This window comes from Lutibacter sp. (assembly GCF_016342705.1).
Taxonomy (GTDB): domain Bacteria; phylum Bacteroidota; class Bacteroidia; order Flavobacteriales; family Flavobacteriaceae; genus Lutibacter.
Genome location: NZ_JAEINV010000002.1, coordinates 173,015 through 230,685, shown reverse-complemented (window position 1 = coordinate 230,685; position 57,671 = coordinate 173,015). Strand labels below are relative to the sequence as shown.

The following is a 57,671-nucleotide window of genomic DNA, read 5'->3' as shown; positions in this document are numbered from 1 at the left end:
AAAGAAGATATAAATGTTGCTTTTGAAAGAGACGGATTGGCGAAAAACATCACAATTTCACCGAGAGAAGATAATACAATAGGAGTTTCAAATTCTAAATTAAGAGGTGTTACCATTCAGCATAAAGATTATTCATTTTTTGAAAGTATTTCGGTAGGAAATTCTTTAGCTGTTTGGACTTTAAAAGATTATATCACACAATTTAAATATGTGTTCACTAAAAAAGGCGCTACAAGTATTGGTGGTTTTATAGCTATCGGAAATATTTTTCCTGCAACTTGGAGTTGGGAAGCTTTTTGGTCAATTACTGCATTTTTATCAATAATGCTTGGTTTTATGAACCTTTTACCTATTCCAGCTTTAGATGGAGGACACGTTGTGTTTACTTTATTTGAAATGATTTCAGGAAGAAAACCTAATGATAAATTTTTAGAATACGCTCAAATAACTGGGTTTGTATTATTAATTGGATTGTTGCTTTTAGCAAACGGTAATGATGTTGTTAAATTACTTTCCAAGTTTTTCTAGAATAATAAAAAAACCTAAATTTTATGAATTTAGGTTTTTTTAAATGAACATTAATCGTAATATTGCAATAAATTAATAAGCTAGATGGGAACTACAAAAACTGACATATTTTCAACAGAGCAAAATGATATTTCTATAATTGCTAAGGCTTTTGCACATCCAGCAAGAGTTGCAATCCTTCAACAATTATTTAAGTTAAATGCTTGTATTTGTGGTGATTTAGTGGAGGAAATTGGATTAGCACAACCTACTATATCGCAACATTTAAAAGAATTGAAAAATTTGGGTATCATAAAAGGAACTATTGAAGGAACAACTGTTTGTTATTGTATTAATGATGAGGTTTGGAATAATAAAAAACAAATTTTTATAAATTTTTTAAATCAAGATGCTGACTTAAATAAGCAGTGTTGTTAAATTTTAAAGATAAGTGTTTATGAATATTCAAGAGATTAAAAATCATTTAAGCAATTTAAAAACTATTGCTTTTCAATTGCCAAACGGAGAATTAGTGCCGAATCACTTTCATGTGACGGAGGTGGGGAAAGTAACTAAGCATTTTATTGATTGTGGTGGAACATTGAGAAATGAAGTGAAAGCAAATTTTCAATTGTGGGAAGCTAATGATTATGATCATCGGTTGCATCCAGAAAAATTAATTCATATAATTGAGTTATCTGATAAGTATTTAGATTTGGGAAACTTAGAGATTGAAATCGAATATCAAGGTGCAACAATTGGAAAATATGGATTGGATTTTGATGGAACAAACTTTTTATTGACTGCCAAACATACCGATTGTTTAGCCAAAGATAATTGTGGGATTTCTGAAACAAAACCACGAGTAAAATTAGCAGAATTAAAAAAGGACCAGGAGAACTCTTGTTGTGCACCAAATTCTAATTGTTGTTAAATTATAGAAACAAAATATGAGTAAGATTATTAAAATTTTAGGTTCAGGTTGTGCAAATTGCACAAGTGCAGAAAAAAGAGTAAAAGAAGTGGTTCATGAATTAAATATTGATGCGCAAATAATTAAAGTAACCGATATTCAAGAAATAATGAAGTATGATATTATGAGTACTCCTGCCGTTGTAATTGATGAAAAAGTGGTTATTAAAGGTAAAGTTCCTTCAAAAGAAGAAATAATGGCCTTTTTGGTAGATGATTTTGCAAGTATTGCTTGTTGTGCTGATAAAAATATTGAAAATTCAAATAATATTAACTGTTGTTAAAAAACTAAATATGCTATTTCAAAATATAAAAAATAAGATTGAATTGTTGTTAATAATTGATTCAATTTCAACCGAAAGAAAAGAAGAATTAAGACCTTTTATAGATTTTATTCAAGATAAAGTTTCAAACAATAAAACTATAAATCTTAACTTTATTTGCACTCATAATTCACGCAGAAGTCATTTGTCACAAGTTTGGGCGCAAACTGCAGCCTATTATTTCAATATTAAAAATGTAAATTGTTACTCCGGTGGAACAGAAGCAACGGCAATGTTTCCAATGGCAGCTCAAACATTGTCTTCAGCTGGTTTTCAAATTGGAAAATTATCAGAAGAAAGCAACCCTGTTTACAGTATTAAATATGCGGAAAACCAACATCCTATTATTGGGTTTTCTAAAACTTTTGATCATCCTTTTAATCCTAAAAGTGAATTTGCTGCAATAATGACGTGTGCTCATGCCGATGAAAATTGTCCGTTTATAATTGGCTGCGAACAGCGAATTCCTGTTAGATATGATGATCCGAAAGCTTTTGACAATACGCCTCAACAAGAAGAAAAATATATGGAAAGAAGCAATCAAATTGCAACAGAAATGCTCTATGTTTTTTCACAAATTAAACAGAAATAAATGAAAAAGAAATTAAGTTTTTTAGATAGTTATTTAACGCTTTGGATATTTATTGCAATGGCAATCGGAGTTGGAATTGGGTATTTTGTTCCGTCTTTTCCAGTATTAATTGATTCATTTAGCAGTGGAACAACAAATATTCCAATTGCTATTGGTTTAATTGTAATGATGTATCCACCATTGGCAAAAGTGAATTATGCATTGTTACCTAAAGTTTTTAAAAATGTGAAAATTCTAACAATTTCTTTAGTGTTAAACTGGATTGTTGGACCAATTTTAATGTTTGTTTTAGCCATTACTTTTTTGCAAGAATATCCAGAATATATGGTTGGGTTAATATTAATTGGTTTGGCGCGTTGTATTGCAATGGTGTTAGTTTGGAACGATTTAGCTGAAGGAAGTAGCGAATATGGAGCCGGTTTAGTGGCGCTAAATAGTATTTTTCAAGTGTTTGCTTACAGTTTTTATGCGTGGTTATTTATCACCGTTTTACCGCCATATTTTGGTTTTGAAGGCGCAATTGTAGATATTTCAATTGAAACAATAGCCGAAAGTGTTGCCATTTATTTAGGAATTCCTTTCCTGTTAGGAATTGTAAGTCGCTTTGTTTTGGTAAAATTAAAAGGAGAAGATTGGTATACTAATAAATTTATTCCAACAATTTCACCTCTAACATTAATTGCCTTATTATTTACAATTGTTGTAATGTTTTCATTAAAAGGAGAATTAATTGTTGAAATTCCAATGGATGTGGTAATTATTGCTATTCCGCTGTTAATTTATTTTGCTAGTATGTTTTTGGTTGGATTTTTCACCACAAAAGCAATGGGAGGGAAATATAGCGAAACTGCTGCAGTAGCATTTACAGCTGCTGGAAATAATTTTGAATTAGCTATTGCTGTTGCTATTGCAGTTTTCGGTTTGAATTCTGGACAAGCTTTTGCAGGTGTAATTGGTCCTTTGGTGGAAGTGCCAGCATTAATTTTATTGGTGCGTGTTTCTTTTTGGTTGAAGAAGAAATACAGTATGTAAAAAAAGGTTGAAAGTGATAAAAATCAGTTTCAACTTTAAACATCAATCGTATATTTGCGATATAACATGAAAAGATCATTAGAAAATATAGAATACAAAGAAGGTACTGAACTTTTAGCTCGTTTTGCAAAAGCTTTAGGCCATCCAACCCGAATTGCAATTTTAAAACATTTAGAAAATCAAAGTTGCTGTTTTACGGGTGATTTGGTTGGGATTTTTCCATTAGCACAATCTACTATTTCTCAGCATTTAAAAGAATTAAAAAATGCAGGTTTAATTCAAGGAGAATTAAATCCGCCAAAAATCAAATATTGTATTAATAAAGAGAATTGGGAAATCGCAAAGAAATTATTTACTAATTTTTTTGAATGATTTTTTTAATAAACACATTAACTATTTACGTTAAATATAAATATAAAAAGAATGAGTATTTCAATTAAAATTTTAGGAACAGGTTGTCCAAAATGTAAACAAACAACGGCATTAGTGCAAGAAGTTGTAAACGAAAACAATATTATAGCGACCATTGAAAAAGTAGAAGATATTATGGAAATTATGAATTATGAAGTAATGTCTACGCCAGCTATTGTGGTAAATGAAGTAGTTAAAATAAAAGGTAGAGTTCCTTCAAAAGAAGAAATTTTTGGAATTTTAACTGGGAAGTTAAATATTAAAAACGAAAAAGAAGCTGGAGATTGCTGTTCAGGAACTAGTTGTTGCTAAATTATATTCAACATGTTTGATTGGATTCAAAAATTTGCTGATTGGGTAGTTTATGATTCCTTTGGATTATTAAAAGGAAATCACTTATCTGAAGCATTAAACTTTTTTATTTACGATAGTATTAAAATTGTATTACTGCTTTTTGTTATTATTTTCTTCATGGGAATTGTAAACAGTTATTTTCCCATTGAAAAAGTAAGAAATTTCCTTTCCCGCAATAAATTATACGGTTTTGAATACTTAATGGCAAGTCTTTTTGGCGTTGTAACGCCATTTTGCTCGTGCTCATCTGTACCATTGTTTATTGGTTTTGTAAGAGGAGGTATTCCGTTAGGAGTTACATTTTCATTTTTAATTACTTCACCATTGGTAAATGAAGTGGCTATAGGTCTTTTTCTAGGTCTTTTCGGATTTAAAACAACTATTATATACATTATCTCCGGAATTTTATTAGGAGTTATCTCAGGTGTTATTTTAAGTAAATTTAAATTAGAACGCTTTTTAACACCTTGGGTTTTACAAGTGTTGGAAAATGCACAACGAGAAGAAGCCGTTTTTGAAGCTGAAAAAACACCATTTTTAAATAGACTACCAATTATTTGGGAAGAAGTAAAGAATATTTTAAAAGGTGTAATACCATATGTAATTGCTGGTATTGCAATAGGAGGCTTAATGCACGGATATATTCCAGATGGTTTTTTTGAAAAGTATATGGCAAAAGACAATATGTTTGCAGTTCCGGTTGCAACCATTTTGGCAGTACCAATGTATATGAATGCTTCGGGAATATTACCAGTGGTTCAAGTATTAGTTTCAAAAGGAATTCCATTAGGAACTGCCATAGCTTTTATGATGGGAGTTGTTGGCTTATCTTTTCCAGAAGCAATGTTGCTAAAAAAAGTAATGACATTTAAATTAATAGGAATTTTCTTTGGCGTAGTAACAGTTTGTATCATTATTTCAGGATATATATTTAATCTAATTTTTTAACCATTTAAATCATAAAAAATGAAACAATTCGTAATCTTATCAATGTTAACAGTGAGTCTTTTTTTAGTTTCTTGCTCAGGAAAAGCTCAAAATAAAGGGGCAGATAATCAAGTACAAAAAAACACTATTGAAGTGTTCGATTTTCATACAACAAACAGATGTGTAACTTGTAAAGCTATTGAAGCAAATACAAAATATACCTTAGAAACGTATTTTGCTAAAGAACTTAAAAGTGGTAAAATAACTTTTAAAGTTATTAATATTGATGAAAAAGAAAACGAGAAATTAGCTGAAAAATTTCAAGCTGCAGGAACTTCATTATTCTTAAATGTTATAAGTGAAAAAAAAGAAAAACAGATAGATTTAACAAATTTTGCATTTAGTTACGGTAAAAAACAAGCCGAATTTTCTGAAAAATTAAAAAGTACAATTGAAAAAGAGTTAGCTAAAATTTAAATGGATTTTTTACAATCACTATTAGAAAATTATAATATTCCATTATTGTCAGCATTTATATTGGGATTAATGACAGCCATTAGTCCTTGTCCGTTGGCAACTAATATAACGGCAACTGCGTTTATTTCAAAAAATATAGCCAATAAAAAGAAAGTTTTTTTGAGTGGTGTTTTGTACTCTTTAGGAAGAGCTTTTAGTTATACAATTATAGGTTTAATACTTTTTTTTGGTGCCAGTAAATTTCATATTGCTCGTTTTTTTAGTCAAAATGGTGAGAAATATTTAGGGCCATTATTAATTATTATTGGATTAATTATGTTGAATATTTTAAGATTCAATTTTCTAAATAAATTTAATTTTACCGATAAATTATCAGAAAAATTTCAAGGAAAAGGATTATTAGGCTCATTTTTAATTGGAGCTGTTTTTGCGTTGGCATTTTGCCCATATAGTGGAGCATTGTATTTTGGAATGCTAATACCAATGACAATTTCTAGTGTTGATGGGTTGTTTTTACCAATGGTGTTTGCAATAGGTACTGGATTACCTGTACTAATTTTTACGTATTTGTTGGCTTTTTCTGCTGATAGAATTGGAATATTTCATGCCAAAATTACAAAAGTTGAAAAAGTAATGAGATTAGTAGCCGGAGTTGTTTTTATACTTACTGGAATTTACTATATTTCTATTTTTATTGAAATAATTTAAACGTTTTATGAAGTCAGAAAAGCAAAAAATAATTGTAGCACTTGTAGTGTTTGTAATAACTTTTATGGTTTTTAGATGGATTTTCTCTAATTGGAATTTTATTAAAGACCTATTATTTTAAATAAAAAAAGCTGTTTAAAATATAGGAGTAGCGCTCCAATTTTTAAACAGCTTTTATAGGGCTTAAAGACTTTTTAATTCTTCAATAAATTTTAATAAATCATCAATTTCTACGTGGTCCATCATAATTACTTTGTACCATTTGTTTTCTCCTTCATGAGTTTGCGGAACTACACCAAATTTCTTAGCCAAATCTGCTGGTACATGAGCGGATTTTAGGGTAACAATATTCATAAAAGGATTTCGGTAATACTCAATTCCTAAATCATTTAATTGGTTACAGAACCATTCAGTTCTTAATAATAATGTGTTTATTTTTTCGAACCAACCATAATATCCATAGCTAAATAAAATCATCCAAACGGCAATGGCATTTGCACCAGATCTACTTCCTGAAATAGTTAAATCCATTCCATCAACATATTGCGCTTCTTTGGTTAAAACATTTTCAATTAAATTTTTTCTACATAAAAATACGCCTGTTCCATAAGGAGCTTGCAACATTTTATGTGCATCAATTGTAATTGATGACACATTTGAATTTTCAAAATTAATAGTAGATTTTCGGTTAGAAATTGGATAAATAAAACCACCAAAAGCACCATCAACGTGTATTTTGAATTCCACAGTATGTTTGGTTAATATTTCGGCATACATATCTGGATTATCAACAGAGCCAAACATAGTTGTAGCCATATTTGAAATTACCATAAAGTACTTTTTACCTTCTGAAATCAATTTTCCTACAATTGCATCTAATTCTTCAACAATAATTTCGCGAGAATTAAAATCTACAGGAATTTGAACACTATCAACGCTTAATAGGTTAGAGCCTTTATTTACCGAGTAATGCGTGTCTTCTGATGAAATAATTACCATTTCATTTAAAGTAGCATTAAAATCTTTTTTGAATTTATTTCTGTAAATCCATAAGGCTTGAATGTTTGCTTCGGTTCCACCATTTGCAATATATCCATCATATTCGTTTTCTTTCGCCTTAAAAATATCAACAGCTAAAACTTGTATTACTTCTTTTTCTAACTCCTGAGATCCTTTAAAAGCTGGTTCAGATTTTCCCAAAGTGTGACAGCCAATATTATTTGGATTGGCAATAAAAGACTTTAATAAAGGCGAATCATTCAAAAAAGCACCACTTGTGTTGAATACGTTTTCATCTAATTTTGAAACTGGGTAACCCAAATGTTTGCTATTTTGAAAATCAATTGTAGACGCCAAAGCTTTATCAATTTTAGCGATTAATTTTTCTTTTGAATATTTTTTCCAGTATTTCATGTGTAATAATTTGAATTATATTTAAAAAAAGGCTGAAAAAACGCCAAATCTTAAACTTTTCGCAAAAGTACATAAATTATGTTATTAAAAATGCCTTTAAACGTCTGATATATAGTTGAAATTTATTCAATAAAAAATGAGTAATTTTATTTTTTAAATCTGATCACCCTTTGGACATAGAAATTCAAATAAAAACATTACCAAATCAGCCTGGCGTTTATCAATATTACGATAAAAACGACAAGATTTTATATGTTGGAAAAGCAAAAAACTTAAAAAAGAGAGTTGCTTCTTATTTTAATAAAACTCAGGAAAATGGAAAAACAAGAGTTTTAGTTAAAAAAATTGTAACTATCAAACATATTGTTGTTGATACGGAAACCGACGCGTTATTATTAGAAAATAATCTCATTAAAAAATACCAACCTCGCTATAATGTAATGTTAAAGGATGATAAAACATATCCTTGGATTTGCATTAAAAAAGAACGTTTTCCGCGAATATTTTTAACCAGAAATGTAATAAAAGATGGTTCAGAATATTACGGACCTTATACTTCTGTAAGAACTGTAAAAGCCTTGTTAGATTTAATTAAAGAATTGTATCAATTGCGTTCTTGCATGTTTGATTTAAGTGAAAAAAATATTGAAACCGGGAAATATAAAGTTTGTTTAGATTTTCATATTGGAAACTGCAAAGGTGCTTGTGAAGGTTTGCAAAGTGAAGAAGATTATGTGAATGATATTACAGCAATTAGAGATATTATTAAAGGTAATTTTAAAGAATCTTTAAAATCTTTTCAGGAATTAATGATGCGTTTTGCTTCTGAAATGGAATTTGAAGAAGCCCAAAAAATTAAAGAAAAAATAGATTTATTAGCCAATTATCAAGCAAAATCTACGGTTGTAAATCCGTCAATTACAAATGTTGATGTATTTTCAATTATTTCTGATGAAAGTTATAGTTACGTTAACTTTTTTAAGATTTCAAATGGTGCAATTATTCAATCGCATACTACTGAAATAAAAAAGAAATTAGATGAAGCAGATAAAGATTTGTTAGAACTAGCAATTATTGAAATTCGTCAGCGTTTTAACTCACAATCAACAGAAATTTATGTGCCGTTTCCTGTGGAAGTTGGAGATAATATTAAAGTTACAGTTCCAAAGCTTGGTGATAAAAAAAGAATTGTAGATTTAAGTTTGCGTAATGCAAAATACTATAGACAAGAACAATTTAAGCAGATTAAAATTGTAGATCCGGACAGACACGTGAACAGAATTATGGCGCAAATGCAGAAAGATTTACGTTTGAGCAAAGAACCTCGCCATATTGAGTGTTTTGATAACTCAAACATACAAGGAACAAATCCTGTTGCAGCGTGTGTGGTTTTTAAAGATGGAAAGCCGAGTAAAAAAGATTATAGGCATTTTAATATAAAAACGGTGGAAGGCCCTGATGATTTTGCATCTATGGAAGAAGTTGTTTTTAGGCGCTATAAACGATTGCAAGACGAAGAAGAACCTTTACCTCAGTTAATAGTTATTGATGGTGGTAAAGGGCAACTATCTTCTGCATTAAAAAGTTTAGATATTTTAGGACTTAGAAATAAAATAGCAATAATAGGAATTGCAAAACGATTGGAAGAAATTTATTATCCAGGAGATGCTGTTCCGTTGTATTTAGATAAAAAGTCGGAAAGCTTAAAAATTATTCAGCAATTACGTAACGAAGCACACAGATTTGGAATAACACATCATAGAAACAAACGAAGTAAAAGTGCTATTACAAATGAATTAGAACAAATTTCTGGAATTGGAAAACAAACTGTTGTATCTTTATTAAAACAATTTAAATCAGCCAAAAGAGTTGGTTTAGCTACTTTTGAAGAGTTAGAAAGTGTTGTTGGAAAAAGTAAGGCCACAATTATAAATGATCATTATCAAAATAATAAAAAGTGAAAAACGTATTATTAATTGCTTTTATGTTGTCATTTTTTTTAGGAATTTCACAAGAAGTTTCTGAGAAAAAAGATCTAAAAGTCGGACTAGTTTTAAGTGGCGGTGGCGCAAAAGGATTTGCACATGTTGCTGTGTTAAAAGTATTGGAAGAAACGGGAGTTCGTGTTGATTATATTGGCGGAACAAGTATGGGTGCAATTGTTGGTGCTTTATATGCATCAGGTTATACGGCCTCACAACTAGATTCTATATTGAAATCTATTAATTTCGATAAAATATTAAGAGACGAATTACCACGAAAAGCAAAGCCCTTTTACGAAAAAGAAAGTGGAGAAAAATACGCTTTAACTTTACCTATAAAATCAAAAAAAGTAGGGATTCCAACAGCAATTTCCGAAGGTCAAAATGTGCTAAATTTATTAACTCAGTTATTGCAACACGTAGATCATATTAACGATTTCAGTAAACTTCCAATTCCATTTGTATGCATTGCAACTAATTTAGAAACGGGTACGCAAGTTATTTTAGATAAAGGCTTTTTGCCAGAAGCTGTGAAAGCAAGTGGTTCATTTCCAACATTATTGGCACCAGTTGAAATAGATGGAATGTTGTTAACAGATGGTGGTATTGTGAATAATTTTCCAGTTAATGAAGTGCTAGATATGGGAGCCGATGTAATTATTGGAGTTGATATTCAAAGTGGATTGGAGAGTAAAAAAGATTTAAACTCAGCGGTTAAAATTCTAAATCAAATAGTAGGTTTTCAAATGTACAAAACATTGGAATATAAACATGAAAAAGTTGATTTGTTAATTAAACCAAATATGAAAGATTTCAACGTAATTTCATTTGATAAAGTGAATGAAATTATGGCTGAAGGTGATAGAGCTTCAAGAGAAAAAATAGATCAACTAGTTAAAATTGCTCAAAATCAAGTGGCAAAACCTAGGCAACATGTAAATACAAATCAAATTCAAAAAATACACGTTGAAAATATTGAAATTGAGGGAAATGAAAATTATACACGCGCCTATATTCTTGGGAAACTTAATTTAAAAAAACAAGATACCATTAGCTATTCTAATTTAATTGAAGGTGTAAATAACCTTTCCGCAACAGGAAATTTTGAAAACATTCAATATAAACTGATAAAGGATGAAAGTGGAGGTATTGTTAAATTTAAAATAAAGGAAAATAGAGTTTCCAATTATTTGCAATTAGGGGTTCATTTTGATGATTTATATAAAACGGGAATTTTGTTAAACGTAACCTCTAAACATTTATTTAATAAGAATGATGTAACATCAACTGATTTAATATTAGGAGACAATATTAGATATAATTTTAATTATTTTATTGACAATGGTTTTTATACAAGTTTTGGATTTAGATCAAGATATAATAGCTTTAATTCTAATGTGAGATATGATGAAGCTAATGTAAATAAAATTAATTTAGTGTATGAAGATTTTACAAATCAAGCTTATATTCAAACTGTATTTAGTAGAAAATTTGCGCTAGGAGCTGGGTTAGAACATAAAAAATTAAAAGTGTTTACTGAAACAATTTCTTCCTTAGAAATTAATGATTTAGTTAACAAAAAGAAAAGAGGCTATTTTGATAAGTCTAATTATTTTAACGTAATTTCTTATATAAAGTTAGATACTTATGATAAAAAATATTTTCAGAAAAAAGGAGTTTATTTAGATGTAGATTTTAGATGGTATTTAGCATCTTCTAACTTTGAAAATGATTTTGAATCAACACATGATCCATTTTCTAGCTTTTCTCAATTAAAAGGTAAAATAGGAATTGCATATACTTTTTTTAATAGATTAACACTCCATTTTAAATCTGATGCAGGTATAACCTTTGGAATTAATGAAAATAGAGCACTTGATTATAATATTGGTGGTTATGGAGAAAATTTTATAAATAATTTAATACCATTTAGTGGATATGATATGGCAGCCTTAAATGAAAATGCTTTTTTAAAATCGGCTTTAACAACTCGTTTTGAGTTTTTACCTAAAAACTATTTTTCATTAACAGCTAATTATGCTAGGGTAGAGAATGATTTATTTAATGAAGGAAAGATTTTTGAAAATACTAAATCCGGATATATGGTTGGTTATGGTATTGATACTTTTTTAGGGCCAATAGAAATTAATTATGCCTGGTCTCCAGATACTAAAGAAAAATTTTGGTATTTTAATGTTGGGTATTGGTTTTAAAAAAAAGCCCTGCTTTCGCAGGACTTTATAGATATTGTGAATTACCTTATTCAATAATTTCACCTTCTTTATTGGTAAAATTATATGTTAAATATTGGTAAGCATCTCTTGGTAAAATTTTAATCCACTTTTTGTATTTTGTAAACCATCTGTGTTGAATTGATGGAAAACCTTTTGTTAAATAAGCAGCAATAAAAGGATGTACATTTAATGATATCTTTTTGTGTTTATTTAAATTTATTAGTTTTTCAAGCTCTTCGCCAATTTTGTCAATTATAACAATAGGGGCTTCAACTTCTTCAGAACCACCACTTGGGTCAGATTCTTGTGTTTTAATAACAAGTTCAGGTCGAACTCTTTGTCTTGTAATTTGTACCAAGCCAAATTTGCTTGGTGGTAATATTTTATGTTTTGTTCTATCAAAATCCATTTCAGCTTTTAAATAGTCATATAGTTTTTGTCTATGTTCAGCAGTATGCATATCAATAAAATCAACAACTATAATTCCGCCCATATCTCTTAATTGTAATTGCCTTGCAATTTCTGATGCAGCAATTAAATTAACTTCAAGTGCAGTATCTGCTTGAGAGGAAGCTTTGTTAGATCGGTTACCACTATTTACATCAATAACGTGTAAAGCTTCGGTGTGTTCAATAACTAAATAAGCTCCTTTACTCATAGAAACAGTACGGCCAAAAGATGTTTTTATTTGACGTTCAATTCCATATTTTTCAAATATAGGAAGTTGCGATTTATACAAACTTACAATAGACTCCTTATCTGGAGCAATTTCTTGTAAGTATTCTTTAATTTCTAAGAACAGTACTTCATCATTAGTTACTATGCTTGTAAAAGAATCATTAAACAAATCTCTTAAAATAGAAGAAGCTCTGTTTAATTCACTTAAAACTTTGGTAGGTGTATCTTGTGTTTTTAAAGTTCTAAACTTTTTACACATTACAACCCAGCGCTCTAAAGAGTTTTGCAAATCTTTATCAAGTTCTGCAACTTTTTTATTTTCAGCTACTGTTCTCACAATAACTCCAAAGCCTTTCGGTTTAATACTTTTAATGAGTCTTTTCAGCCGCTCTTTTTCTAAAGGATCCATAATTTTTTGAGATACGGACACTCTGTCTGAAAAAGGAACTAAAACTAAATATCTACCAGCAATTGAGATTTCTGAACTCAATCGTGGACCTTTTGTAGATATAGGTTCTTTTACAATTTGTACTAATGAATTTTGACCTGATTTTAATACATCAACTATACTTCCATTTTTATCAATGTCTTTTTCTAGTTGAAAATTTTTTAAAGTGTAATCTTTAATTTTACCTGTGCTAACACCTTTTATAAATTTATTTAAAGACTTTAACTGCGCTCCTAAATCTTGATAATGTAAAAAACCATCTTTTTCATAACCAACATCAACAAATGATGCGTTTAAGCCAGATAGTACTTTTCCAATTTTAGCTAAAAAAATATCACCAACAGAAAATTTATTATCATTGGTTTCATTATTTAATGCAGTTAATTTGCCGTCTTTTAATAAGGCAAAATCAATATCAGAGGAATTTGATCTAATAATTAATTCTGTTTTCACTCTGAATTGTTTTTATGCACAACTATAAATAGTTGCACGATTTATACTATGTTTTTGCAGGAATTTACCCAACAATATTTGCAATTTATAAATGCAAATATTTATTTCAATGAACTTAATACGTAAAGAAAAAAAGTAAGCAAAGCTTACTTTTTCTTTTTATGTCTATTTGCTCTTGCTCTTTTCTTGCGTTTATGCGTAGAGATCTTTGATCTCTTTCTTTTTTTACCACTTGGCATAATAAAATGTTATTTTTTGTTAATAATTTGTTTTTGCTTATGCAACAGTTACTTTGTTTTTAACGCCTTCTACAAATACTTTTGCAGGCTTAAACGATGGAATGTTGTGAGCAGGAATTTTAATAGTAGTGTTTTTTGAAATGTTTCTTCCAGTTTTTTCGGCTCTAGTTTTAATTATAAAACTCCCAAATCCTCTTAAGTATACATTGTCACCTTTTTCTAAGGAGTTTTTTACCTCTTCCATAAACGCTTCAACAGTTGCTAAAACATCTGTTTTTTCTATCCCAGATTTATCTGAGATATTTGATACGATCTCTGCTTTCGTCATTTTTATTATTGTTATATAGTTTATTATAAATTTAAGACGGCAAATATATGATATATTAATCAAAATCAAAAAGTTAATTCATTAAAATTTAATTGATTAAATCATGTATTATTGTGTTTTATATAAAAAGCAATGAAATTTTCTAATACATTAGTACAGTGGTATTTACAAAATAAAAGAGATTTACCCTGGAGAAAAACTAACGACCCTTATATAATTTGGCTGTCAGAAATTATTCTTCAACAAACGAGAGTTGACCAAGGAATGGCCTATTTTTTGAAATTTATGGAACATTTTCCAACAGTTTTTCATTTGGCAAAAGCATCTGAAGAAGAGGTATTAAAATTATGGCAAGGTTTGGGATATTATTCACGTGCTAGAAATTTGCATTTTTCTGCAAAAAGTATTGTGAATGATTTTGGCGGTGATTTTCCGGCAACATATAATGGTATTTTAAAGTTAAAAGGAGTTGGAGATTATACTGCTTCAGCAATTGCTTCTATTTGTTATAATGAACCCACTGCTGTTGTAGATGGAAATGTTTATAGAGTATTAGCTCGTTATTTTGGAATTAATACACCTATTAATAGTACAAAAGGAATTAAGGAGTTTAAATTATTGGCTCAAAAGTTATTAAATACTTCAATTTCTGGCACTCACAATCAGGCTGTTATGGAGTTTGGAGCTAGGATGTGTAAGCCTCAAAATCCAGACTGTGAGGTTTGTCCGTTAAATAGTAGTTGTATTTCACTGGCTAAAAATTTAATAAAGGCACTTCCTGTTAAAGAAAAAAAACTGAAAGTTAAAAACAGATATTTTAATTATTTAGTGGTACAATCTTCTGATAATAAAACAATAATTGAAAAGAGAACACAGGGAATTTGGGTAAATTTGTACCAATTCCCCTTGTTAGAAAGCAAACAAGAGATAGCTATTAACCAATTAATTGAACATAATAAATTTAATGAACTATTTGGAGAGTTAAACGTATCTGTAAAGTTGTTTAATCAAACAATGGTTGTTCATAAGTTATCGCATCAGCATATTTTTACAAAATTTTGGATTATTAGCGTGCCTAGTTCAGTGAAATTTTCGTTTAATTGGGATGAAATTGAGCGTTTTCCAGTGCCAATACTTATTGACAATTTTTTAAATGAATATAAAAGCAACTAAAATTTTTAGTACTTTTGTAATTCACTGAAAATCTACTTAAAATGGCAGGAACTGTAAATAAAGTAATACTTATTGGTCACCTTGGTGATGAGGTTAAAATGCATTATTTTGAAGGTGGAAATTCAATTGGCCGTTTTCCAATAGCAACAAATGAAACCTATACGAATAAGCAAACTGGAGAAAAAGTTACCACAACAGAATGGCATAATATTGTAGTTAGAAATAAATTGGCCGAAATTTGTGAAAAATACCTTAGTAAAGGTGATAAAGTATATGTTGAAGGAAGAATAAAATCTCGTCAATGGGAAGGCGAAGATGGTGTAAAAAGATATTCAACTGAAATTCATGTGGTAGATATGACGTTTTTAACAACAAAAAATGATTTAAATGCTCCCCCACATCAGGAAGCATCTAAAATTTCAGCAGCAAACAAGCCTGAACAAGTTGATTCTAATGTTGAAGATGATGATTTGCCTTTCTAAGTTTAATTTAATTTTTAAATAATTTGGACCCAGAACCCACGTTTCTATTTTTAATGCAAAACCCAAACATTTGGTTAACACTAGGAGTTGTTGCTTTGTTTTTATTGTTAACATTATCGGCATTAATATCAGGTGCTGAAGTTGCATTTTTCTCATTATCTAGAACTACATTAAATGAAGCTGCAGATTCTAATTCTAGTAGTAAAAAAATGGTAGCTCAACTATTAGAAAATCCTAAAAAACTATTAGCTACTATTCTTATTTCAAATAATTTTATTAATATTTTAATTGTATTAATATTTGCCTATATAGGCGAAAGTGTTTTTACTAAAATTAGTTCAGAAATTATTAAATTTTTAATTGAAGTTGTTCTTGTAACTTTTTTAATATTGTTATTTGGCGAAGTTTTACCAAAAATTTATGCAACCCGTAATTCTTTAAAATTTGCAATTTTTATGGTAATTCCAGTGAAAATATTAAATGTGTTACTTTCATTTATAAGCATTCCATTATTAAACTTAACTAATATTATTGAAAATAAATTACGTAAAAAACAATCAAATTTATCTGTTGAAAAATTATCTCAGGCATTAGAAATTACTTCAAATGATGCTACTTCAAAAGATGAACACAAAATATTACAAGGCATTGTAAATTTTGGAAACACAGAAACAAGTCAGATTATGACTCCAAGAATGGATATTTTTGCTATTGCACGTGATGAAGAATATGAAGATGTAATTTCAAAAATTGTTTCAAAAGGATTTTCAAGAAACCCTGTTTATGGTGAAAATATGGATGATATTATTGGGGTTTTATATGCAAAAGATTTATTACCACATTTAAATAAGAAAAACTTTAATTGGCAAAAGTTAATTAGGGAACCTTATTTTATTCCAGAAAATAAAAAGTTAGACGATTTATTGAATGAGTTTCAGGAAATGAAAAGCCATTTAGCAATTGTGGTAGATGAATATGGTGGTACAAGCGGTATTATTACTTTAGAAGATGTTATTGAAGAAATTGTTGGAGATATAAATGATGAATATGATGATGATGATTTATTTTACACTAAAATAAATGAAAACACGTTTTTGTTTGAGGGCAAAACAAACTTAAAAGATTTTTATAAAGTTATTGAGTCTGATGATTCTGAGATGTTTGAAGAGGAAAGAGGAGAGGCGGAAACAATTGCTGGTTTTATTTTAGAAATTTATGGAAAATTCCCAAGAAAAAATCAAATAATAAAATTCAATAATTATTCATTTAAAATTGAATTAATGGATAAAAAAAGAATTAAACAAGTGAAAGTAACTATTAAAAGAGACGCTTAATTTGGTATGAAAAAAAATATTGTTTTGTTTTTAATAATTATGGTTATGCAGTCTTGTGGCAACGAAACTATTCCGAAACCAAAACCTTATTTAACACTAAAATATCCTGAGCCAACATATGTTAAACATAATTTTAATTGCCCTTATTCTTTTGAAATTTCAAATTTAGCAACTACACATGTAAAAGATAATTGTTGGTTAACTATTGAGTACCCTCATTTAAAAGCAACAATTCATATTACCTACAGAAAGGTGGATAACAACATAAATGAAATACTTGCAGAGGTAGAAAAACTAACTTTTAAGCATACCGTAAAAGCAGATGCAATTAACGCAATTCCTTATGAAAATTTTGATAAAAAAGTGTATGGAAAAATGTATTCAGTGGAAGGAGATGTTGCAACTAATATTCAATTTAGAGTTACAGATAGCGTAAATAATGTGTTAGCAGGTGCGCTATATTTTTACGTGAAACCAAACTATGATTCTATATTGCCTGCAGTAAAATATATTGAGAAAGATATAATTCATTTAGTTGAAACAATAGAGTGGAAAAAATGAAATACAAAACGTACAAATATTCAAAAATAATTAGAGCTTGGCTATTGATTGGATTAATAATGTTAATTGGCCAAGTAATATTAGGAGGTATAACTAGGTTAACAGGCTCTGGATTGTCCATAACAAAATGGGATGTAATTACTGGGGTTGTTCCGCCGTTAAATGAAACAGAATGGGTTCAAGAATTTGAATTATATAAAGAAACACCTCAGTTTCATAAAATAAATTCAACATTTACCATTCAAGAATTTAAATTTATATATTTCTGGGAGTATTTTCATCGATTTTGGGTGAGAGCATTAGGATTTATATTTTTAATCCCGTTTTTAATTTTTGTTTTCACAAAAAAAATAGACTCTTATTTAATAAAACGACTTGGATTGGTGGTTTTGTTAACTATACTAACTGCATCAGCAGGTTGGATAATGGTAAAAAGTGGTTTAGTAGATCGGCCTTGGGTGAATGCTTATAAGCTCACTATTCATTTCATATTTGCTGTTTTGGTTATTGCAGCAATGGTTAAAACTTTGGCCGATGTGTATGCGTTTAAAAGTTTGAAAAAAGTAAAATCAAAAAAAATAGTTCTTTGGGTATTAATTTTAACTTTTTTTCAATTAGTAATTGCTGGAATTATTTCTGGAATGAGAGCAGGGCTTTATTACCCTACTTGGCCAAGTATGAATGGAGAATTTATTCCAAGTGTTTTATTGGATGGTGAACATTGGAATTGGGGTAATATGATTAATTATGATAGTTATTTATTTGCTCCGGCGCTTATACAATTTACACATAGAATGTTGGCTTATATATTAGTAATCTGTGTGTTTTTTATGTTTTTTAAGTTACATAAAAAAGTTGAAAAAGCATCAAAAAAATGGTTGAATTTAACAGTTGTTCTTGTGTTAGTGCAGGTAACTTTAGGAATTTTAACTGTTATGAATGTAAAAGGTAAGATACCGCTGTTTTATGGTGTTAGTCACCAATTGGTAGGCTTGTTGTTTTTTATGAGTTTGTTATTTCTGTATTATTCTTTAAGAAACAAAAGGGCATAAAAAAAAGAGCTTCAAATTTGAAGCTCTTTTTTATTTTGTTTTGTAAAAAGAATTATTTTACTTCTTCAACAACAACTTCTTCAACAGCAGCTGCAGTTGTATCAACAGCAACTTCTACTTCTTCTACAACAGGAGCAGCTTCTTCAACTACTACTTCTTCTACAGCTTCTTCTTTTGGAGCTTCTTTACAAGAAAACGCAAATACACTAACTAATGCAACTGCGATTAAAAATTTAATTTGTTTCATTTTCGATTGATTTTTATTTGTGGTGCAAATTAACGACAAAATTATTGATATGCACAAATTATTTTTAAATTATTTTAAAATTTTGTTAATTTTTTTTGATTTCACAACAAAATATAGGTCTCCGCCAGCAATACCATCAATTTTTTCTTTAACTTTTTGTTCATTCAATATGTTTGTATCTATGGTAAACACTCCTTTTTTACTTTCAAAATCTACTTTTGAATAAGCAACACCTTTTGTTTTTGATAATTTTGATTCAATGGTGCGTGCGCATCCAATCTCACAGGTCATGCCTTCTATGTCCATTTCATAAGTTTCATACACGGCGGCAATAGTTGTTTTTTCTGTTGAGTTATTTTCTTGAGTTGGTTTTTTTTTGTCTTGAGTGCAAGAAATAAAGCTTAAAATAAATACAAAAAGGAAAATTAAATTTTTCATAATTAAAGTATACTAATATTAAAAGAACGAATTTATAAACTAATACATTCATTTCCGAATAATTATACGATTTTTGTTGTTTTATTTTTAAAATGGAGCAACATAAACAAAAATGGATTTTTTTAGTAATTCTTTCGTTAGTTTGGGGAAGTTCATTTATTTTAATGAAAAAAGCATTAATAAGCCTTACACCAGTTCAAGTTGGTGCATTAAGAATATTAATTACTGCGATATTTCTATTTTTAATTGGTTTTAAACGTGTTTTTAAAATTAATAGGAGCCAGTGGTACTATTTGTTTTTAAATGGTGTAATAGGTAGCTTTATTCCTGTTTTTTTGTTTGCCTTTGCGGTAAAACATATTGATAGTTCAATTGCCTCAATTTTAAATTCACTAACGCCTTTAAACACCTTATTATTTGGATCGTTGATTTTTGGTTTTAGTTTTACAAGAAGACAGTTTTTTGGAGTGTTAATTGGTTTGGCAGGAACTTTAATTTTAATTTTAAAAGGAGCTGAAATAAATCCTTCGCAAGATTACTCCTACGCTGGGTTGGTTTTAATTGCAACAATTTGTTATGCCTTTAACTTAAATATTATAAAAAAACATTTACAAGATTTAGATGCAATTAGTATTGCGGTTGGAAATTTTATGATTTTAATGATTCCAGCGGTTGTTATATTATATTTTACGGGTATATTTTCAACTTTTGAAGTTAATGAAACCAGTGCAATGTCATTACTATATATTGCTATTTTAGCAGTTTTTGGAACTGGTTTAGCTAAAATATTATACAATCATTTAATAAAAATATCTACGCCAGTGTACTCTTCATCTGTAACCTATTTAATTCCAATTGTAGCAATTTTGTGGGGAATTTTTGATGGTGAAAGAATTTCAGCAGTTCAAATACTAGCAGGAGGAATTATAATTTTTGGTGTGTATTTGGTAAATAAAACAAAATAAAAAAAGCGACTCAATTTCTTAAGTCGCCTTTCGGTATTTAAACAATATTATTTATTGAAAATCTGCGTCAGTCACACCTTCGTTAACTTTAGCATCAATTAATTTAAACTCTACTTTTTGAGGTCCTAAACTTCCGCTTTTTACTGCTGGAAATTTAACACCGTTAAAATCTTTATAATCAGAAAAAGTAGCTTCTTGACTTTGAGTTTGGCCACCCATTGAAACTGTTTGAGCTTCTTTTACTTTTAAACCTGTTGCAACATCAAAATAAATGGCAGTTGATACAATTTCTCCTTTTGTAGAAATTACGTAGGCGTCTTTACCATCTAAAGGTTCAATTCCTGTTAAAATAGACTTTTCATTATTTAAAAGTCCCATTTCTAAAAAGGTCCCTAAAGTATTAGTCATTTCACTAGCCATTGGAGCAGGTAATGGTTGTTTGTTCATAAAAACACCAGCATCACTAATAACAACTTTAGCAAGTACATTTCCACCCATGCTTGTTTCATTAGCGTAGTGTGTTGCTGTTCTTTTTTCAGTTGATTGAATAGTGCTTCCCATGGCTGTAGCTTCATAAGTAACTAAAGTACTTTTTAAAGCTTTAATTTTATCTGCACCACCAATAGCATTAAAATAATTATTAATTACAGAAATTTTAGTGACTCCTGCAGGAATTGGTTTTGTCATTTCTGGTTTAGAAGATGGGTTAGCCTCTTTATCAAAATAATTAATTTTATAAGGTAACTTCTCTAAATTTGGCAATACGTCTAAAGCTTTTCCAACTATAACAACTCTTGCATTATCTGCACTAAAATATTTTTGAGCAACACGTTGAATATCATCAACTGTAACAGCATTTATTTTTTGCAAATACGTTTCGTAAAAATCTGATGATAAGTTTTTAGTAGCAATATTTAAAGCATAACTAGCAGCTGTAGAGGTTCTTTCTAAAGCCATTACAAAATTTCCAATGTATGCTGCTTTTGCATTTTTAAGTTCTTCTTCAGACACTTTAGTGTTTCTAAAAGTTTTAATTTCTTTAATAAATTCAACTACTGAACTATCTGTAACCATATTTCTAACAGAAGCAGATGATTTAAATGTAGCAGCAGTTCTTTCGTCGTTACCAATTCTTGAATAAGCTCCGTAAGTATAACCTTTATCTTCACGTAAGTTTAAGAATAAACGACCTTCTCCACCACCACCAAAAATTTTGTTGGCTAATAAAAGTGGAAAATAATCTGGATTGCTCATTTTTAAATCTACCGTATTTACAACTGCAATACTAGATTGAACAGCATTAGGCATATCTACAAAATTGATTTCTGTTGTTGCAACATTTTTTACTTCAGGAATTGTATAAGTTGGAAGCGTTCCTTTACCCCATTTTCCTAATTTTGAAGTCACCAGTTTTTTAACATCTTTAAAGTTAACATCGCCAATAATTACTAAGTAACCATTATTTGGTTTAAAATATGTTGCGTAAAAGTTTTTAACATCATCAATAGTTACATTTTTTGCAGTTGTTTCAGTTGCAAACTCTCCATATGGATGATTTTTACCATATACTAAAGCACCTTCTACTTTTCCAGCAATTTCAGCAACACTATTTTCTCCAGATTTTATTCCTTCAATTAATTGTGCTTGTTGTTTTTCAAACTCTTCAGCCGTAAATAATGGATTTTGAACAGCATCTGCCATTAATTCAAAAATACGAGGGAAATACTTTGATAATGTATTGAAATTGGCACTTTGGCTTCCAATATTTAAAGAAGCTCCTAAAAAATCAATTTCTTCAACAAATACATCTTTTGACATGTTTGTTGTTCCGTTCCCCATCATTCCACCAGCAATGCTAGTTAAACCAGCTTTGTCACCTTCAAAAACAGGACCGTTATCTAATATTAAACTTGCAGTTACTTTTGGTAATTTATGGTTTTCAACCACAAGTACTTTTAATCCGTTTTTAAGTTCAAAAGTTTGCGGTTTTCCTAAATTAATTTTTGGAGCAGGACCGGCAACTGGTTGTTTTGTTCTATCTATTTGCGCATTTATTCCTAAAGAAAGAAGAAACAATGCAATTAATGTTGTTATTTTTGTTTTCATTTGTTTTCTCATCTTTATAATTATTCGCTTTTTGCTTTTAGGTAATCCATTTCAACGCGGTTGTTTGCATTTAAAAGTTCGTTAGCAACACGTTTAATGTCTTCTCTAGTTATTGAACGATAAATATTAATTTCATCGTTTATTAATTTAGTATTACCTTTTAACATATAGTTAGCTGCAAGCGTTCCTGCAATATTTTCAACACCAGAATTTGAGTTTACAAAATTGTTTTCGAACTGGTTTTGTAATTTTTGGTATTCTTTTTCTGAAATTAATTCTGTTTGAAGTTTTGTAATTTCATTTTCCATTTCAACTGCTAAATCATCTAAAGAAGTTTCACCCATAGGAAGCGCACCCATAATATAAGTTCCATAGTCTTCTTGAGAATCATTAAAAGCTAATACTTGTAATGCTTTTTTCTCTTCAACCAATTTTTTATACATTCTAGAGCTTTTTCCGCTAGTTAAAATTGAAGAAACCATATCTAAAGCATACGCATCTTTATCTTTACTTGAAGGTGTTCTAAAAATGAATAATTTTATAGGAAGTTGAATATTTGAATCGTATTCAGTTACTTTTTTAGCTTCAACAGCATCTTCAACAATGCTAACTCTTTCAACTGGGTTTCCTGCAGGAATATCACCAAAATAATCTTGAATCATTTTTTTAGCAGCAGCTTTTTCAAAATCACCGGCTACAACTAATACTGCATTGTTTGGTGCATAAAACTTTTTATGAAAAGCTCTAAATTCTTCTAACTGAGCAGCGTCTAAATCTTCCATACTTCCTATTACAGAGTTTTTGTATGGATGTTTTTTAAATATGTGTTGATTAATTCCTGTTCTGTAAATAATTTTACCATAAGGAGCATTATCAATTCTTGCTCTTTTTTCTTCTTTTACAACTTCATTCTGTGTATCAACGCCATCCTGATTAATAACCGGGTGTAACATGCGTTCAGATTCTAACCATAATCCTAATTCTAAATTGTTTGAAGGGAAAGTCTCGTAGTAATAAGTTCTGTCTTGAGTGGTATTTGCATTATTGCTTCCTCCATTCGCAGAAACTATTTTAAAAAACTCTCCTTTTGGAATATTTTCAGTTCCTTCAAATAATAAATGCTCAAAAAAATGTGCAAACCCAGTTCTTCCAGTTACTTCATCTTTTGCGCCAACATGGTACATCACAGAGGTTGTTACAACAGGAGCTGAGTTGTCCTGATGTAAAATAACGTGCAAGCCGTTACTTAAATCGTATTCTTCAAATTCTACTTGTTGCGCCATTATAGCAGCACTTGCAAGTAGTGTTAAAAAACTTATTAAATAAATTTTTCTCATAGTTTATAATTGTTTAATTAAATTAAATAGTATCGCGAAATTTGTCGCTGAAAGGTTAAACTTGTTACAGTTTTTAACTTGAAATAAAAATTTATGGGCATTATTCATAGCAAAATCCATAGCTTCAAAAATATTAAAGTTTTTTGGGTTATCTTAGTTTTAAACAAAAAATTAACTGAAAATTAAGATAGAAATAGTTAAAATACTTAATGTGAGAGTATTCTTTAAAATATGTTTTGTCAAAAAAGAAAAAAGAATTATATTTGCACCCGCCTAAAGTTTTAGGCGAATTAAATAATTAATAAAGCGAATATAAAATAAAGCTTATGTATGCAATTGTAGAGATAGCAGGGCAGCAGTTTAAAGTAGCAAAAGACCAAAAGGTTTACGTACACCGCTTACAAGGAGAAGAAGGATCTAAAGTATCTTTTGATAAAGTTCTTCTTTTAGAAAACGGAGGTACAGTAACAGTTGGCGCCCCAGCTATAGAAGGAGCCGAAGTAACGGCAAAAATCTTAGGTCACTTAAAAGGTGATAAAGTTATCGTTTTCAAAAAGAAACGTAGAAAAGGATATAAAGTAAAAAATGGTCACAGACAATCTTTTACTGAAATTCAAATTGAAGGTATTGCAGCAAGTGGTGCAGTTAAAAAAGCACCAGCTCAAAAAGCAGCACCAAAAGCAAAAGAGGTTGAAGCTCCAGCGGCAGCTTCTGATGACTTAAGCTCAATGACTGTAGCTGAATTAAAAGAGTTAGCTAAAGAAAAAGGTATTTCAGGATACACTTCTTTGAAGAAAGCTGAATTAATTGAAGCATTAACTAACTAATATTTACAATTTTAAAACCATAACATCATGGCACATAAAAAAGGAGTAGGTAGTTCGAAGAACGGTAGAGAATCAGAATCGAAACGACTAGGAGTAAAAATATTTGGTGGACAAGCTGCAATTGCAGGAAACATTTTAATCCGTCAAAGAGGAACTACACACCATCCTGGTGATAACGTATATATGGGAAAAGATCATACTTTACACGCAAAAGTGGACGGTGTGGTTAAATTCCAAAAAAGAAAAGACAACAAGTCTTATGTTTCTATAGAACCTTTTGAGGTTTAATACATAGATTTTTATTGATTTAAAAACTCCTTTACTTTTATGGTTTAGGAGTTTTTTTATGCACTTATTTTGTAACTTTGATTTTTTATGTATAAATTATATAACATAGTTATTTCTGGGGTTAGCTTTGGGCTAAAATTTATTGCGATTTTTAATAAAAAAATAGAACTTTTTATTGATGGGCGCAAAAATGTGTTTACAAAACTGAAAGCTGCAATTTTGAAAACAGATAAAGTTATTTGGATACATTGTGCATCATTAGGTGAATTTGAACAAGGAAGACCAATTATCGAAAAATTAAAACAACTTTATCCTTCAATAAAAATTGTACTTACTTTTTTTTCACCATCGGGTTATGAGGTTCGTAAAAATTATGATGGTGCTGATGTGGTGTGTTATTTACCTTTAGATATGGAGAAAAATGTAAAGAATTTTCTTGATATTGTAAATCCTGAATTGGCCATTTTTGTAAAATATGAATTTTGGCCAAATTATTTAAAAGAACTTCAAAAGAGAAAAATAAAAACAATTCTTGTTTCTGGAATATTTAGAAAAAATCAATCATTTTTTAAATGGTATGGTGGTTGGATGATTAAATCATTACAAACATTTTCTCATTTTTTTGTGCAAGATCAAAACTCAGAAGTATTGCTCAAGTCAATCAATTTTACGAATGTTACTGTAAGTGGTGATACTCGTTTTGACCGAGTTTTTGAAATTACCAAACAAAATAATCAATTAGATTTTATAGCTGAATTCAAGAATAATACACATACGTTAGTTGCTGGAAGCACTTGGAAAGAAGATGAAGATTTATTGTTAGATTATATAAATAACAAAGCTTCAGCAGAAGAAAAGTTTATAATTGCACCTCATAACATTACCCATCAAGATATAGCAGACTTAAAGAGTGAAATTTCAAAAAAAACTGTGTTATTTTCTGAAAAAGAAGATAAAAACCTTCAAGAATTTCAGGTTTTTATAATTGACACTGTTGGTGTGTTAACTAAAATTTATAGTTATGCAGATGTTGCTTATGTTGGAGGTGGATATACAAAATCTGGAGTTCATAATGTTTTGGAGCCTGCAACTTTTGGGGTCCCAATAATTATAGGTCCAAATTATTATAAATTTAATGAAGCTGTTGAGTTGGTGAAAAATGAAGCTTGTTTTGTAGTGGATAATTCTCAAAAATTATCCGTACTTTTAGACGAATTTTTATTGCCAAATGGTAAAAAAATAGAAGCAGGAAAAAAAGCTCTTGATTTTGTTGTGAAAAACACTGGAGCTACTAACAAAATTTTAAATTATTTAAAATGATAAGAGAAAAATTAGACAACTATTATTCATTTGTTTTTGAAAAAGAATTATTAGACGAAATTGAGCAGGTTGGTGTATATAAAAAACTACGTGAAAATGAGTTACTGGTTGATTTAGGTGATAAAATGAAAGGAGTACCTTTATTATTAGATGGCGCAATTAAAATTGTACGAGAAGATAAAAAAGGTGAAGAAATATTATTGTACTTTTTAGAACGAGGTGATACTTGTGCAAGTTCGTTTGCAAGCGCTATCTCTAATGGTAAATGTGGAATTAGAGCAATTGCTGAAAAGGAATCTGAAATCATTTTTTTACCAAAAGAAAAATTAGATGAATGGTTAGTAAAATACAAATCTTGGAGAAATTTTGTAATTGATAGTTATAATATTCGTTTAAATGAAATGATGGAAACTATTGATACGCTGGCGTTTATGCGTATGGATGAGCGTTTGTATAAATACTTGAAAGATAAAGCTCAAATTATGCGAGAAACTTCATTAAATACAACACATCAAGACATTGCTTATGATATGCATACTTCTCGAGTTGTAATTTCTAGATTGTTAAAACAACTGGAAAATGAGGGGAAAATAAAACTGAATAGAAACAAAATTGAAATACTTGAGTTTTAACTAATGTAACAAAAGTTACATAGCAACATAATTTATAGAATACTTTTATAAAACTAACTAATTAAATAAATTATGGAATTTATTACTCAACCTTGGGCTTGGTATATAGCAGGTCCCGTTATTGCATTAGTCATGTTTTTGCTTTTTTATTTTGGTGAACGTTTTGGTGTTTCATCAAATTTAGAAACACTTTGTTCTATTGGAGGAGCTGGTAAATTTGTTGACTATTTTAAAATTGATTGGAAAGAAAATACCTGGAATTTAATATTTGTACTTGGTGCAATTGCAGGTGGTTTTATTTCTACATACTGGTTATCTTCTTCTACAGAAGCAGTTGCAATTAATCCTCAAACGGTTCAAGACTTAGCTGATATTGGAATTCTAAATGCAGGAACTACATATTTGCCGGATGAAATTTTCAGTATTGATACAATGCTATCATTAAAAGGATTTTTAATCTTAATTATTGCAGGTATTATGGTTGGCTTTGGAGCGCGTTGGGCTGGCGGTTGCACTTCCGGACACGCAATTGTTGGATTAAGCAACTTAGAATTACCATCATTAATTTCAGTAATCGGATTTTTTATTGGAGGTTTAGTAATGACGTGGTTTATTTTACCATTATTATTTTAAAAAGAAAACAGTATGAAATACATTAAATTTTTTTTAGTAGGTATTCTTTTTGGAATAGTAATGAGCAAGGCAGAAATTATTTCGTGGTATAGAATATACGAAATGTTTAAATTTCAATCGTTTCATATGTATGGAATAATTGGTTCGGCAGTACTTTTGGGAATGATAAGTATGTTTCTATTTAAAAAGAAAATGGTAAAAACATTTGAAGGAAACGAAATTCATATTACTCCTAAAAAAGTGGGTTTGTATAGAAATTTATTAGGAGGTACTTTATTTGGTTTGGGTTGGGCTTTAGCGGGAGCATGTCCAGGACCAATGTTTGTTTTAGTTGGAAAAGGAGTTGTTTCTATTTTAGTTGTAATTTTTGGAGCTACTTTAGGAGCGTTCTTATATGGACTTTTAAAGGATAAATTACCTCATTAATTACTTGTTTTGATGAAGATTAATGAAATTGTTGCTGAAAAATTTTCGTTCTTAGAAGAGAATCTGCGACAAGAAATGTGTAATTATGGCGTTTTAAAAAAGGCAGAACCCGATAAAATTATTCTTGAAATTCGTCGCGAAATTGAACTTATTCCTTTTGTAATTTCAGGTGTTGTAAAAGTAATGCGCAGAGATGGTAAAGGAAATGGAATATTTTTGCATTATTTAACGGCGAAACAAACAAGTGCAATAGCCATAACTTACTCATTGGAATGTAAAAATAGTGAAATTAGACTTAAAGCAGAGTGTGCAATTACGTACATTGCAGTTCCAACAAAAACCGTAAATTCGTGGTTTGTGAAATATAGCTCTTGGAGATCTTTTTATAATAAATTAAACGTTCAGCAAACTTCATTTTTAATAGAAAAAATTAATGATATTGCTTTTGAAAGCCTAGAGTTTAGACTGTTAAAATATTTAGAGAATGCAAGTTTAATTTATAATGACGCTACAATTAACAGAAAGCATTTCGACATTGCCAGAGATTTAAAAGTATCTAGAGAAGCAATTTCTAGAGTATTAAAAAAATTGGAAAAGGAAGAAGTTATAGTATTGGGAAGAAACAAAATATCGCTCAATTAATGGAGTTAAGAGATAAATTTGGTAGGAAAATTTCATATTTACGTTTAGCGGTTACTGATCGGTGTAATTTGCGATGCCAATATTGTATGCCTGCTCATGGAATTGATATTGTTGATAGAAAAGAACTACTTTCATACAAAGAAATGTATAGAATTACCCGCGTTCTTTCTGAGTTGGGCGTAAATAAAGTTCGTTTAACTGGTGGAGAACCTTTTGTAAGAAAAGATTTTGTTAGCTTTTTAGAATCGCTTTCCTTTAATGATAAATTAGATGAAATTAACATTACCACAAACGGCGCATTAATATCAAACTATATAGATAAGTTAGAAGCATTGAACATAAATGCTATTAATTTAAGTATTGATAGTTTACATAAAGAAAAGTTCGCAACAATAACACGTAGAGATGTTTTTGAAAATGTGTTTGATACTTTTGAAAAATTAGAAAAAAGTAATCTCAAATTAAAACTAAATGTAGTTGTACAGTCTGGTTTTAATACTGATGAAATTATTGATTTTGTTGAGCTTTCTAAAGATAAGGACATTGCAGTTCGTTTTATTGAAGAAATGCCTTTTAATGGAAAAGGACAAAGAGATATGGAAGAACTTTGGGATTTCAATAAAATTATCAATCATATAAAAAATCAATATTCAACTGTTGAATCGGTTGTGTCAAAAAAATCTTCAACTTCAAAAAACTATAGAATTCCAAGTTATAAAGGAACTTTTGGTATAATTCCAGCGTTTACAAGAACCATTTGCAACGATTGTAATAGAATTAGAATTACAGCAACCGGAATGTTTAAAAATTGTTTGTTTGATGGTGGCGTTTTTAATGTACGCGATTTTATAAGAAATGGTGCAAGTGATGATGAGTTAAAAGAATTATTTATAAAAACTGTACATCACAAACCGGAAAACGGTTTTATTGCAGAAGCAAATAGAGGAAACGATGTTTCCGAAAGTATGTCTACAATTGGCGGATAATGAATAAAACTCATATAAAAATTTGTTGTATAAGCAGTATTCAAGAAGCAAATTTGGCAATTAGTGCAGGAGCTTCAGCGGTTGGTTTGGTTGGGAATATGCCAAGTGGACCTGGAATAATATCAGATGAATTAATAGCCGAAATAGCACTTTCTGTCCCAAAACATATTGAAACTTTTTTGTTAACTAGTGAAACTAAGGTTGATGAAATTCTAAAACACCATTCAAAAGTAAAAACTACTACTATTCAATTGGTTGATGCATTAACTGAAGGAACTCATGCGCAATTAAAAGAGGAACTTCCAAACGTAAAAATTGTTCAGGTTTTACATGTACTAAATGAAAAATCTATTGAAGAGGCTATTGAAATTTCTTCAAAAGTTGATATCATTTTATTAGATAGCGGAAACCCAAATTTAGCCACTAAAGAATTAGGAGGAACTGGTAGAGTGCATAACTGGGAAATTAGTAAACAAATTGTAAATAGCGTAAATATTCCAGTGTTTTTAGCAGGAGGATTAAATCCTTTAAATGCCAAAACTGCAATTGAACAAGTTGGCTCTTTTGGATTAGATGTATGCAGCGGAGTTAGAACTAATGGGAAATTAGATTCACAAAAATTAAATGCATTTTTTAGTGCCATAAAAAGTAATTAAAATGGAATTAACAACAGTCAAAGAAGCTCTTGATATTATTTTAAAAAACTCTGAAGATTTTGGGGTTGAAGAGATTGATTTTTTACAATCTTCAGGTAGAATTTTAAAAGAAAATATTGTTGCAGATAGAGATTTTCCGCCATTTAACAGAGTTAGTATGGATGGAATTGCTATTTCATCAACAGCTTTTAATAAAGGAATTCGCTCCTTTAAAATTGAAGGAATTCAGGCCGCTGGAAGTCCACAGTTATCATTAAAAAACACTGAGAATTGTATTGAGGCTATGACAGGTGCTGTATTACCAAAAAATACTGATGTTGTAATTCAATATGAATTATTAACTATAGAAAATAATAGTGCAACTGTTGATTTAGATGCTGTAAAGGAATTTCAAAATGTGCATTTAAAAGGATTGGACAGAAAGCAACACGATGTTTTAATTCCCAAAGACACCTTAATTTCTGCAGCTGAAATTAGCGTGTTTGCAACGGTTGGAAAAGCCACAATTAAAGTTGCTAAACAACCAAAAGTTATGATTGTTTCAACAGGAAATGAGTTGGTTGAAGTTGATCAAATTCCAGCGGAACATCAGATAAGAAGAAGTAATGTGTATGCATTGGCTTCCTTATTAGAAAAGCTGCATATTAAGTCGGATACCGCTCATATTTTAGATGATAAAGAAACACTAACATCAACAATTAAGGGCTTTTTAAAGGAGTATGATGTATTGCTTTTTAGTGGTGCAGTTTCAAAAGGAAAATTCGATTTTATTCCTGAAGTTTTGAATAATTTAGGTGTGGAAAAATTATTTCATCAAGTAAAACAACGTCCGGGGAAACCATTTTGGTTTGGGAAAAAGCAACATAAAACAGTTTTCGCTTTTCCGGGAAATCCAGTGTCAACTTTTGTGAGTTGTTTAAAATATTTTTATCCTTGGTATTATAAATCGGTTAATTTAGAAATGCCTATAAATGAAGCAATTTTATCAGAAGACTTCTATTTTAAACCTAATTTAACCTATTTTTTACAAGTAAAATTAGATCTAAAGGGAGGGGAAATTATTGCAACACCAATAGCAGGAAAAGGTTCAGGTGATTTAGCAAATTTAACGCAGGCAGATGCTTTTTTGGAATTGCCAGATGATAGCGCTAATTTTACAAAAGGAACGATTTTCCCAATTATTAAATTCAGATAAAACATAGTTCTGAACTTCATTAAAAATCCTATATTTATGGAAGATAACTTTAGCCATATTAATAAAAAGAATCAGCCAAAAATGGTGAATGTTGGTGATAAAAAAGTTACCAAAAGACAAGCAACAGCAAAAGCTACTATGTTTTTAGGTTCAGCAATTATTTCCCATTTTAATAATGATGAATTAATTACTAAAAAGGGACCGGTTTTTCAAACGGCTATTATAGCTGGTATTCAGGCGGTTAAAAAAACTTCAGAATTAATTCCAATGTGTCATCCATTACTTATAAATGGTGTTGATATTGATATTGAAATTACTGATAAAGAGCATATTGAAATACTTTGCACGGTTGCAATTGAAGGGAAAACCGGAGTTGAAATGGAAGCGTTAACAGGTGCAAATATTGCTGCATTAACAGTGTATGATATGTGTAAAGCCATTTCGCAAAAAATGGTGATTAAAGAAGTGAAATTGGTTGAAAAATTTGGAGGTAAAAGCGACATTAAAAATGGGTAAACATCAAAAACACGCAAAACTTAAATTAAGAGATAACGATAATTTTGCGACAAATGAAATTTCAATAGTAGGTACAAAATGTGATGTAATAGCTAATTTAGTACAACAAGTTGCGCAAAATTTAACCAAGTATAAAATGGCTTATTTGGATGCTTCACATAATGATGCTGTTGAATCTAAAGCCTTCGAAAAGTTTGTTTATCACCATAAAGGTACTGCAAAATATGAGGTAAATTCAACGGTAAATAAATTCAATCAACGCATTCAGTTTTCACAGTACGATTTTTTATTTATCAATGGTAATCATTATGAAGGCGCTAAACAAGTGTTGATTTTAGACAATGATAAAGAGGCTTCGGTTTTAAAAAGGTTAGATCAGTTAACAAATATACAGTTTGTTATAAAATTAACAAATGATTCAAAATACTTCTCTTTTTTAGAAGAACATAATCCTCAAATTAAAAATTTAATCTGTTATTCTATTGATGAAATTGATAAAATATCAACTCATATTGAGAATCTTATCAAGCAAAAAATAGCTCCAATTCAAGGTTTGGTGTTAGCTGGAGGAAAAAGTACCAGAATGGGAACCGATAAAGGAACGCTTCAATTTTATGGTAAAAATCAGCGCGATGTTACTATAGAATTATTAGAAAAGTATCATTTAAAAACCTATTTATCGGTTAGAGAAGAACAAGAAATTTCAAATGAAAATAAAATTACCGATAAATTTATTGGTTTAGGCCCGTTTGGCGCAATTTGTTCTGCTTTTCAAGAAAACCCAGATGTTGCATGGTTGGTGTTGGCAACCGATTTGCCATTTGTAAATGATGAAGTTATTCAGTTGTTGTTGAAACATAGAAATCCATCAAAAATTGCCACAACAATTAAAGGGAAAAACGCGCAGTTTCCAGAACCTTTAATTACCATTTGGGAGCCTAAAAGTTATACTTTGTTGTTAAATTATTTAGCGCAAGGTTATTCTTGTCCACGTAAAGTATTGATAAATTCTGATGTTGAAATTGTTGAAATTGATGATAGTTTTATAAGAAATATTAATACCCCTGAAGATTTTAAATACGCATTTAAAGAAATAAATGAATAATTCAATTCACGTACTTAACGGTGATGCAATTTTGCCAATATTTCAAAAATCAGGAATAAAAGGTGAAATTGTTATTTATAGAGAAATGTTTTGCGAAGGTCCAATATTAGAGCAAGTTGCCAGTGATGATTTTTGGAAACAACGCTATGCTTTTTTTGAAAAATATTTTGGTGTTGGAAAATTAGAATATTTTGATAAAACCATAAAAGAAATATTAAAAACTGAAGATTTAACGATTTACGATGAAATTGTATTGTGGTTTGAATACGATTTGTTTTGCCAGGTAAACATGCTGGCTTTATGTTCTTTTTTGTTGCAGAATTACCGAAAGGATGTTACCTATAATTTAGTTTGCACAGGAAGGGTTAAAGGAAAAACCAAGTTACATTCATTAAGTGACTTTTCTTCAGAAGAATATGTTGAACTTTATAAAAATAGAGTAAAGCTAACGAAACATAAATTATTATTTGCAGATCAGGCTTGGAAATTATTTGTTGAAAATAATTATAAAAATCTATCAGAATTTAACTTTAGTAAAATTGGAAAATTCACCTATTTACAAGCGGCAATAAATCAACATTTAAAAAGGTTTCCACAAGAAAACGGCTTCAATGAAATTGAAAATAAAATGCTTCAAATAGTTGCTTCTGAAGCGTTAACTTCGACGGAAATAGTTCAAAAATTACTTTTTTGGCAAAATGAAAATACCGTGTATGGTTTTGGAGATGTACAATTTTTTGCGTATCTTAAAGAGTTAAATAACTTCTTTTTAATAAACAATGAAAAGTATTATTTAAATGAAAATGGGAAACGTAAATTATTAAGTAATGGACTTTAATAAAGAAGCATATTTTAAAAGGCAAACTACATTATCTGAAATTGGTTTGGCTGGACAAGAATTGTTGCAAAAAGCCAAAGTTTTAGTAATTGGTTGTGGCGGTTTAGGAAGTCCCATTGCAATATATTTAGCCACAAGTGGTATTGGTGAATTGCATTTGGTTGATTTTGATACTGTTTCTGTTTCTAATTTACATCGTCAGGTTTTTTTTAGAGTTAAAGATATTCATCAGCCAAAAGTGGAAATTTTAGCCAAAGAAATTGAAAAAAGAGCGCCGTTTACAAAAGTTACCTACACCAACAAAGCCATCAATAAAAATTCTGTTTTAGAACTAATTGCTAAGTATGATATAATTGTTGATGGAACCGATAATTTGCAGATAAAATACTTAATAAATGATGCATGTGTACTTAAAAAGAAGCCGCTAGTTTATGGTTCTTTATATAAGTTTGATGGTTATGTTGCAACGTTTAATGTGTTAAATGGTGATGGTGATTATACAACTAATTTAAGAGATGCTTTTCCGGAAATTGCTACTGATATTCCTAATTGTGAAGAAGCAGGAACTTTAAATCCAATTGTTGGTATTATTGCTTTATTTCAAGTAAATGAAGTTGTTAAATTAATTACCAAAACTGGAAAACTACTGACAAATCAATTGTTGATATATAATACTTTAGAAAACAGTCAGTTAAAAATTAAATTAAAGAAAAACAAATCCCTAATTTTTAAAGATATATTTAGAAATTCTAATTATTTAGATGCACATTGCACAACACAGGATAGTTCTTTGTTAATTTCATCTTCAGAATTAAAGAAAAGATTAACTGATTCTAATATTCAAATTGTAAGTGTTGTAAATAATCTTGAAAGTGTTATTCCGTTTAATGTACATCAAAAGATTCCGCATAAAAAGTTTGAGGTAGATACTTTTATACCAGATTTTAAAAAGTATTATGTTATAGTTTGTAATAAGGGAATTTTGAGTTACGATATAACAAGTAAATTAAAAAATAAATATCCTCAATTATCCGTTTTTAGCTTATTTGAAGGAATAGAAAAGTTTTAATTTATGGATGCGAATTCACCCAAACCTCACCATCTTCAAAATGTTCTTTTTTCCAAATAGGAACAGATTCTTTTAATGTATCAATAGCAAATTCACAAGCTTCAAAAGCTGCTTTTCTATGCGCTGATGAAACCGCAATAATTACAGGAATATCACCAATCATTAATTCGCCTACCGCATGATGAATTGCAATTTTATGAATTGCAAATTTTACCAAAGCAGTATCTGCAATTTTTTGCATTTCTTTTATCGCCATTGGTTCGTAACCGCTAAAATCTAATAGAGTTACTTCTTTATTTTGAGTAGCATTTCTAACAGTGCCAACAAACAAAGCAATGCCGCCACAAGAAGCATCTTGTACAAAATTGTAGCAATCTTGCAGATTTAAAGTTGAAGAAGTAATTTTTATTGAAGTTTTATTTTCCATTTTTTAAGATAACGTTCACAAAGTTAAGAAATCAAAAGTGTACTTTTGCCCGATTGTAATTTAAAATTAGTTTAATGAAGAAAACATTTAGAATTGTAAGTGTGTTAGAAGGAGTGTCTTATTTATTGTTGCTGTTCATTGCAACTCCAATTAAATATTTGGCCGGCATAGATTCTTATGTGAAAATTTTAGGAATGCCTCATGGCATACTTTTTATTGGTTATGTTATTTTAGCAATAGTTTTAAAATATCAATTAGAGTGGAAATCTAAAACGTTTATTGCAGTTTTAGCAGCATCTATTATTCCTTTTGGTACTTTTTATATAGATAAAAAATACTTCAGAAATTAACCACCACTTACAGGTGGAATTATAGCTACAACATCATTTTCATAAAGAATTAAATTGTCTTCAGCATATTCTTCATTTACTGCTATGGCAAATTGATGTAAGTATTTTAAATTAGGAAACCTATCTTTTAACGCCACTTTTAATATCCCCACAGAGCTATCAGAAGTTAATTCAAAAGTAATTGAATTTTCTCCAGTTAAATCCGTTGTAATTCCAAAAAATAGTATTTGAATTCTCATGTTATTTTTATATGGTTTTGCAAAAATAAATCATTTTGAATACATGATTGCTTTAATTTATTTAAAACCATTCTAAATAAATTTATATGTGATGTTAGTTACAAAACTAATATTCCTATAAACTAACTTTGATAGGATTCCAAATATATTTTAAAAATGAAGTATGGTTTTATAATAGATAACCGAAAGTGTATAGGTTGTCATGCTTGTACAACTGCTTGTAAATCAGAACACGATGTTGCTATTGGTGTAAACAGAACGTATGTAAAGCAAGTTGAAAAGGGAGAATTCCCCGATACACGAAGAATTTTTTCAGTAATGCGTTGCAACCATTGTACAGATGCACCTTGTGTAGAAATTTGTCCGGTTGAAGCGTTGTATACGCGTGAAGACGGCATTGTAGATTTTGATAACAACCGTTGTATTGGTTGTAAATCTTGTATGCAAGCATGTCCTTATGATGCCTTGTATATTGATCCAGATAATAACACAGCGGCTAAATGTAATTATTGCGCACATAGAGTTGATGTAGGTAGAGAACCAGCTTGTGTTACTGTTTGCCCGGAACATGCAATTATTGCGGGTGATATGCACAATCCAACAACGGAGATTTCTCAATTATTAGCGCGTCAGGCAGTAAAAGTTCGTAAGCCAGAAAAAGGAACCAATCCTAATCTGTTCTATATAGATGCGGATGATGCCAGTTTAATTCCGGAAGCTACAGATAAATCTGGACCAAGTTTGTGGAATTCGCAAGCGCGTGGAGTTGGTCATTTTGCAAAAGCTGCTGAAAAAATGATACATACAAATGGAGATGTAGATTTATTACAAATGGTTATAGATAATGATATTCAGGCTGCTTATCAGAGAAAAGATACTGAAAACCCTAATTATATTGACGTGTTAACTGGAAAGGCGCGAAGAGTATATGATACGCCAGATAAAGGAATACTTTGGGGCTGGGAAGTTTCTGCTTATGTTTTTACAAAAGCAATTGCGGCAGGTGCATTTTTAATTCCATTTTTAGCAATTATTTTAGGGTATGAAGTTTCTTCTACAGCTAAATTATGGTCTGCTGGAATTTCATTAACATTTTTAGCGTTAACAGGATTATTCTTGGTGATGGATTTAGATAGACCAGACCGTTTTTTAAACGTTTTATTGCGTCCACAATGGAATTCTTGGTTGGTAAAAGGTGGTTACACAATTACAATTTTCGGATTGTTAGTAACCATTTGGGGAGCAATTACATTTTTTGAAATTGAAACTGGAGAAACTGCATTACTTTGGATTACGGCAATTTTTGCTATTTTATTAGCAGTATACACAGCCTTTTTATTTGCACAAGCTAAAGGACGCGATTTTTGGCAAAGTCCAACATTACCTTTACATATGTTAGTTCATAGCGTTATGGCCGGAGCATCAATTTTTGTGTTGGCAGGTTTAATTTTTGGTCAAGAAAATTGGATGAGCATATTAACAAATATATTGGTAATTGCATTAGTAGTTAACTTATTTACATTAATATCAGAATTAACAATTACACACCCAACAACAGCTGCAAAAACAGTAGTGAAAATGATTACAAAAGGAAGGTATAAAAACTTATTTTGGGTTGTAACAGTAATGGTAGGTAATATAATTCCACTAATATTTTTATTAGTTGGCAACACATTTCCTTTATTAGTTGGATCAGCAGTATTAGTTTTAATAGGAATTATTGCAACGGAGAAAATTTGGGTGGAAGCACCACAAAGAATTCCTTTAGCTTAATTTAAAATACAGAAAGTCATGGGATACAAAAAACCATCATTTATAGAAAATATTGCAGAGAAAATTGGATTAATCCCAAATCTGCACAAAGAAGGATATCAAGAGTTTGATAAAGATATGCGTCATTTTACCGATGAAGAAGTTGCTAAAATGTACGAGAATTTTCCTCCGCCAGAAAAATGGGACAATTGGGTAGAATACAATCCAAAAGTTTGGCCGAGAAAAGAGAAAAAAACCTATCAAATAGTTCCAACAACGTGTTTTAATTGTGAAAGCGCTTGTGGTTTAACTGCTTTTATTGATAAGGAAACACAAGAAGTTAAAAAGTTTGAAGGGAATCCTTATCACCCAGGAAGTAGAGGTAGAAACTGCGCCAAAGGTCCGGCAACCATTAATCAAATAACAGATCCAGATCGTATTTTATTTCCTTTAAAAAGAAAAGGAAAACGTGGTGATGGTGAATGGGAACGTGTTTCTTGGGATGAAGTTTTAGATACTTTTGCTGATAGAATTAGAAAAGCCATAAAAGAAGATAGACATAATGAAATAGCCTACCACGTTGGAAGACCAGGGCACGAAAAATTTATGAACTGGATTTTACAAGGTTGGGGAATAGATGGACATAATTCACACACAAATATTTGTTCTTCTGGAGCACGTTTTGGGTATAATTTATGGTATGGATATGATCGTCCTTCACCAGATCACGCCGAAGCAAAATTTATTTTATTAGTTTCTGCACATTTAGAATCGGGACATTATTTTAATCCGCATGCACAACGCATTATTGAAGGAAAAATGAAAGGAGCTAAATTAGCCACCATGGATCCTCGTTTATCCAACACAGCAAGTATGTCCGATTATTGGTTGCCATCTTATCCGGGAACTGAAGCAGCTGTTTTGTTAGCAATGGCATTAATTATTTTAAAAGAAGGATTATACAATAGAAATTATTTAGAAAACTGGACTAACTGGAAGGCTTATTTAAAAGCAATGCATAGTGATAAAGAGGTCACTTTTGAGAATTATATTGCCGCAATGATTGATGAATATAAGGAATTTACACCAGAATATGCCGAAAGTGAATCAGGTGTAAAAGCAGATATGATTGTTGAAATTGCACATAAAATTGGTGAAGCTGGTGAGCGATTTGCATCGCACAACTGGCGTGCAGCAGGCGCATCAAATTTAGGTGGTTGGGCAGTTGCACGTTGTTTACATTTTTTAACTGTATTAACAGGAGCAGTTGGTGCTAAAGGAGGTACATCTCCAAATAGCTGGAATAAATTTGCACCAACGCAACCAAATAAACCGCAACCTCAAAAAAAATGGAATGAATTGCATTTTCCAAAAGAATATCCGTTAGCATTTTTTGAAATGAGCCAGTTATTACCTCATTTTTTAAAAGAAGGTAGAGGTAAAATGGATGTATATTTTTCAAGAGTTTTCAACCCAGTTTGGACCTATCCAGATGGTTTTACGTGGATGGAAATGTTTATGGACGAAAGTAAATTTGGATTGCACGCAGCATTAACTCCAACTTGGAATGAAACGGCTTTTCACGCAGATTTTGTGTTGCCAATGGGATTGGCTTCAGAACGTCACGACATCAATTCTTACGCAACACACGGTGGAACTTGGGTAGCATTCCGTCAACCAGTTTTAAGAGAAGCAGCCAGAAGAAATGGAAAACCAGTAGAATATACATATCAGGCAAATCCAGGTGAAGTTTGGGAAGAAGATGAATTTTGGATTGCCTTAAGTTGGAAAATTGATCCGGATGGAAGTATGGGAATTCGTAAACATTTTGAATCACCGTATCGCCCAGGAGAAAAAATTACCATTGATGAGTATTATCAATATTTATTTGAAAGAGTAAAAGGATTGCCGGAAGCTGCTAAAAAAGAAGGAATTACAGAATTGCAGTACATGCAAAAGTACGGAGCTTTTGAAATTGAAAAAGGAGAATCTTACAAAAAGAATGAAACATTATTAACCGAAGAGCAATTAAAAGGTTCTATAGTTGATAAGGATTCCGATGTGATTTTTAAAGATGGAAAAGAGATTGGAGTTATGATTAACGGAAAAGCAATGGTTGGTTTTCCAACACCATCACGGAAAAATGAATTTTATTCACAAACTATGGTAGATTGGAAATGGCCAGAATATGCTATTCCAAAATATATAAAGAGCCATATTCATAATGATAATTTAGATAAATCGAAAGGAGAATATGTGTTAGTGCCAACATTTAGGTTGCCAACTTTAATTCATTCAAGATCAGGAAATGCAAAATGGTTGGTTGAAATTTCAAACAGAAATCCAATTTGGATGCATCCAGATGATGCCAAAAAATGGGGATTCCAAACAGGTGATTTGGTAAAAATGAATACGGATATTGGTTATTTCATTGATAAAGTTTGGGTAACTCAAAGCATGAAGCCTGGAGTTGTAGCTTGTTCCCATCATATTGGACGATGGAGAAGACCGCAAGATAAAATAGGAAATCGTTGGGCAACCAACACGGTAAAAATTCAAAGTAATGGTGAAGGTGGATGGAAAATGAACACTATTTCAGGAATTCATCCTTTTGATTCTAGTGATAAAGATTCTAAACGTATTTTCTGGAAAGATGGTGGCGTACATCAAAATATTACACATGCAGTTCATCCAGATCCAATTAGTGGAATGCATTGCTGGCATCAACGTGTGCGAATTGAAAAACCAAAACCCGAAGATAAGTATGGTGATATTTTTGTAGATACCAACAAATCTCACGAAATTTATAAAGAATGGTTAGCAATGACTCGTCCAGCGCCTGGTCCAAACGGAGAACGCAGACCTTTATGGTTTAACAGAGCTTTTACGCCAGATAAATCTCCGGGTGGTTGTTATTACATTCCAAAAGAAGAATAATAAAAAAAATCCCGCAATTGCGGGATTTTTTTAGCTTTGTATTACATGAAAAATCTTCAAACATATGCAGTTTTAATAAAGCAAGAAGCTAAGCGATTAGGTTTTGAAAGTTGTGGTATTGCAAAAGCAGATTTTTTAGAAGAAGAAGCTTACAACTTAGAAAATTGGTTAAAAAATGGTTTCCATGGAAAAATGAAATATATGGAAAACTATTTTGATAAACGACTAGATCCACGTTTGTTGGTTGATGATGCCAAATCCGTAATTAGTTTATCATACAACTATTTTCCAAAAGAACTTCAAAATAATGACACGTATAAAATTGCAAAATATGCGTATGGTGAAGATTATCATCATATTATAAAAGCTAAATTAAAAGAACTGACTTTTTTTATTGAAAATTTAATAGGACAAGTAAATGGCAGAGCTTTTGTAGATTCAGCGCCAGTTTTAGAACGCGCTTGGGCAGAAAAAGGAGGTTTAGGGTGGCGCGGAAAAAACTCCTTATTACTTCAAAAAAATAAAGGTTCATTTTTCTTTTTAGCTGAACTTATTTTTGATGCGGAGTTAGCTTATGATAATCCGTTTATAACAAACCATTGCGGAACTTGCACTAAATGTCTTGATGCTTGTCCTACACAAGCAATATTACCAAACAACACCATTGACGGTAGTAAATGCATTTCGTATTTTACTATTGAATTAAAAGATGAAATTCCAACTTCAATGAAGGGGAAATTTGAAGATTGGATGTTTGGGTGTGATATTTGCCAAGATGTTTGTCCGTGGAATCGTTTTTCAACACCACATTCCGAAGAAAAATTTATTCCTCATACCAATGTACTGCAAATGAATAAAAGAGATTGGCAAGAGATTTCTGAAGAAGTTTTTCAAGATATTTTTAAAAAATCAGCCGTAAAACGCACAAAATATGCTGGTTTAGTTAGAAATTTGTTATTTCTTAAAAAATAAAGAATTCATAACAAAATTCATATTACTTTATTAATGTGCTACAATTGTTACAAGAAACTTTATGAAATATGATTTAAAACAGTTTCTTATGGTATAAAATTTATAAATTTGATTTTTATAAATTAAACATATAATTACATGAGTAATTCAAAAATAAAGAGCGAAGCGTTATTGTATCATCAATTTCCAACTCCAGGTAAAATACAAGTAGTACCTACAAAAAAACATGCTACTCAAAAAGATTTATCCTTAGCATATTCTCCAGGTGTTGCCGAGCCTTGTTTAGCAATTGAGAAAAATCCAGAGGATGCCTATAAATATACATCTAAAGGTAATTTAGTTGCAGTTATTTCAAACGGAACAGCGGTTTTAGGTTTGGGTGATATTGGTGCACTGGCTGGAAAACCAGTAATGGAAGGTAAAGGGTTGTTATTCAAAATTTTTGCTGACATAGATGTTTTTGATATTGAAGTTGATACAAAAGATGTTGAACAATTTATTCAAACGGTAAAAAATATTGCGCCAACTTTTGGAGGTATTAATTTAGAAGATATTAAAGCTCCCGAAGCGTTTGAAATTGAACGTAGGTTAAAAGAGGAATTAGACATTCCTGTAATGCATGATGACCAACATGGAACTGCTATTATTTCTGCAGCAGCTTTAAAAAATGCAGTTGAAATTGCAGAAAAAGATATTGCAAAAGTTAAAATAGTTATTAATGGGGCAGGTGCAGCTGCAATTTCTTGTTCAAGACTGTATTTAGCGCTTGGAGCAGATAGAAATAACATGGTTATGTGCGATAGCAAAGGTGTTATTAGAAAAGATGCAGAAACTTTAACGGAGCAAAAAGCCGAGTTTGCAACGGATAGAGATTTACATACGTTGGAAGATGCTGTGAAAAATGCGGATGTTTTTATAGGTCTTTCAGTAGCCGATGTTTTTACACCAAAAATGTTATTAACTATGGCAAATGATCCAATTGTATTTGCAATGGCAAATCCAAACCCTGAAATTGAATATGATGTGGCAGTAGCTACAAGAAAAGATGTAATTATGGCAACGGGCCGATCAGACCATCCTAATCAAGTAAATAATGTACTTGGATTTCCATTTATTTTTAGAGGCGCTTTAGATGTTAGAGCAACCAAAATTAATGAAGAAATGAAAATAGCGGCAGTTCATGCATTGGCCAATTTAGCAAAAGAACCAGTTCCTGAACAAGTGAATATAACCTATGGTGAAAAACATATTCAATTTGGTAGAGAATATATAATTCCAAAACCTTTTGATCATCGTTTAATTATTGAAGTTCCGCCAGCTGTTGCAAAAGCAGCTATGGAAACAGGAGTTGCAAAACAACCAATTACAGATTGGGAAGCTTATAAAGATGCATTAGCTGATAGGTTAGGGACAAGTAGTAAATTAATGCGTATGCTAACTTCAAGAGCAAAAGCAAATCCTAAAAGTGTTGTTTTTGCTGAAGCCGATCATTTAAACGTGTTAAAAGCAGCTCAAATTGTACTTGAAGATGGTATTGGGAAACCAATATTATTGGGTGATAAAGAAATTATAAAAGAATTAATGCGCGAATTAAATTTTGAAGCGGATGTTCAAATTATAGATCCTAAATCAGATGAAGAAAAAGAACGAAGAAATCGTTTTGCTCAAATATATTGGGAAAAACGCAAGAGAAAAGGTATTTCTTTATTAGATGCAAGTAAATGGATGCGAGAACGTAATTATTTTGCAGCTATGATGGTTAATGAAGGTGAAGCTGATGCGCTTGTAACAGGTTATTCTAGAAGTTATCCTACAGTTGCTAAGCCAATTATTGAATTAATTGGAAAAGCTGATGGCGTTGAAAAAGTGTCAGCCACAAATATAATGATGACAGCTAGAGGGCCAATGTTTTTTTCAGATACCGCCTTTAATGTGAATCCATCTGAAGAAGATTTGGTTCAAATTTCTAGAATGACTCATAGAGTTATGAAAATATTTGGTATTGAACCAAATTTAGCAATGTTGTCCTATTCAAATTTTGGATCGGCAAAGTTTGAAGCGCCTACAAAAAGTTCAAAAGCCGTTGCGTATTTGCATAAACACTATCCAGAAATATGTATTGATGGTGAGATTCAAGCAGATTTTGCTTTGGATACAGAAGCAAGAGATGAGAAATTTCCATTTACAAAACTTCATAATAAAAAAGTAAACGGATTAATTTTTCCGGATTTAAATTCAGCAAATATTAGTTATAAATTAATAAGACGTTTAAATAATATTGATACCATTGGTCCAGTAGTTATGGGTTTAAAAAAACCTGTACACATTCTTCAATTAGGATGTAGTGTTGATGAAATTGTGAATATGGTTTGTGTAGCTGTTGTGGATGCGCAAGAAAATTCAAAAAAACAAGATTATTTTACTACATTTGAAGGATAACTGAAATAGTAAAATATGATTACCCATATTAGAGGTAAATTAATTGAAAAAAACCCAACAAATGCAATAATAGAAGCCAATGGTGTAGGCTATTGGCTTAATATTTCATTAAATACATATTCTCAAATACCTGAGCAAGAATCTATTTTTTTGTATACACACTTGTCTGTAAAAGAAGATTCTCATACGTTATATGGTTTCATTTCAAAAATTGAAAGAGAAATATTTAGGTTGTTAATTTCGGTATCAGGAGTTGGTCCAAGTATTGCTCGAACCATGTTATCATCCATGACAACTGATGAAATTCAGCGTGCAATAGCCTCAGGAAATGTAGGAGTTATTCAATCTGTTAAAGGAATTGGTGCAAAAACAGCTCAAAGAGTGTTGGTTGATTTAAGAGATAAAATTTCAAACACTTTTGCTATTGATGAAGTTTCAGTAAATGAAAGCAATACTAATAAAAATGAAGCGTTATCTGCTTTAGAAGTATTAGGTTTTAATAAAAAACAAGCAGAAAAAGTATTAGATAAAATTTTGATTGAAGATAAAGCTGCAACTGTAGAAGTTTTAATAAAAAAAGCGCTAAAAAATTTATAAAAATTGAAGAAAAGATCATCTATTTTAAAACAATATATGTTCCTTTTTTTATTGTTTGTTTTTCATACAATAATTAAAGCGCAAACAACACCCCCAATAGTAAAAGCTAATGATACATTGTCTGTGTCTAAAGAGTCTGACTCATTAAAGCTGAAATATCCATTTAAAAACGATCAAACAGGAAACTTATTTTTATCAGATATCTCTAAAACAGAAATTATATATGATACTGAATTAAAGAAGTATATTATAATTGAAAAAATAGGAGATTACCAAATAAAGCGTCCGATATATATGACTCCAGAGGAGTATGAAAAGTATAAGCTTAAAAAGGATATACTTACTTATTATAAAAATAAAGTGAGCGCTACAAATAGTAAAAAAGAAGGAAGTATAGATGCGCAAAAGAATTTATTACCTACCTATTATGTGAAATCAGATTTTTTTGAATCACTTTTTGGAGGAAATACAATAGAAGTAAACCCTCAAGGTTCGGTTTTAGTTAAAATGGGAATGTTATACCAGAAAGTTGATAACCCTCAACTGTCTGAGCGTAATAGAAGTAGTTTTACTTTTGATTTTAATCAGGAAATTAGCGCTAGCATTCAAGCTAAAGTAGGAACAAGATTAAAAGTGGGTGCACAATATGATACGCAGTCTACCTTTAATTTTCAAAATCAAATAAAGTTAGAGTATACGCCAACAGAAGATGATATTCTTCAAAAAATAGAAGTAGGAAATGTTAGTATGCCTATTAAAAACTCACTAATTGTTGGTGCGCAAAGTTTATTTGGTGTTAAAACACAACTTCAATTTGGTAAAACTACTGTAACTGGTGTTTTTGCAGAACAAAAATCACAATCTCGTTCCGTTGCCGCGCAAGGAGGTTCAACCATTGAAGAATTTGAATTACAAGCTACTGATTATGATGAGAATCGTCACTTTTTTATTGCTCAATATTTTAAAGATAATTACAATAAAGCCTTAAAAGAATACCCATTAATAAATAGCTCAGTTAATATTACAAAAATTGAAGTTTGGGTAACCAACAGGAATGCTACCACTATTGATGTTAGAAATATTGTAGCCTTATCTGATATTGGAGAAGCTGATGCAGCAAATATTGGACCCGCAAATGTTATTCCTAATTCAGGTTCAAATTACCCTTCAAATAGTGCCAACAATATTGTTGATATTTTAACTTTAGATAATGCTGTAAGAAAAATTTCAACGGTTGGGAATGGACTATCCCCATTTTCAATGCAACAAGGGCGTGACTATTCGGTATTAGAAAATGCTATTAAATTAAGACCTGATGAGTTTACATTACATCCTCAATTAGGGTTTATTTCATTAAATAGAAGATTAGCTGATTCTGATGTATTAGCCGTAGCATTTGAATATACAATTAGTGGAGATCCAAAAGTATATAAAGTTGGAGAATTTACGAGTGATGGAATTATAGCGCCAGAAAATATTGTAGTAAAGCTATTAAGAAGTGAAATTATAAGCACAAAAATTCCAATGTGGAATTTAATGATGAAAAACATCTATTCTCTGCAAACGTTTAGAATGCAACAAGAAGGATTTAGGCTAGAATTACTATATGCTGATGACGCAACAGGAGTCCCAATAAATATTTTACAAAACGCACAAACCACTGGAGTAGCCGATAAAACCTTATTAAATTTATTTGATATTGATAAACTTGATCAAAGTCAATTTGTAACTCCTGAAGGAGATGGTTATTTTGATTATGTTGAGGGAGCAACAGTAAACTCAGAGAAAGGATATATTATTTTCCCTACAGTTCAGCCTTTTGGTAAAGATTTAGAAACGAAACTTACAAATGCATCAGATGCTGATTACATTTTTAAAGAGTTATATGAAATTACACAATCTGAGGCCAAAAATAATTACCAACAAAAAGATAAATATTTATTAAAAGGATATCATAAATCAGAAAGTGCTAATGGAATACCTTTAGGAGCATTTAATGTTCCTCAAGGATCAGTTAGAGTTACAAGTGGAGGTAGAGAATTGGTTGAAGGAGTGGATTATGTAGTGGATTATCAGATGGGAAGAGTACAAATTGTAAATCCAAGTTTAGAAGCATCCAATGCGCCAATTCAAGTTTCTGTTGAGAATAATGCCGCATTTAATTTACAAACAAAACGTTTTTTTGGAGTTGACATTGAGCATAAATTTTCTAATAAATTTGTTGCTGGTGCTACATTATTAAATTTAAATGAAAAACCAATCACTCAAAAGGCGTTATTTAATCAAGAACCAATAAACAATACAATTTTTGGTTTAAATGCAAATTACGGAACAGAAGTACCTTTTTTAACAAAGTTAGTAAATAAGCTGCCAAATATTGATACAGATGTAATGTCTAATATTTCAGTTAGAGGTGATTTTGCATATTTAAAACCAGGTTCACCAAAACGAATAGAACAAGATGGTGAAGCAACATCATATGTAGATGATTTTGAAGGTTCCCAAATTCCTTTAGAAATTAAATCTATTCAACAATGGCATATGGCAAGCACACCGCAATATCAAACAAATTTTAATTTTGGAGGGAGTGCGTCAGATTTATCTTATGGTTATAAAAGAGCTAGATTAGCTTGGTATATTATTGATCCTTTATTTTATGGCGGTTCATCATTAAAACCTAGTAATATAAATAACACAGACATTTCAAGGGCTGAAGTTAGAAGGATTAGATATGAAGAATTGTTTCCAGAACAGGATTTAGATTTAACTCAATCTACTGTTGTTAGAACTTTAGATTTGGCATACTACCCAAATGAACGAGGTAGCTATAATTTTGACACTAATAATGTAGGTGCTGATGGAAAATTTACAGATCCTCAAGATAGATGGGGTGGTATTACAAGAGCATTAACAACTACTAATTTTGAGCAATCAAATGTAGAGTATATTCAATTTTGGTTAATGGATCCGTATGATCATTATTCCATAACAAATGATGAGGGTTTGCCAGTTGGAATTAATCCAAATGACCCAACTAATCAAGTTGGAGAAGTGTATTTTAACTTAGGAAACATTTCTGAAGATGTTTTAAAAGATGGTAGAAAAATGTATGAAAATGGATTGCCAGTAGATCCATTAAATACAAGTAATATAGATGCAACTATTTGGGGTAAAATTCCTACAAACCAATCTTTATTATATGCTTTTAGCGATAAAGACAGTGAAAGATTAAGTCAAGATGTTGGTTTTGATGGCTTAAATGATGAGGAAGAAATTGCACAATTTGGAAGTTCATTTGGACCAGACCCTGCAAATGACAACTACTCTTATTTTAGAAGTTCAGATTATGATAATTCAGATGCATCAATATTAACTAGATATAAAAAATTCAATAATACACAAGGTAATTCACCAACCAACAATTTATCTACGGAAAGTTATCCAACTTCAGCAACTACTTTTCCAGATGTGGAAGATATAGATAAAGATCAAACAATGAATTCAGTTGAAAGTTACTATCAATATAAAGTTTCATTAAATAAAAATGATTTAGTTGTTGGGCAAAATAATATTGTTGATGAGAAACGTGTTAGTGTTAAGTTAGAAGATGGTAGCGAAAAAGAATTCAGATGGTTACAATTTAGAATTCAAGTAAGCACTCCTGATGAGATTGTTAATGACATAACGGGTTTTAATTCAATTCGATTTATGCGAATTTTTCTAACAAAATTTAAAATGCCAGTAGTTTTGCGTTTTGGAGAATTACAGTTAGTTAGAGGAGATTGGAGACGTTACACTAAAACATTAGATGAAACTATAACTCCACCACAAGATTTATCCAATACAGATTTACAAAATTTTGAAGTTGGGGTTGTTAATATTCAGGAAAATGAAGATAAAACTCCTATTCCTTATGTTTTACCTCCTGGAATTGAAAGAGAAATTTTAAGAGGTAGTGCAACACTTCAAAAACAAAATGAGCAATCTTTAACACTAAAAGTTACTGATTTGGAACCTGAAGAAACAAGAGCAATTTTTAAGAATGTTCGTGTAGATTTAAGAATGTATAAACACTTAAAATTGTTTATTCATGCGGAAGGTGTTCAAACGAAGCCACAAGTTCAAGATAATGAAATAAAAGCGATTGTAAGAATTGGTAGTGATTTAAATGATAACTACTATCAATTAGAAAAATTAATTACCATTTCCAATTATGGTGTTTCAACAGCATTAGAAATTTGGCCTGAAGAAAATAATTTAGATGTATTTTTAGAGTATTTGGGAAAATTGAAATTATTGCGTTTTGATGAAGGTATTGCTCCAAATGAATTGTATCCTGCTTTTAATACTCCATCTCCAATTGAAGGGTTAGATGGTTATGAAATTAGAGTAAAAGGAAATCCAAATTTATCCAATATTAAAACAATTATGTTGGGAGTTAAAAACGTTTCAACATCCAATCAAAGTGCTGAAGTTTGGTTTAACGAAATGCGTGTTTCAGAATTTGATAATGAAGGAGGTTGGGCAGCTGTTCTTAGTGCGGATGCTAATTTAGCCGATTTTGCAAATGTTTCCGTAACAGGAAGAATGGAAACTAAAGGTTTTGGAGGAATAGAACAACGTGTAAATGAACGCAGCCAAGAAGATACGAAAAGTTATGATGTTGTAACCAACGTTAACTTGGGTCAAATGTTGCCAAAAAATTGGGGAATTAAATTACCATTAAGTTATAGTGTTTCTGAAGAAGTTAAAGATCCAAAATACGATCCTCAATATCAAGATGTATTGTTTGAAGAAGCAAAAGACATTAACCCAAATAGTGATAAAGCAAGAGATTTAACAAAACGAAGAAGTATAAGTTTAATTAATGTTAGAAAAGAATTTAATTCAGATTCAGAAAAACAAAAGCAATTCTATAATGTAGAAAATCTTTCATTATCATACGCTTATAATGAAACCTATCATAGAGATTATAACGTACAAAAATACTTAGATCAAAATGTGCGAACTTCAGCCAATTATAATTATAATTTTAAAGAATTTAGTTTAGAGCCATTTAAAAATTGGGAATCTGTAAATAGTAAATATTTAAAATTTATAAAGGACATAAATGTAAGTTTATTACCTTCTACCATTTCTGTAAGTTCAAATATTTTTAGAAGTTATAACGAACAATTATCAAGAAGTTTAATAGAAGGTTTACCTCAATTACCAACATTAAAACAACGCAATTTCTTATTTGATTGGGATTATAGCATAGGCTATAATTTAACAAAATCGTTGCAAGTTAGTTTTAGAGCTTCTAACAATTATATTTATGATGATTTTGATAGAACTGAAGATGTGCAATTGTTTGATAACTTCTTTTCAATAGGAAGGCCAGATCACTATCATCAAACTTTAAACGGTACCTATAAATTGCCTTTAGATAAAATACCATTTATGGATTTTGTAAAGGCCGATTATACCTATGCAGCAGATTTTGACTGGCAAGCATCTTCGCAATCATATATTGAAAAGGTTGGAAATGTCATTCAAAATGCAAATACTCAAACTTTAGGATTAGATATTGACTTTAATAAGTTTTACAAAACTATAGGGATAGATCAATTGTTCAATAAAAAAGGTGGTGTAGTAAATTCAAAGAATTTAAATGAACCATCAACACCAAGATCTAAAGCAAATAATGCTAAAAAAAGCAAAACATTAGGAGGTAAAATAGGACAAAGCTTTTATGGAATTTTAACTTCAGTTAAAAAAGCTAGAGTTAATTATACGGAGAACAATGGTACATATTTACCAGGGTATGTTCCTGAAATTGGTTTTTTAGGAAGAGATAATTATAATGGTAGTTTAGCTCCAACACTTGGCTTTGTTTTTGGAAGTCAAATTGATTTAAGGCAGAAAGCAATTGAAAACGGCTGGTTGTTATCTAGAAATATATATGATCCTTATTACAATAAAACCTATAGTTATACTCATTTTAATAAATTAGATTTAAATATTACAGTTGAGCCATTTAATGATTTAGACATAGATTTTAGAGGAAGTAAAACCTACACTAAAAATTCATCTCAACAATTAGATGTTGTAAATAATGTGTTAAACAATGATGCTCCAATTACTGAGTTTGGTAATTTCAGTATCAGCCATAACATGTTAAAAACGGCATTTAATAATAGCGATTCTAATTTTGAAGATTTTAAAGCAAATAGAGATATTATTGCCCAAAGATTAGCCACAAATTCAGGGCAGCCTATAGATGGCTTTGGAAGCACAAGCCAACAGGTTTCGCTACCGGCATTTATTGCAGCTTATTCAGGAATAGACGCTTCAAAAGTAAGTTTAAGTGCTTTTAAAGAAGTTCCAATTCCAGGTTGGCAACTAAATTATAAAGGGTTAATGAAAAATAAGTGGTTCAAAAAACAATTCAGAAGTTTTTCATTATCTCATAGCTATAATTCTTTATATTCCGTAACAAGCTTTAGTAATAATTTAGAATATAATGTTAGCAGCCCTTATGCTAATAAAGATATTGCTGGAAATTATTTTAACAAAACCTTATTTACAAATGTTAATTTGTTAGAAGAATTTTCTCCGCTTATTAAAGTAGATGTGAAAATGAAAAATTCATTTTCCTTTGCGGGTAGAATAAATAAAGATAGAGGGTTAACATTAAACTTTAACAACAATACAATTACACAAGTAAAAGGTATTGAATATATTCTTGGATTTGGATATAGAATTAAAGATTTGGCTATGAAGTTTAGGTTTGGAGGTGAATTAACAAAGCTAAAAGGAGATTTAGATTTACGAGCAGATATTTCTTTAAGAGATAATGAAACTATAATAAGAGCCATTGATGAAGATAATAACCAAGTTACTGGTGGGCAAAAATTATTATCGTTAAAATTCTTTGCAGATTACGCAATAAGTAATAATTTAACAGCCTCGTTTTACTTTGATCAAAGTTCATCGAGATATGCTATATCAACTACTTTTCCAAGGCAATCAGTTAGCTCAGGAATAAGCGTTAGATATATTTTAGGAAATTAAATAACCAATTATTAAATAAAAAATTATAATGAACGTTCCATCAAATTTAAAATATACAAAAGACCACGAATGGGTTAAGGTTGAAGGAGAAACTGCAACCATTGGAATTACAGATTTTGCACAAAGTGAATTAGGAGATATAGTATACGTAGATGTAGATACTTTGGATGAAACTGTAGAGAAAGACGAAGTTTTTGGCTCAGTAGAAGCTGTTAAAACTGTTTCAGATTTATTTATGCCTTTAACAGGTGAAGTTATTGAGTTTAATGAAGGCTTAGAAGATGAACCAGAAAAAGTAAACTCAGATCCTTACGGAGAAGGATGGATGATTAAAATTTCAATTGCAGACGCTTCTCAAATTGAAGATTTATTAAGCCCAGAAGCTTACAAAGAATTAATTGGATAGTAAATATTTATACATTGCTATTTTTTTAACTGTTGGAGTTGCAGTAGGGAGTTTAATTTCTTTAAATGGCCAGGCAATTCCAGCAGTTAAAATTTCCGATAAATTTATCCATACAACAGCATATTTTCTAATAAGTTTGAGTTGGTTGCTTACATTTAAGAAGAAATCTAAAGTTCTTAATATAAGCATCTTAATATTTTTAGCAATATTATTGTATGGCATAATTATTGAAGTGTTACAAAAGGTATTTACAACCTATAGGCAATTTGATTTATTCGATATTTTTGCCAATTTAATAGGAATAATACTAGCATTTATACTTTTTTTTGTTGTTTCAAAAAAAAACACTATTAAATAAAAATATACTTGCAATAGTTTCACGAAAATTATTAAATTAGCACACTATAAAATTTTTCACAGATGCAGATTAAAAAGAACCCAAAAGCAAACCTAGAAAACTACAGTAAGTTATTTATGCAGTTAGGCTTAGTTTTAGCACTACTTGTAGTTTATTTAGCTATAGAGAAAAAAACATATGATAGAGTTATTGCAGATTTAGGTCTTGCAACATACAATATTGAAGATGATGAACAAATTGTTGAAATTGAACAAGTAAAACCACCAGAGCAACAAGCTCCACCTCCACCAACTCCAGATAAAATTGAAGTTGTTGAAGATGAGAAGGAAGTTGAAGAAACAATTATTGAATCTACAGAAACTAATGAAAAAGAAGCTGTTCAAGTTAAACAAATTGTAGAGGTAGACGAGGAAGAAGATTTTATGGAAGACGTACCTTTCGCAATTATTGAGGACGTTCCAGTTTTTCCTGGTTGTAAAGGTTCTAAAGCACAATTAAAAGAGTGTTTACAAGAAAAAATCACCCAACATGTAAATAGAAAGTTTAATTCAGAATTAGCGTCAGATTTAGGTCTTACACCTGGTATTAAAAGAATATTTGTAATGTTTAAAATTGATAAAACAGGAAATATTACAGATGTTCAAGCACGTGCTCCTCATAAGAGATTGCAGGACGAGGCAATTAGAGTTGTAGAATCTTTACCTAAAATGATTCCGGGTAAACAAAGAGGAAGACCTGTAGGTGTAAAATATAGTTTGCCAATTGCTTTTAAAGTAGAGTAACAAATAAAAATTAATATTATAAAAGAGCTGTTTAAATTTAAACAGCTCTTTTTTTTTGTTTATATAAATTTTTTCAATGAAAATTCAGATTTAGAATCCTTTTTTTATATTTGTTAAAAACACTCTGTATGAAAATGATTAAAATCTTTGTTGCTTTATTTTTCATTGTCCAATTAATAAATGGACAGAATTCTAAAAATGATACGCTTAAAAGAAACGCAATCATAAAATCCGAGATTAAATCTAATAGCGTTAAGTTCACTCCAGAAGTACCAACACTTAATCAAATTGCAGGAGCTCCAAAAGCATTTTACACCTATTTTTGGGAATTTGGAGATGGAAATTACAGTAAACAAGAACAGCCAAAACACACCTACAAAAATAAAGGAACTTATAAAACAAAGTTATCTGTAACCAATAATTACGATGACGGAAAACCACCAACTACAAGACCTGTTGAAGTTTCAATTACTGAAGATAGCTTCATAACTTCCGATAACGAAAATCATCAATTAATTGCTTCGTATGAGGGTTTTAGAATTCAAACAAATAGAGACCCTGTTCCTGAAGAAGAAATGGAGTTTGTTGTTAGTTATGGAAATGAAAAAGAATACCCAATAAATGGAAAAATTTATGTATTTTTTAATGAAAAGAAATACAAAGCAAAAAACTTTGAATTGTTAGATGTTAGATTGTATAATAGTGAACAAGAAGTTTCAGATGAAATTATTGTAGATAATACGCGTTATGTTTCTAAAAATGAATTGATTAAAACAACAGGAATTTCAACGTTTATGGATGATAAATTAAATTCACTTGATACTTTACATCAAAATTTGCCTGCATCCGTTAAAAAAGCGAAAGATTATTACCGTGATTTTAAATTGTTTGATTTTGATAATTTACAGTCTAAAGAGGAGCGGAATATGTTTTTCACTTTTAAAACAACTCCTGATATGTTGAAAGATACCAGTGCTGTTATTACCATTAGAAGTATTTACGTGCCAGAAAGAGGGGCTGATTCTCATAAAATTAGGACAAAAGAAATGGAGATTGTAACCTCTCACGATCCCAATAAAATGGCGGTTTATGATACTCGATTAAATTATAGATTAGTACGTTTTAAGCGTTTAAAGTATAAAGTGCAATTTCAAAATGACGGCGAAGGGCCTGCACGTTTGGTAAAGCTTAATGTAGATATACCAAAAATGTTAGATAAATCTACTTTAGAGGTTTTGGATATGTATCCGAAATGTCCAATTTGTCCAGAACAAGAGGTGAATTATAGTTGTTTAGATACTATTATAAATAAAGATCAAATTTCATTTCAATTTAAAAATATTTACTTACCAGGAACTGCTCAAAAAGGAGTTCATGATAAAGATTCTACCAAAGGATTTGTAAAATACTCGTTGAAATTTGGAAAAGATTTTCATAAAGAAAATTCTAAAAGTAGCACAGAAATTATTTTCGATAAAAACGATCCAATAATAACAAATACTTCAACTTCTCGTTTTTCTCCTGGAATTTCTATAGGTGCAAAGGCGGGATATAATAGCTTTCCTGCGCTGAAAAATTCTAAATCATACTTTGTTGGTGCAACTATTTCACCTTATAAATCGTATAAAAAATATCTGCAGTCGGAAATTATGGTAGCGAATCACGATTACGATAAATTTAAAACTTCAGTTTCAGAAACTGGTCCAATAAATTTGGCAACAGGCGTTAAATATGACAATACATTGCTTGAAAGTGAAGTTAATTTAACGAATCAAAAAATTAATATTGATGTAGTTCCAATTTCTTTTCGATACAATTTTAATGGTGTAATTGCTGCGGGTGTTGGGCCACAAATTTCGTTTGATATTTCAAACAAACAAACCGGTACAATTTCTTCAAACTATTTTTATGTAATTAACGGTAGAAAAGGTGATCCAATTCAAGAATTAACGTCCATTGAAAAAGTTGATTCGTCAAGTTCATTTTCAGATATAAAATATGGAATTTTTGGCGATATAACTATTGGAGCTTCAAGAATTGGACCTAGTGTTGGTGCTCGATATATTTACAATTTTAACCAACCAAATTCACAAATTCACTTGTATGCAATTTGGAAACTATAAGTAGAAGTATGACTAAAAAATGCCTATTTTTTGGTGCAATTCTTTTTTGTGCTTCGCTTTTTTCGCAAACTTCAAAATTTGCCAAAGTTACAGATTCATTAAAAAATAAAGATAATTTAGCTGAATTCATATATATTCATTTAGATGAATTTGCTAAAAATCCAACTGTTGAAAATTTACCAATTTTTGAACAGCTTTCTACCAAACTTTGGCGAACTGCAAAAACTGAAAAAGAAAAAATTTCTCAACTCTATTTTTATATTAATTATGCGTATTATTTAAAGGAGCTTGGTTTTATAAATCAATCTATTATTTACTATGAAAAATCTTTCGATTTTTATAAAAAACAGCATATTAAAAACTATGATATTATTGAATTTTGTTTAAAACCATTGGCAAATAATTATACCAGAATTGGAGATGTAGATAGCGCAGAAGATGTGTTAAAAGTGACTATTGAAAAGGCTCAGGAAGAAAGCAAAGGCCATCAAATAATTGCAACATATTTAAATTTGGCTGCAGTTTTAAGAATAAAAGGAGCGTATGATTCTGCTATTGATTATTTGAATTTAGGTTTAAAAATAAGTTCAAATAACCTTGAAAAATCACGGTTGTATTCAGACTTAGCTATTAATTTTTTAATGAAGGATGCGTTTGAACAAGCAAAGAATTCCACTCAGATATCTAATAGTTTTAATACTTCAAAAGATGTAGCTATTTTAGCTAAAAATGCCAATACCTTAGGAAGTGTTTTTTTTAAGAAAAACGAACTCGATAATGCCTTAATTCAATTTAATATTGCTTTACAAAATGCTCAAATTGTGTATGGTAAAAATGATAGAGAAGTTGCTAAAATTTATAATCAAATAGCTCAGGTTTACGGTACTAAAAAGGATTACAAAAAGGCACAAGAAATATATCAGAAAGCATTAACGGTATTGCTTCCTAAGTATTCCCCCAAAGCTATTATTGAAAATCCTATTTCTGAATATTTTTATCCTGAAAACACGTTGAAAGATAGTTTTGATGGTAGAGCAAATTTATTTATTGAGATAGGTAGTTACCAAGAAGCTTTAAAAAATTACGAATTAGCCTTTTTGGTTGAAGATGAATTACGTTTGGTTTATACAAATCAGAATGCAAAGTTGTTACAACAGCAAGAGAATAGAAATAGAAGTGAAAAATGTATTGAATTATGCTATTTTTTATTTGAGCAAACAAAAAATACTAATTGGGTAGAAAAGGCATTTTTATACGCTGAAAAAACGAAAGCAACGGTATTAGTTGAGGCTAAAAATTTACTAACAAAAAAAAGTAACATTGGAAAAGACAGCTTGTTTGAAAAAGAAAATTTATTACTTTTTAAAAGAGCACAACTCAATAAAAATATTACCATTGAACAATTAAAAGAAACAAAAGCAGATATTGATATTTTGGCTAAATTAACGGAAGAGAGAAATGAAGTTTCAACGGATTTACAACTTTTAAATCAGGAAATTTTAAAAAAGTATCCTCATTTTAAATCTTTAAATTCTAAGATAACCTCTGTAAATGACATTCAACAAAAAGTACTCTTAAAAAATGACCTATTAGTAGAATTTTTTGATGGAAATTTCAACATGTATATTTTTTCAATTGAAAAAGATAGGCCAATTTCTATAATTAAAATTGAGAAAACAGTTAGTTTTACACAAGAAATTAATTTGTTTTTAAATTTCTTTTCAGATGGTAGAGGGAATACGATTCAAAATAATATAAAGGATTACACAACATTAGGTTTTAAATTGTATCAAAAACTATTTCATAATTTAGCTAATAAAAATACGATTATAATTCCTGATGGAATTATTTCATTTATTCCGTTTGATGCATTGATTACTGAAAAAACTTCAAGTACTAATTTTGAAAAATTGCCTTATTTTTTGCAAAAAAGTTGTATTACGTATGCATATTCTTCAACAATGTTGCTGAATGAAAAAAGCACTAATAATCTAAAAAGTGAAGTACTCGGATTCTTTCCGGTTTTTGAAAATAATCACAGAGGACTATCACAACTTACATATACTTTAATTGAGTCTTCAAGTATTAAACAACAATTAAATGGAAATTTTCTAGTTGGTTCCAATGCAACTAAACGAAATTTTGAAAAATTGGCTGAAAACTATCCAATTATTCACTTGTCAACGCACGCAACAGCAGGAGATTATTTTGAGCCACCAGCCATTGAATTTTATGATGAAACGTTGTATTTACCTGAAATTTATGGCTATAGTTTAAATTCAGATTTATTAGTTTTGAGTGCTTGTGAAACTGGTTTAGGAACTTTA

At 30.2% G+C, this 57,671-nt stretch carries 55 protein-coding genes (2 of these 55 running past the window's edge); 45 read left to right on the top strand and 10 right to left on the bottom strand.

The window, feature by feature from the left end:
• From rseP to JEY78_RS02940, 11 genes are all read left to right on the top strand, one after another.
• A protein-coding gene (gene rseP / locus JEY78_RS02990; RefSeq protein ID WP_291846658.1) for an RIP metalloprotease RseP crosses the window boundary here: on the top strand, positions 1–528 show its 3' end. The gene continues 795 nt to the left of window position 1, outside the view; only the last 528 of its 1,323 coding nucleotides appear in the window; its start codon lies beyond the left edge, outside the window; the stop codon is at positions 526–528.
• Between the two features lie 84 nt (positions 529–612).
• On the top strand, positions 613–945 hold the full coding sequence (locus JEY78_RS02985; RefSeq protein ID WP_291846657.1) for a helix-turn-helix transcriptional regulator: 333 nt from the start codon (positions 613–615) through the stop codon (positions 943–945).
• Between the two features lie 19 nt (positions 946–964).
• Positions 965–1,441 (top strand): DUF6428 family protein, encoded by a 477-nt coding sequence (locus JEY78_RS02980; protein WP_291846656.1) that lies wholly within the window; start codon positions 965–967, stop codon positions 1,439–1,441.
• Between the two features lie 16 nt (positions 1,442–1,457).
• The gene (locus JEY78_RS02975) at positions 1,458–1,763 is read left to right on the top strand and encodes a thioredoxin family protein (RefSeq protein WP_291846655.1); all 306 of its coding nucleotides are present in this window, start codon (positions 1,458–1,460) and stop codon (positions 1,761–1,763) included.
• A 10-nt stretch (positions 1,764–1,773) separates the two neighbouring features.
• On the top strand, positions 1,774–2,394 hold the full coding sequence (locus JEY78_RS02970; RefSeq protein ID WP_291846654.1) for a protein-tyrosine-phosphatase: 621 nt from the start codon (positions 1,774–1,776) through the stop codon (positions 2,392–2,394).
• On the top strand, positions 2,395–3,426 hold the full coding sequence (arsB, locus tag JEY78_RS02965; protein ID WP_291846653.1) for an ACR3 family arsenite efflux transporter: 1,032 nt from the start codon (positions 2,395–2,397) through the stop codon (positions 3,424–3,426).
• Between the two features lie 66 nt (positions 3,427–3,492).
• The gene (locus JEY78_RS02960; protein WP_291846651.1) at positions 3,493–3,798 is read left to right on the top strand and encodes a helix-turn-helix transcriptional regulator; all 306 of its coding nucleotides are present in this window, start codon (positions 3,493–3,495) and stop codon (positions 3,796–3,798) included.
• Positions 3,799–3,849: 51 nt separating this feature from the next.
• Positions 3,850–4,149, top strand: a complete 300-nt coding sequence (locus JEY78_RS02955; RefSeq protein ID WP_291846649.1) for a thioredoxin family protein — start codon at positions 3,850–3,852, stop codon at positions 4,147–4,149.
• 12 nt (positions 4,150–4,161) lie between these two features.
• Entirely contained in the window at positions 4,162–5,139 is a 978-nt protein-coding gene (locus JEY78_RS02950) for a permease (RefSeq protein ID WP_291846647.1), read from the top strand.
• 18 nt (positions 5,140–5,157) lie between these two features.
• Positions 5,158–5,595, top strand: coding sequence for a nitrophenyl compound nitroreductase subunit ArsF family protein (locus JEY78_RS02945; RefSeq protein WP_291846646.1), 438 nt, complete (start codon positions 5,158–5,160; stop codon positions 5,593–5,595).
• Positions 5,596–6,303 (top strand): aromatic aminobenezylarsenical efflux permease ArsG family transporter, encoded by a 708-nt coding sequence (locus JEY78_RS02940; RefSeq protein ID WP_291846645.1) that lies wholly within the window; start codon positions 5,596–5,598, stop codon positions 6,301–6,303.
• A gap of 183 nt (positions 6,304–6,486) precedes the next feature.
• Here the strand turns inward: JEY78_RS02940 and JEY78_RS02935 are convergent, their stop codons facing one another.
• A complete protein-coding gene (locus JEY78_RS02935) occupies positions 6,487–7,716 on the bottom strand; it encodes a pyridoxal-dependent decarboxylase (RefSeq protein ID WP_291846644.1) in 1,230 nt (409 codons plus the stop codon).
• Positions 7,717–7,886: 170 nt separating this feature from the next.
• Here JEY78_RS02935 and uvrC point away from each other — a divergent pair, with 170 nt between their 5' ends.
• Together uvrC and JEY78_RS02925 are read left to right on the top strand one after the other, a co-directional pair.
• Positions 7,887–9,677, top strand: a complete 1,791-nt coding sequence (gene uvrC / locus JEY78_RS02930) for an excinuclease ABC subunit UvrC (RefSeq protein WP_291846643.1) — start codon at positions 7,887–7,889, stop codon at positions 9,675–9,677.
• Complete coding sequence (locus tag JEY78_RS02925) at positions 9,674–11,911, top strand: patatin-like phospholipase family protein (protein WP_291846641.1); 2,238 nt, start codon at positions 9,674–9,676, stop codon at positions 11,909–11,911. The genes uvrC and JEY78_RS02925 overlap by 4 nt, the downstream gene beginning before the upstream one ends.
• A 46-nt stretch (positions 11,912–11,957) precedes the next feature.
• Here JEY78_RS02925 and JEY78_RS02920 read toward each other — a convergent pair whose 3' ends face one another.
• Positions 11,958–13,511, bottom strand: coding sequence for a ribonuclease E/G (locus tag JEY78_RS02920; protein ID WP_291846640.1), 1,554 nt, complete (start codon positions 13,509–13,511; stop codon positions 11,958–11,960).
• Between the two features lie 276 nt (positions 13,512–13,787).
• Complete coding sequence (locus tag JEY78_RS02915) at positions 13,788–14,078, bottom strand: HU family DNA-binding protein (protein WP_291846637.1); 291 nt, start codon at positions 14,076–14,078, stop codon at positions 13,788–13,790.
• 132 nt (positions 14,079–14,210) lie between these two features.
• Here JEY78_RS02915 and mutY point away from each other — a divergent pair, with 132 nt between their 5' ends.
• The 5 genes from mutY to JEY78_RS02890 are packed head-to-tail and all read left to right on the top strand — an operon-like array spanning position 14,211 to position 18,680.
• Positions 14,211–15,251, top strand: a complete 1,041-nt coding sequence (gene mutY, locus JEY78_RS02910; RefSeq protein WP_291846635.1) for an A/G-specific adenine glycosylase — start codon at positions 14,211–14,213, stop codon at positions 15,249–15,251.
• 41 nt (positions 15,252–15,292) lie between these two features.
• Positions 15,293–15,733 (top strand): single-stranded DNA-binding protein, encoded by a 441-nt coding sequence (locus tag JEY78_RS02905; RefSeq protein ID WP_291846633.1) that lies wholly within the window; start codon positions 15,293–15,295, stop codon positions 15,731–15,733.
• A gap of 23 nt (positions 15,734–15,756) precedes the next feature.
• Positions 15,757–17,067, top strand: coding sequence for a gliding motility-associated protein GldE (gldE, locus tag JEY78_RS02900; protein WP_291846631.1), 1,311 nt, complete (start codon positions 15,757–15,759; stop codon positions 17,065–17,067).
• A 6-nt stretch (positions 17,068–17,073) separates the two neighbouring features.
• Entirely contained in the window at positions 17,074–17,628 is a 555-nt protein-coding gene (gldD, locus tag JEY78_RS02895; protein ID WP_291846629.1) for a gliding motility lipoprotein GldD, read from the top strand.
• The gene (locus tag JEY78_RS02890) at positions 17,625–18,680 is read left to right on the top strand and encodes a COX15/CtaA family protein (RefSeq protein WP_291846627.1); all 1,056 of its coding nucleotides are present in this window, start codon (positions 17,625–17,627) and stop codon (positions 18,678–18,680) included. Before gldD ends, JEY78_RS02890 begins: the two co-directional genes overlap by 4 nt.
• 52 nt (positions 18,681–18,732) lie before the next feature.
• Here the strand turns inward: JEY78_RS02890 and JEY78_RS02885 are convergent, their stop codons facing one another.
• Positions 18,733–18,927, bottom strand: coding sequence for a hypothetical protein (locus JEY78_RS02885; RefSeq protein WP_291846625.1), 195 nt, complete (start codon positions 18,925–18,927; stop codon positions 18,733–18,735).
• 69 nt (positions 18,928–18,996) lie between these two features.
• The gene (locus JEY78_RS02880; protein ID WP_291846623.1) at positions 18,997–19,365 is read right to left on the bottom strand and encodes a heavy metal-associated domain-containing protein; all 369 of its coding nucleotides are present in this window, start codon (positions 19,363–19,365) and stop codon (positions 18,997–18,999) included.
• A gap of 92 nt (positions 19,366–19,457) precedes the next feature.
• Here JEY78_RS02880 and JEY78_RS02875 point away from each other — a divergent pair, with 92 nt between their 5' ends.
• A complete protein-coding gene (locus JEY78_RS02875; protein WP_291846621.1) occupies positions 19,458–20,330 on the top strand; it encodes an EamA family transporter in 873 nt (290 codons plus the stop codon).
• A 51-nt stretch (positions 20,331–20,381) separates the two neighbouring features.
• On the opposite strand, the gene JEY78_RS02870 is transcribed toward JEY78_RS02875, so the two are convergent.
• Positions 20,382–22,436, bottom strand: a complete 2,055-nt coding sequence (locus JEY78_RS02870; RefSeq protein ID WP_291846619.1) for a pitrilysin family protein — start codon at positions 22,434–22,436, stop codon at positions 20,382–20,384.
• Positions 22,437–22,456: 20 nt separating this feature from the next.
• On the bottom strand, positions 22,457–23,773 hold the full coding sequence (locus JEY78_RS02865; RefSeq protein ID WP_291846617.1) for a pitrilysin family protein: 1,317 nt from the start codon (positions 23,771–23,773) through the stop codon (positions 22,457–22,459).
• A 326-nt stretch (positions 23,774–24,099) separates the two neighbouring features.
• On the opposite strand from JEY78_RS02865, the gene rplU reads away from it, so the two are divergent.
• From rplU to JEY78_RS02795, 14 genes are all read left to right on the top strand, one after another.
• On the top strand, positions 24,100–24,600 hold the full coding sequence (rplU, locus tag JEY78_RS02860) for a 50S ribosomal protein L21 (protein WP_291846616.1): 501 nt from the start codon (positions 24,100–24,102) through the stop codon (positions 24,598–24,600).
• 27 nt (positions 24,601–24,627) lie between these two features.
• Complete coding sequence (rpmA, locus tag JEY78_RS02855; RefSeq protein WP_291846614.1) at positions 24,628–24,888, top strand: 50S ribosomal protein L27; 261 nt, start codon at positions 24,628–24,630, stop codon at positions 24,886–24,888.
• Between the two features lie 219 nt (positions 24,889–25,107).
• Complete coding sequence (locus tag JEY78_RS02850) at positions 25,108–26,208, top strand: 3-deoxy-D-manno-octulosonic acid transferase (RefSeq protein ID WP_367158761.1); 1,101 nt, start codon at positions 25,108–25,110, stop codon at positions 26,206–26,208.
• Positions 26,205–26,840 carry a Crp/Fnr family transcriptional regulator gene (locus JEY78_RS02845; protein ID WP_291846611.1) on the top strand — a complete coding sequence of 212 codons (636 nt, stop codon included), beginning with the start codon at positions 26,205–26,207 and terminating at the stop codon, positions 26,838–26,840. Before JEY78_RS02850 ends, JEY78_RS02845 begins: the two co-directional genes overlap by 4 nt.
• Before the next feature lie 72 nt (positions 26,841–26,912).
• Positions 26,913–27,473, top strand: a complete 561-nt coding sequence (locus JEY78_RS02840) for a YeeE/YedE thiosulfate transporter family protein (protein ID WP_291846609.1) — start codon at positions 26,913–26,915, stop codon at positions 27,471–27,473.
• Between the two features lie 12 nt (positions 27,474–27,485).
• The gene (locus JEY78_RS02835) at positions 27,486–27,899 is read left to right on the top strand and encodes a DUF6691 family protein (protein ID WP_291846608.1); all 414 of its coding nucleotides are present in this window, start codon (positions 27,486–27,488) and stop codon (positions 27,897–27,899) included.
• A gap of 12 nt (positions 27,900–27,911) precedes the next feature.
• Positions 27,912–28,541: a Crp/Fnr family transcriptional regulator gene (locus JEY78_RS02830; protein WP_291846607.1), complete on the top strand. Its 630-nt coding sequence runs from the start codon at positions 27,912–27,914 to the stop codon at positions 28,539–28,541.
• Positions 28,541–29,527: a GTP 3',8-cyclase MoaA gene (moaA, locus tag JEY78_RS02825; RefSeq protein WP_291846605.1), complete on the top strand. Its 987-nt coding sequence runs from the start codon at positions 28,541–28,543 to the stop codon at positions 29,525–29,527. Before JEY78_RS02830 ends, moaA begins: the two co-directional genes overlap by 1 nt.
• Positions 29,527–30,183, top strand: a complete 657-nt coding sequence (locus JEY78_RS02820; protein WP_291846604.1) for a phosphoribosylanthranilate isomerase — start codon at positions 29,527–29,529, stop codon at positions 30,181–30,183. The genes moaA and JEY78_RS02820 overlap by 1 nt, the downstream gene beginning before the upstream one ends.
• 1 nt (position 30,184) lies before the next feature.
• Positions 30,185–31,378 (top strand): molybdopterin molybdotransferase MoeA, encoded by a 1,194-nt coding sequence (locus JEY78_RS02815; RefSeq protein WP_291846603.1) that lies wholly within the window; start codon positions 30,185–30,187, stop codon positions 31,376–31,378.
• Between the two features lie 36 nt (positions 31,379–31,414).
• On the top strand, positions 31,415–31,894 hold the full coding sequence (gene moaC / locus JEY78_RS02810; protein WP_291846601.1) for a cyclic pyranopterin monophosphate synthase MoaC: 480 nt from the start codon (positions 31,415–31,417) through the stop codon (positions 31,892–31,894).
• Positions 31,887–32,999 carry an NTP transferase domain-containing protein gene (locus tag JEY78_RS02805; RefSeq protein WP_291846600.1) on the top strand — a complete coding sequence of 371 codons (1,113 nt, stop codon included), beginning with the start codon at positions 31,887–31,889 and terminating at the stop codon, positions 32,997–32,999. The genes moaC and JEY78_RS02805 overlap by 8 nt, the downstream gene beginning before the upstream one ends.
• Entirely contained in the window at positions 32,992–33,837 is an 846-nt protein-coding gene (locus tag JEY78_RS02800; RefSeq protein WP_291846599.1) for a DUF1835 domain-containing protein, read from the top strand. The genes JEY78_RS02805 and JEY78_RS02800 overlap by 8 nt, the downstream gene beginning before the upstream one ends.
• Complete coding sequence (locus tag JEY78_RS02795; protein WP_291846598.1) at positions 33,827–34,906, top strand: HesA/MoeB/ThiF family protein; 1,080 nt, start codon at positions 33,827–33,829, stop codon at positions 34,904–34,906. Before JEY78_RS02800 ends, JEY78_RS02795 begins: the two co-directional genes overlap by 11 nt.
• Before the next feature lies 1 nt (position 34,907).
• Here JEY78_RS02795 and JEY78_RS02790 read toward each other — a convergent pair whose 3' ends face one another.
• Positions 34,908–35,333: a molybdenum cofactor biosynthesis protein MoaE gene (locus JEY78_RS02790; protein ID WP_291846596.1), complete on the bottom strand. Its 426-nt coding sequence runs from the start codon at positions 35,331–35,333 to the stop codon at positions 34,908–34,910.
• Positions 35,334–35,407: 74 nt separating this feature from the next.
• On the opposite strand from JEY78_RS02790, the gene JEY78_RS02785 reads away from it, so the two are divergent.
• The gene (locus JEY78_RS02785; protein ID WP_291846595.1) at positions 35,408–35,683 is read left to right on the top strand and encodes a DUF3817 domain-containing protein; all 276 of its coding nucleotides are present in this window, start codon (positions 35,408–35,410) and stop codon (positions 35,681–35,683) included.
• On the opposite strand, the gene JEY78_RS02780 is transcribed toward JEY78_RS02785, so the two are convergent.
• A complete protein-coding gene (locus JEY78_RS02780) occupies positions 35,680–35,922 on the bottom strand; it encodes a MoaD/ThiS family protein (protein WP_291846593.1) in 243 nt (80 codons plus the stop codon). The genes JEY78_RS02785 and JEY78_RS02780 overlap by 4 nt on opposite strands.
• 156 nt (positions 35,923–36,078) lie before the next feature.
• Between JEY78_RS02780 and nrfD the strand changes: the two genes are divergently transcribed.
• The 7 genes from nrfD to gcvH all read left to right on the top strand — a co-directional run bounded on the left by nrfD (position 36,079) and on the right by gcvH (position 52,081).
• On the top strand, positions 36,079–37,695 hold the full coding sequence (gene nrfD, locus JEY78_RS02775; RefSeq protein ID WP_291846592.1) for an NrfD/PsrC family molybdoenzyme membrane anchor subunit: 1,617 nt from the start codon (positions 36,079–36,081) through the stop codon (positions 37,693–37,695).
• Positions 37,696–37,713: 18 nt separating this feature from the next.
• Positions 37,714–40,611: a molybdopterin-dependent oxidoreductase gene (locus JEY78_RS02770; protein ID WP_291846590.1), complete on the top strand. Its 2,898-nt coding sequence runs from the start codon at positions 37,714–37,716 to the stop codon at positions 40,609–40,611.
• Positions 40,612–40,656: 45 nt separating this feature from the next.
• Positions 40,657–41,583, top strand: coding sequence for a tRNA epoxyqueuosine(34) reductase QueG (gene queG / locus JEY78_RS02765; RefSeq protein WP_291846589.1), 927 nt, complete (start codon positions 40,657–40,659; stop codon positions 41,581–41,583).
• 138 nt (positions 41,584–41,721) lie between these two features.
• Positions 41,722–44,022: an NADP-dependent malic enzyme gene (locus tag JEY78_RS02760; protein WP_291846588.1), complete on the top strand. Its 2,301-nt coding sequence runs from the start codon at positions 41,722–41,724 to the stop codon at positions 44,020–44,022.
• Positions 44,023–44,037: 15 nt separating this feature from the next.
• A complete protein-coding gene (gene ruvA, locus JEY78_RS02755; protein ID WP_291846587.1) occupies positions 44,038–44,619 on the top strand; it encodes a Holliday junction branch migration protein RuvA in 582 nt (193 codons plus the stop codon).
• A gap of 3 nt (positions 44,620–44,622) precedes the next feature.
• Positions 44,623–51,675 (top strand): cell surface protein SprA, encoded by a 7,053-nt coding sequence (gene sprA / locus JEY78_RS02750; RefSeq protein ID WP_291846586.1) that lies wholly within the window; start codon positions 44,623–44,625, stop codon positions 51,673–51,675.
• A 28-nt stretch (positions 51,676–51,703) separates the two neighbouring features.
• Complete coding sequence (gcvH, locus tag JEY78_RS02745) at positions 51,704–52,081, top strand: glycine cleavage system protein GcvH (RefSeq protein ID WP_291846585.1); 378 nt, start codon at positions 51,704–51,706, stop codon at positions 52,079–52,081.
• Here gcvH and JEY78_RS02740 read toward each other — a convergent pair.
• Positions 52,070–52,270, bottom strand: a complete 201-nt coding sequence (locus JEY78_RS02740; RefSeq protein ID WP_291846583.1) for a hypothetical protein — start codon at positions 52,268–52,270, stop codon at positions 52,070–52,072. The genes gcvH and JEY78_RS02740 overlap by 12 nt on opposite strands.
• Between JEY78_RS02740 and JEY78_RS15760 the strand changes: the two genes are divergently transcribed.
• From JEY78_RS15760 to JEY78_RS02725, 4 genes are all read left to right on the top strand, one after another.
• On the top strand, positions 52,218–52,439 hold the full coding sequence (locus JEY78_RS15760) for a VanZ family protein (protein ID WP_367158764.1): 222 nt from the start codon (positions 52,218–52,220) through the stop codon (positions 52,437–52,439). The genes JEY78_RS02740 and JEY78_RS15760 overlap by 53 nt on opposite strands.
• 62 nt (positions 52,440–52,501) lie before the next feature.
• Entirely contained in the window at positions 52,502–53,221 is a 720-nt protein-coding gene (locus JEY78_RS02735; protein ID WP_291846581.1) for an energy transducer TonB, read from the top strand.
• A 128-nt stretch (positions 53,222–53,349) separates the two neighbouring features.
• Positions 53,350–55,344: a PKD domain-containing protein gene (locus JEY78_RS02730; protein ID WP_291846579.1), complete on the top strand. Its 1,995-nt coding sequence runs from the start codon at positions 53,350–53,352 to the stop codon at positions 55,342–55,344.
• An 8-nt stretch (positions 55,345–55,352) separates the two neighbouring features.
• Positions 55,353–57,671 carry the 5' portion of a CHAT domain-containing protein gene (locus JEY78_RS02725; RefSeq protein WP_291846577.1) on the top strand. It continues 351 nt past the right edge of the window, so only the first 2,319 of its 2,670 coding nucleotides appear in the window; it begins with the start codon at positions 55,353–55,355; its stop codon lies beyond the right edge, outside the window.

Excerpts from the sequence above, each read along its gene's own strand:
- nrfD (WP_291846592.1), top strand. The coding sequence starts at position 36,079 with ATGAAGTATGGTTTTATAATAGATAACCGAAAGTGTATAGGTTGTCAT.
- JEY78_RS02820 (WP_291846604.1), top strand. The coding sequence starts at position 29,527 with ATGAATAAAACTCATATAAAAATTTGTTGTATAAGCAGTATTCAAGAA.
- JEY78_RS02985 (WP_291846657.1), top strand. The coding sequence starts at position 613 with ATGGGAACTACAAAAACTGACATATTTTCAACAGAGCAAAATGATATT.
- JEY78_RS02890 (WP_291846627.1), top strand. The coding sequence starts at position 17,625 with ATGAAATACAAAACGTACAAATATTCAAAAATAATTAGAGCTTGGCTA.
- JEY78_RS02840 (WP_291846609.1), top strand. The coding sequence starts at position 26,913 with ATGGAATTTATTACTCAACCTTGGGCTTGGTATATAGCAGGTCCCGTT.
- JEY78_RS02760 (WP_291846588.1), top strand. The coding sequence starts at position 41,722 with ATGAGTAATTCAAAAATAAAGAGCGAAGCGTTATTGTATCATCAATTT.
- JEY78_RS02865 (WP_291846617.1), bottom strand. The coding sequence starts at position 23,773 with ATGAGAAAAATTTATTTAATAAGTTTTTTAACACTACTTGCAAGTGCT.
- JEY78_RS02880 (WP_291846623.1), bottom strand. The coding sequence starts at position 19,365 with ATGAAAAATTTAATTTTCCTTTTTGTATTTATTTTAAGCTTTATTTCT.
- JEY78_RS02795 (WP_291846598.1), top strand. The coding sequence starts at position 33,827 with ATGGACTTTAATAAAGAAGCATATTTTAAAAGGCAAACTACATTATCT.
- gldD (WP_291846629.1), top strand. The coding sequence starts at position 17,074 with ATGAAAAAAAATATTGTTTTGTTTTTAATAATTATGGTTATGCAGTCT.
- JEY78_RS02740 (WP_291846583.1), bottom strand. The coding sequence starts at position 52,270 with ATGCTTATATTAAGAACTTTAGATTTCTTCTTAAATGTAAGCAACCAA.
- mutY (WP_291846635.1), top strand. The coding sequence starts at position 14,211 with ATGAAATTTTCTAATACATTAGTACAGTGGTATTTACAAAATAAAAGA.
- moaC (WP_291846601.1), top strand. The coding sequence starts at position 31,415 with ATGGAAGATAACTTTAGCCATATTAATAAAAAGAATCAGCCAAAAATG.
- JEY78_RS02950 (WP_291846647.1), top strand. The coding sequence starts at position 4,162 with ATGTTTGATTGGATTCAAAAATTTGCTGATTGGGTAGTTTATGATTCC.
- JEY78_RS02730 (WP_291846579.1), top strand. The coding sequence starts at position 53,350 with ATGAAAATGATTAAAATCTTTGTTGCTTTATTTTTCATTGTCCAATTA.
- JEY78_RS02785 (WP_291846595.1), top strand. The coding sequence starts at position 35,408 with ATGAAGAAAACATTTAGAATTGTAAGTGTGTTAGAAGGAGTGTCTTAT.
- rpmA (WP_291846614.1), top strand. The coding sequence starts at position 24,628 with ATGGCACATAAAAAAGGAGTAGGTAGTTCGAAGAACGGTAGAGAATCA.
- arsB (WP_291846653.1), top strand. The coding sequence starts at position 2,395 with ATGAAAAAGAAATTAAGTTTTTTAGATAGTTATTTAACGCTTTGGATA.
- JEY78_RS02805 (WP_291846600.1), top strand. The coding sequence starts at position 31,887 with ATGGGTAAACATCAAAAACACGCAAAACTTAAATTAAGAGATAACGAT.
- JEY78_RS02885 (WP_291846625.1), bottom strand. The coding sequence starts at position 18,927 with ATGAAACAAATTAAATTTTTAATCGCAGTTGCATTAGTTAGTGTATTT.
- JEY78_RS02940 (WP_291846645.1), top strand. The coding sequence starts at position 5,596 with ATGGATTTTTTACAATCACTATTAGAAAATTATAATATTCCATTATTG.
- JEY78_RS02905 (WP_291846633.1), top strand. The coding sequence starts at position 15,293 with ATGGCAGGAACTGTAAATAAAGTAATACTTATTGGTCACCTTGGTGAT.
- JEY78_RS02915 (WP_291846637.1), bottom strand. The coding sequence starts at position 14,078 with ATGACGAAAGCAGAGATCGTATCAAATATCTCAGATAAATCTGGGATA.
- JEY78_RS02945 (WP_291846646.1), top strand. The coding sequence starts at position 5,158 with ATGAAACAATTCGTAATCTTATCAATGTTAACAGTGAGTCTTTTTTTA.
- JEY78_RS02960 (WP_291846651.1), top strand. The coding sequence starts at position 3,493 with ATGAAAAGATCATTAGAAAATATAGAATACAAAGAAGGTACTGAACTT.
- JEY78_RS02955 (WP_291846649.1), top strand. The coding sequence starts at position 3,850 with ATGAGTATTTCAATTAAAATTTTAGGAACAGGTTGTCCAAAATGTAAA.
- JEY78_RS02935 (WP_291846644.1), bottom strand. The coding sequence starts at position 7,716 with ATGAAATACTGGAAAAAATATTCAAAAGAAAAATTAATCGCTAAAATT.
- moaA (WP_291846605.1), top strand. The coding sequence starts at position 28,541 with ATGGAGTTAAGAGATAAATTTGGTAGGAAAATTTCATATTTACGTTTA.
- JEY78_RS02780 (WP_291846593.1), bottom strand. The coding sequence starts at position 35,922 with ATGAGAATTCAAATACTATTTTTTGGAATTACAACGGATTTAACTGGA.
- JEY78_RS02870 (WP_291846619.1), bottom strand. The coding sequence starts at position 22,436 with ATGAAAACAAAAATAACAACATTAATTGCATTGTTTCTTCTTTCTTTA.
- gcvH (WP_291846585.1), top strand. The coding sequence starts at position 51,704 with ATGAACGTTCCATCAAATTTAAAATATACAAAAGACCACGAATGGGTT.
- JEY78_RS02770 (WP_291846590.1), top strand. The coding sequence starts at position 37,714 with ATGGGATACAAAAAACCATCATTTATAGAAAATATTGCAGAGAAAATT.
- JEY78_RS02875 (WP_291846621.1), top strand. The coding sequence starts at position 19,458 with ATGGAGCAACATAAACAAAAATGGATTTTTTTAGTAATTCTTTCGTTA.
- JEY78_RS02975 (WP_291846655.1), top strand. The coding sequence starts at position 1,458 with ATGAGTAAGATTATTAAAATTTTAGGTTCAGGTTGTGCAAATTGCACA.
- JEY78_RS02735 (WP_291846581.1), top strand. The coding sequence starts at position 52,502 with ATGCAGATTAAAAAGAACCCAAAAGCAAACCTAGAAAACTACAGTAAG.
- JEY78_RS02970 (WP_291846654.1), top strand. The coding sequence starts at position 1,774 with ATGCTATTTCAAAATATAAAAAATAAGATTGAATTGTTGTTAATAATT.
- JEY78_RS02835 (WP_291846608.1), top strand. The coding sequence starts at position 27,486 with ATGAAATACATTAAATTTTTTTTAGTAGGTATTCTTTTTGGAATAGTA.
- JEY78_RS02815 (WP_291846603.1), top strand. The coding sequence starts at position 30,185 with ATGGAATTAACAACAGTCAAAGAAGCTCTTGATATTATTTTAAAAAAC.
- JEY78_RS02980 (WP_291846656.1), top strand. The coding sequence starts at position 965 with ATGAATATTCAAGAGATTAAAAATCATTTAAGCAATTTAAAAACTATT.
- JEY78_RS02845 (WP_291846611.1), top strand. The coding sequence starts at position 26,205 with ATGATAAGAGAAAAATTAGACAACTATTATTCATTTGTTTTTGAAAAA.
- queG (WP_291846589.1), top strand. The coding sequence starts at position 40,657 with ATGAAAAATCTTCAAACATATGCAGTTTTAATAAAGCAAGAAGCTAAG.
- JEY78_RS02830 (WP_291846607.1), top strand. The coding sequence starts at position 27,912 with ATGAAGATTAATGAAATTGTTGCTGAAAAATTTTCGTTCTTAGAAGAG.
- ruvA (WP_291846587.1), top strand. The coding sequence starts at position 44,038 with ATGATTACCCATATTAGAGGTAAATTAATTGAAAAAAACCCAACAAAT.
- rplU (WP_291846616.1), top strand. The coding sequence starts at position 24,100 with ATGTATGCAATTGTAGAGATAGCAGGGCAGCAGTTTAAAGTAGCAAAA.
- JEY78_RS02800 (WP_291846599.1), top strand. The coding sequence starts at position 32,992 with ATGAATAATTCAATTCACGTACTTAACGGTGATGCAATTTTGCCAATA.
- JEY78_RS02790 (WP_291846596.1), bottom strand. The coding sequence starts at position 35,333 with ATGGAAAATAAAACTTCAATAAAAATTACTTCTTCAACTTTAAATCTG.